Origin of the sequence: Shewanella sp. 4t3-1-2LB (genome assembly GCF_017368415.1) — a bacterium.
Classification (GTDB): Bacteria; Pseudomonadota; Gammaproteobacteria; order Enterobacterales; family Shewanellaceae; genus Shewanella; species Shewanella fodinae.
Genome location: NZ_JAFNJD010000020.1, coordinates 1 through 57,671 on the forward strand (window position 1 = coordinate 1; position 57,671 = coordinate 57,671).

Genomic DNA, 57,671 nt, shown 5'->3' on the forward strand with positions numbered 1-57,671 from the left:
TGGGTCTTCAATGAGTTTCAAATGGTCAAACAAGGACATGGATTAGGCTGAGTAGAATAACATGCCTGATCAGATCATGCTGATACTGATAAGTTCCATGCTGTTAACAAAGTATGATCCCACCCTGTGTCCCCATCCTATAGTTAATGCGATAACAAGAAACACTTCAGAACGAGTATGAAAAGATTTTAATTTCACTCTCAAACCCTCAAGTTCTTTCGATACATCCTTAGCAAGAAAGTAATTCAAAACCTCCTCTTGTGATTTTTTTGAATTAACCTTTTCTCTAATGTCAGAGATATAAGAATCAAAAGAAGATGCCTTCGCTAGCAATTTGAATGACATGCTGCTAACTTTGGAATATATATAACCAATAATTCCTGATACAAAAATAGCCATAACCAACTGCTCGAAATCAACAGAAGCAAGCAAGCCTTTATTAAAATCAAAGATAAAGCTTAACTTTATATTCTGTAATTCTGAGAGCACTCTAATGTCATCACCCTTGGAGTATATGTATGAAGAAATTAAAACCATAAATATAACAAGGAAACGATGAAGCGGATACTTCTTGGTTATATCTTCAATATATTTTTTTTGTACAGCCTTTGCTAATTCATCCATAACTATGCCAATTTGATAAAGTAGATATCACCTGCATTTGGATCAAATGCACCGTATTCTATTAATGGAGAACCCACAAAAACCATCTCTTTTTTCTCTTGAAAAAAAGGCATCGCCATCTCTAGAAAGTCTTCATTGAAGAAATGAATATTAGCAACTTTTTGGGTTATTAAATTGTAAATCTTTCCGTTGTTATTATGCCTATCTAGTGATGATATTGTTGCGGTATAGAGTACAGGCTCACCAAGCTCTCTGCGAGAAACTGTTGAATGAAACCTTCCAGCAGACTCTTTATTAAAATCAAATTTGGCAGATTTATCTCCGCTCAAAAGAAGCTCAAAAGTACTATCTCCTGCATTCCCAGCTCTAATGATTGACAGTATTTGATCGATTTCTCTAGAGATCGCACGATCACCATATCGTCTTATTACTGATGCATCTGGGTTATCTATCATCGTCTGTAGGTCTTTTGGAACAAGAATTCCGCTTTCAACTTGAGCTATCCTATTGCTTAGAGAGTCTTCAATTTTAGTTGCTTTGTCCAAACCTGCTTGCTTTGAAGCTTCAACAGCACCATTAACAGCACTAGAAACTCTATTTATAACGGCCTTGGTTACGGGGTTTGACGATAAGAAATCTAGTACATAACCCCCTTCTTTAGGCTCTTGTACAAGCAGCTCTACCTCTTGGTAGAACTCCTGTCGCATTTTCGCAAATTTCCATAGCTGCCCGTAATGCTGCTCTAAGTAGGCTCTATCCATCGAATTTTGCAAATGCGTTAGCGTTTTTCCAAGGGTTCTCATACTTACTTGGTGGTTGACAGCTATATCACCATCAAAATGAATTTGAACAAGACTCACAATAACTCCCTATATATGATTCCGATAATAACTTAGCCATTGGCATGTAACGATCATAATTCAACGGAGCGGTTTTTCGTGTCCGTTGTTTGGTTTGCGAGTGGCAGATTACGTAGAAGGTGCACATGATGATAGGCTATTTGACTTCCTTGTATCTGAATACTCCGTATTCCGCCAACATTGAGAGTGTTTGTTCCTCACTTGAAGCTGACTGCGTGTAAGTTCGCTTCACCTGCGACGCTAACGCTTCAAGCGTGCCTGAAAACAACATCCTTAATCAACGTTAATCAACTGGTTACGCAGTAACTTTGTCGTATTACTAAAATTTGGTCAATCTTTGTATGTCAGAGTTAGCCCAAAATCACACCGCTGAATCGCAATGGGGCACTTTAGAAATAAAAGTGGCGGCTAGCATCCAGCTAAAACCGCCACTTATGAGACTTTAATACTTAGTATGAATCTCTATTTCTTTCCCACAACTGTCACATAAAATATTGATTTTATTCAACAGTTACCGATTTTGCGAGATTGCGTGGCTGGTCAACGTCAGTGCCTTTTATCAAAGCTACATGATAAGAAAGCAGTTGTAGTGGCAAGGTGTAGATCAGTGGCGCAATAAACTCATCGCAGTGGGGTACGGGGATAACCGTCATGGAGTCGTCTGACTGGAAGTTGGCATCCACATCGGCAAACACATACATCAAGCCGCCACGGGCGCGCACTTCTTCTACGTTGGATTTGAGCTTTTCTAGCAATTCATTGTTAGGCGCTACCACAATCACCGGCATATCGGCATCGATCAACGCTAACGGCCCGTGTTTCAGTTCGCCCGAGGCATAAGCTTCTGCATGGATGTAAGAGATCTCTTTTAGCTTTAGCGCACCTTCCATGGCAATAGGGTATTGATCGCCGCGGCCTAAAAACAACGCATGGCTCTTGTCAGCAAAGTCTTCCGCCAAATCGGCAATGGCTTCGTCCAGCCCTAAGGTTTGTTCCACTTTTGCTGGCAAAGATTGCAAGCTGTGAACCATAGCGGTTTCAGTATCGGCACTCATGCCGTTGTAGCGGCCGATAACCGCTGTCAACATCAGCAGTCCGGCTAACTGCACGGTAAAGGCTTTTGTTGATGCCACACCGATTTCCGCGCCTGCTTTCATCATGTACGCCATATCTGACTCGCGCACCAAAGATGAACCAGGCACGTTACAGATGGTCAACGAGGCTTTATACCCCATCTGTTTTGCCAAGCGTAAGGCGGCCAGGGTATCGGCGGTTTCACCCGACTGGGAAATGGTGACAAACAAGCTGTCTGGGTAAGTAAAAGATTTGCGATAGCGAAACTCGGAGGCAATTTCCACATTACAGGAAACCCCCGCCCATTGTTCTAACCAGTAACGGGCGGTCATGGCTGCGTGATAGCTGGTGCCACAGGCGATGATCTGTACGTGACGAATACCTTGTAGCAAGGCTGCAGCATTTTCACCAAAAGCCGATGGCAGCACCTGACCATGGGCGATACGGCCGTCCATAGTACGAGTTAACGCTAGTGGTTGTTCGTGGATCTCTTTCAGCATGTAATGCCGATATTCACCTTTGTCACCGGCATCATGAGTGATTTCAGACTCTTTAATCTCACGTTCAACCGCTTCGCCTTGGCTGTTAAAGATACTCACTTTCCGGCGGGTAATTTCAGCAACATCACCTTCTTCTAGGTAAGAAAAAGAACGGGTTACCGGTAACAACGCCAGTTGATCTGACGCGACAAAGTTTTCACCCAGACCATAACCCACCACCAGCGGACTGCCACTGCGCGCGACCACTAAGCGGTCGCTGTCGCGGCGATCAATCACAACTGTGCCATAGGCACCTTGCAGTTGTTTCACGGTAGCCTGCACCGCTGCCAGCAAGGTTTCATGGGTTTTCAGCTCATGGTGCACCAGATGGCAGATAACCTCGGTATCGGTATCTGATTCAAACTGATAACCCTGTGCTTGCAGCTTTACTCGCAATTCAGTGTGGTTTTCAATAATACCGTTGTGTACCACGGCGATATCACCACTGGATTGGTGGGGATGGGCATTGCGTTCGTTAGGCTCACCGTGGGTCGCCCAGCGGGTGTGGGCTATACCCGTACCACCAGACAATGGATGCTGTGCCAGTGCATCGGCCAACTCCTGCACTTTACCCACGCGGCGCACACGCTGCAGTTGCTGTTCATGGATAACAGCCATGCCGGCGGAGTCGTAGCCGCGATATTCCAGCCGCTTCAATCCTTCCAGCAAAATTTCCATCACATCCCTTTGCGCCACGGCGCCAACTATTCCACACATGTTATTTCCTGCATTACGTCTTAGTTTGAAGATTGATAAGGCACCAGCAATACTTCGATGCCGTGCCCACGAATAATGTCTGCCGCCTGCGAAGATAGACGATCATCGGTAATGACTGTAGATATCTGTTCCCAAGGCAATTCTAGGTTGGGAATACGCCGCTGCAGCTTGTCGGATTCCAACATCACTACCACCTGTTGTGATACTTCCGCCATCACTTTGCTAAGGTTGGTGAGTTCATTGAAAGTGGTAGTGCCGCGGTTCAGATCGATACCATCCGCGCCAATAAACAGTTGGTCAAAGTTATAGGAGCGCAATACCTGCTCAGCCATTTGCCCCTGAAACGATTCGGAATGTGGATCCCAAGTACCGCCGGTCATCAATAATGTTGGCTCATTTTCCAGTTCGTGAATGGCATTAGCGAGTTGCAGGGAGTTGGTCATTACCACCAGCCCGCGCTTTTCATTTAACTCGGGAATAAGCCCCAGGGTAGTGGAACCACAGTCAATGATGATGCGGTTATGATCGCGAATAAGTTCTGCGGCTTTGTGAGCAATGGCTAACTGATTTACGGATGGTCCCCGCAGTGGCACTGCCAGTTCCTGAGGTAACGGCACGGCACCACCATAACGTCGCAGCAGTAATCCATCATTTTCCAGCGCCGCCAAGTCCTTGCGGATAGTGACTTCTGAGGTCTCAAACGCTTGTGCCAGTTGTTCAACACTGACTTCGCCGGAGTGATTTAACTGTTCAACAATTGCTCGGCGCCGTTGCTGGGTGTTCCTTTTTATCATTTATCGATAGCTTAAGTTTCGATTTGAAAGAAATTATATTCAAACAAAACTTAACCACAAGCACTTTTTGCGCTGATTAGCACCTTTATTAAGCCACCATTAAGCAAGAGTAGATAGAAGACACAAAAAAGCACCCATTAACGAGTGCTTTCGAAACGAAATTTAAAAAAGACTATTTAGCTTTTTTTACTGGTCGTTGCCAACCACTGATATGTTTTTGTTTTACCCGGGTAATGACCAGTTCGTTTTCACCAACATCTTTGGTAATGGTGGAACCCGCCCCCAAAGTGGCACCTTTGGCAATGGATACCGGGGCCACCAGCTGCGTATCACTGCCCACAAATACATCATCCCCAATTACGGTAAGGTGCTTGTTGGCACCATCATAGTTGCAGGTGATAGTGCCAGCACCAATATTGACGCCTTTACCTATCTGCGCATCGCCCAAATACGTCAGATGCCCGGCTTTAGAACCTTCCCCCAACACCGCTTTTTTCATTTCCACGAAATTACCCACATGGGCATCCGCTTTCAATTCAGCCCCAGGACGCAAACGGGCAAACGGTCCAGCATTGGCATTTACCCCTATTTTGGCACCTTCAACAATGGTATAGGGTTTCACCTCGCCGCCATCGGCTATTTCGCAATCGATCAGAATCGCACCCGCACCTATGGTGACGTTATTACCAAGCACCACTTTGCCGTCAAAGATGACATTGATATCAATCATCACATCTTGACCAACGGTCACATCTCCGCGAATATCGATACGGGCGGGATCTCTAAGATTGGCACCATTGAGCATCAGTTGTTCGGCCATGCGCGCCTGATAAGCCCGTTCCAACACAGCTAACTGCACCCGATTATTCGCGCCTTCGGTTTCAATGGCATCCGCCGGATGAGCGGTGGTGATAGTAACATTATCCCGATGAGCCATCGCTACCACATCAGTAAGATAAAACTCTCCTTGGGCATTGTTATTGTTCAATTGGCTCAGCCAATGTTTTAGCTGTTTGCCAGGCAACGCCATAATGCCGCTATTGACCTCAGTAATTGCCAGTTGCGCTGCCGTTGCATCTTTCTGCTCCACAATGCCAACAACCTTACCGTTTTCTCGCAAAATACGGCCATAACCGCTAGGGTTCGCCAGATTCACCGTGAGCATTGCCACGCCACCGGGCTGGCGACTTTGTAATAACGCCTGTAAGGTTTGTTCACGAATAAGCGGCACGTCACCGTACAGCACCAACACGGTGTCTTCATCGTTTATGTATGGGATCGCCTGTGCCACCGCATGACCCGTTCCCAACTGCTGTGGCTGCTCCACCCAATTTAGTTGTGGATCGGTTATGGCTGCCTGTAGTTGTTCACCACCATAGCCATACACCAGATTAATCTGCGCGGCATCCAGGGCTTTGGCGGTATCGATAACATGCTGCACCATACTTTTGTGGGCAACTTTGTGCAGGACTTTGGGCAAATAAGAACGCATCCGGGTTCCCTTTCCGGCCGCGAGGATCACAACATTGAGCGACATAACCACTTCCTTTAGCAAATGACCGCCACATTCTAACCAAATTGCCGGTCTGATGCAGTGTCTATCCCAGATTGCAGGCAATAAAAAAGGCGCCATCAGGCGCCTTTTTCAGCAGAGTTACATTATCTGGCAATGTTCTTCTTGATGGTTTCGACCACACGCAACTGAGCAATGGCTTTAGCCAGCTCAATTGCTGCTGCCGCGTAATCAAAGTCAGCACCCGCCTTTGCCATCACGGCTTCGGCACGACGCTTGGCTTCTACAGCGGCCTGTTCGTCAATCTCATCGGCACGCATTACGACATCAGCCAATACGGATACAGAAGAAGGCTGTACTTCGAGGATACCCCCGGACAGATAAAACACTTCTTCGGAACCATTTTGTTTGACGATGCGCGCCATGCCAGGTTTGATATTAGTCAGCAGTGGCGTATGGCCGGGCATTACCCCTAGCTCACCTTCTGAACCTGTCACCTGTAAACTGGCAACCAGTCCGGAATAGATTTTGCTTTCTGCACTGACGATATCAAGTTGTACTGTCATGGCTGCCATCCCGTTCTCCTATCAAAACCAGAGAGCATTCTCTGATTACTTCTTGTTGGCTTTTTCTACTGCTTCTTCAATAGAACCAACCATGTAGAACGCCTGTTCTGGCAGATGATCAAATTCACCTTCCAAAATACCTTTGAAGCCACGGATAGTGTCTTTCAAAGAGACGTACTTACCTGGAGAACCGGTAAACACTTCTGCTACGTGGAATGGCTGAGACAGGAAACGCTCAATTTTACGCGCGCGAGCTACTGTCATCTTGTCTTCATCAGACAATTCGTCCATACCCAGAATAGCAATAATGTCTTTCAGCTCTTTATAACGTTGCAGCACGTGCTGCACGCCAGTTGCCACGTTGTAATGCTCCTGACCAACCACTTGAGGGTCCAACTGACGAGAGGTGGAATCCAGAGGGTCAACCGCTGGGTAAATACCCAGAGAAGCAATCTGACGCGACAATACTACGGTCGCATCCAAGTGGGCGAAAGTAGTTGCAGGGCTTGGGTCAGTCAAGTCGTCCGCAGGTACGTATACCGCCTGTACAGAAGTGATAGAACCCACTTTTGTAGAGGTAATACGTTCCTGCAGTACGCCCATTTCTTCCGCCAATGTTGGCTGATAACCTACTGCTGACGGCATACGACCCAGCAGCGCTGATACTTCAGTACCGGCTAGGGTGTAACGGTAAATGTTGTCGATAAACAACAGTACGTCACGGCCTTCATCACGGAATTTTTCGGCCATTGTCAGACCAGTCAACGCTACACGCAGACGGTTGCCTGGTGGTTCGTTCATCTGACCGTAGACCATGGCTACTTTGTCCAGAACGCCAGAATCTTTCATTTCGTAGTAGAAGTCGTTACCTTCACGGGTACGTTCACCTACACCGGCGAATACAGAAAGACCTGAGTGGGCTTTAGCGATGTTGTTAATCAGTTCCATCATGTTAACTGTCTTACCAACACCCGCACCACCGAACAGACCGACTTTACCACCCTTGGCAAACGGACAAACAAGGTCAATAACCTTGATACCAGTTTCCAGCAATTCAGTGGTGTTTGATTGTTCTTCATAAGAAGGAGCCGCACGGTGAATAATATAACGCTCTTCTTCACCAATAGGACCCACTTCATCTACGGGCTCACCCAATACGTTCATGATACGGCCAAGTGTTGCATGACCTACCGGAACAGAAATCGGGGCACCTGTATTTTCCACCTCGATACCACGACGCAAACCGTCGGAAGAACCCATGGCGATGGTACGAACTACACCACCACCCAGCTGCTGCTGAACTTCCAGCACCAGGCCTTTACAGGCGCCTTCACCCACGATTTTCAGAGCGTCATATACCTGAGGTACGGCATCATGTGGAAACTCTACGTCCACAACCGCGCCAATTACTTGGACTACAGTACCTGTGCTCATGATTAATCCTCTAAAACTTGTCTTGGTTACCCAGCCTAAACCGCAGCTGCACCGGATACAATTTCCGACAGTTCCTGCGTAATTGCAGCCTGACGGGCCTTGTTGTACACCAGTTGCAAATCGTCAATCAGGTTACCTGCGTTGTCAGTTGCCGCTTTCATCGCCACCATACGGGCAGCCTGTTCAGAGGCAATATTTTCAACAACACCCTGATAAACTTGAGATTCCACATAACGCACCAGTAATCTTTCCAACAGTTCTTTTGGATCTGGTTCGTAAATGTAATCCCAGTGATGTTTCACATCATCTTCATCGGATTTAGGCAAAGGCAGCAGCTGCTCGATCACGGGGGTCTGTGTCATGGTATTCACGAATTTATTGAACACCACATACAGACGATCCAGTTTGCCTTCGTTGTAAGCCTGCAGCATTACACGCACAGTACCGATCAGATCTGCCAATTTAGGTGCATCACCCAAACCAGACGCCGAAGCCTGTACCTTGCCACCAAAGCTTTTAAAAAACTGTACGCTACGAGCACCGATGGGACAAAATTCCACTTCAGCACCTTGTTGCTTCCAGCTTTTCACGTCTGCCGCCACCTTCTTAAACAGGTTGACGTTCAAACCACCACAAAGACCACGGTCGGTTGCCACAACTATGTATCCAACCCGCTTGGCTTCTCGCACCTCTAAATAGGGGTGTTTATATTCGAGAGAACCTTGCGCTACGTGACCGATCACTTTACGCATACTTTCCGCATAAGGACGACTGGAAGCCATGCGATCCTGCGCTTTGCGCATTTTGCTGGCTGCCACCATCTCCATGGCGGAAGTGATCTTCTGTGTGTTTTTCACACTGGAGATCTTTGACTTAATCTCTTTTGCGCCGGCCATCTCTACTCTCCAATCTGGACCAGAGGTGCCTTAACTGGCACCTCGCGTGTTGTTACCAGGTTTGGGTTGCCACGAACTTTTCGAGACCAGCTTTCAGTTCACCTTCGATATCAGCGTTATAGTCGCCGGTTTCGTTGATGAGCTTCATCAGCTCGGCATGCTCGCTGTTCATGAAGGAGAGCAGGGCAGCTTCAAAATCACCGATTTTCTTCAGCTCAACACTTTTCAGGAAGCCTTTTTCTGCAGCGAAAATAGACACAGCCTGATCAGCAACGCTCATCGGTGCATATTGCTTCTGCTTCATCAGTTCAGTTACACGTTCACCGTGTTCCAATTGGGCACGGGTCGCGTCATCCAAATCGGAGGCGAACTGAGAGAAAGCAGCCAGCTCTCGGTACTGTGCCAGTGCGGTACGTATACCACCGGACAGTTTCTTGATGATCTTGGTCTGCGCGGCACCACCTACACGAGAAACCGAAATACCAGGGTTAACCGCTGGACGTAAGCCAGAGTTAAACAGGTCAGTTTCCAGGAAGATCTGACCATCAGTAATCGAAATTACGTTAGTCGGTACGAATGCAGATACGTCACCAGCCTGGGTTTCAATAATAGGCAAGGCGGTCAATGAACCGGTTTTGCCTTTTACTTCACCGTTAGTGAATTTTTCTACATATTCTTCGTTCACGCGGGAAGCACGTTCCAGCAAACGAGAATGCAGATAGAAAACGTCGCCTGGGTAAGCTTCACGTCCTGGTGGACGCTTAAGCAACAGTGAAATTTGACGATATGCAACAGCCTGTTTAGTCAGGTCGTCGTATACGATCAGGGCATCTTCACCGCGGTCACGGAAGTATTCACCCATGGAACAACCGGAATATGGCGCAAGATACTGCAAAGCAGCAGCTTCTGAAGCGGTAGCCACTACGACGATAGTATTCGCCAATGCACCGTGTTCTTCCAGTTTGCGTACGATGTTAGCGATGGTAGAAGCTTTCTGACCAATCGCCACATAAATACATTTAATGCCAGAATTTTTCTGGTTGATAATAGCATCAATGGCTAAAGCGGTTTTACCGATCTGACGGTCACCGATGATCAGCTCACGCTGACCACGACCGATTGGGATCATGGAGTCAACAGCTTTATATCCAGTCTGTACTGGCTGTGATACTGACTTACGGTCAATAACACCAGGAGCAATCACTTCAACAGGAGCAAAGCCATCATTTTCGATAGGACCTTTACCGTCGATAGGTTCGCCCAAGGTATTTACAACACGACCCAGCAGACCACGCCCTACTGGCACCTGCAAAATGCGGCCAGTAGTTTTTACTTTGTTACCCTCAGCCAAATCGGCATAAGGACCCATTACTACGGCACCGACAGAATCACGTTCAAGGTTCAACGCAATTGCGTATCGATTACCAGGCAGCTCGATCATTTCACCCTGCATGACATCGGCCAGGCCGTGGATGCGGATGATACCGTCACTTACCGAAACGATTGTACCTTCGTTACGGGCTTCGCTGACAACGTCGAACTGCTCGATCCGCTGCTTAATCAGATCGCTGATTTCAGTGGAATTCAGTTGCATGCTCAAACTCCCAATTACGATTGCAGCTTATCAGACAAACGGTCGAGTTTGCCGCGGACAGACCCGTCAATCACCAGGTCACCAGCTTTGATGATAATGCCAGCGATTAGCTTGGCATCAACGCTGCAATTCAGCTTAACTTTGCGTGCGAGACGTTTCTCTAGAGAAGCACAAATCTGCTCAATCTGAGTTTCAGCCAACGGTGTCGCAGACACTACACTGGCTTCAACTTCTTTGGCCCATTCAAGGCGATACTCAGCATATTGCTGAGCAACAGCAGGCAGTACTTCTAAGCGATCGTTTTCGGCCATTACCTTGATCAGATTTTGACCATGGGCATCCATCTGTTCGCCGCACACTTTAATAAACAAGTCTGCTAAACGATCACTGGCCATCACTCCGGCCAGTAGCGGCTTCATGGTCTCGTTTTCACTGACCAACGCGGCAAAATTGAGCATTTCTGCCCATTTTTCCACGGCCTGATGTTCAACCGCAAAATCAAAAGCTGCCTTTGCATAAGGACGAGCAATGGTGGTTAACTCAGCCATAACTCCACTCCCTTATCAAATTTCCGCAACAAGTTTATCAACTATGTCACGCTGGGCGGCTTCATCAATCGAACGCTCGAGGATTTTCTCTGCACCAACAATGGCAAGAGTGGCAAGCTGCTTACGCAGTTCCTCTTTCACGCGATTACGTTCAGCTTCAATTTCTGCTTGACCCTGAGCGATAATTTTTGAACGCTCAGCGTCTGCTTCGGCTTTGGCTTCGTCAATGATCTGAGCCTTGCGTTTGTTAGCAGACTCGATGATTTCGTTGGCGGTAGCCTTGGCTTCTTTGAGTTGTTCTGAGGCTTTCACCTGAGCCAACTCCAGGTCTTTAGCTGCACGGTCAGCGTCAGCAAGACCATCAGCAATCCTTTTCTGGCGCTCTTCGATGGCACTCATCAAAGGCGGCCAAACAAACTTCATGCAGAACCACACGAAGATAAAAAAGGCGACCGTCTGACCGATTAGGGTAGCGTTGATATTCACAACAGCCTCCTAGTTAGATTAAAGACAGAAGCATTAGCCGTGCAGCATGTTACCCAGTGGGTTAGTGAACAGCATGTACAGTGCAATACCTACACCGATCATGGTCACGGCGTCCAACAGACCTGCAACGATGAACATTTTCACCTGCAGCATCGGCGCCATTTCTGGCTGACGAGCAGCACCTTCAAGAAATTTACCACCAAGCAGACCGAAGCCAATAGCGGTACCCAAAGCACCCAGACCAATGAGCAAAGCAACAGCAATTGCAGTAAAGCCCAGAATCGTTTCCATCTGTATCTCCAGTTTCTAAATCTATGTTAGTTAATGATTTAGTTTAAAAATTTCTTCAGCAATCCTTAATGATCTTCATGCGCCATGCTTAAGTAAACAATTGTTAGCATCATGAAGATAAACGCCTGTAGAGTGATAACCAATATGTGGAATATCAACCAGCCCAAGTGCAAAGTTACACCCAGAGCCGCAATCGCCACATTGGCACCATACATCAGCGCAATAAGGATGAAGATCAACTCACCAGCGTAAAGGTTACCGAAAAGACGCAAGGCCAATGAAATCGGCTTGGCAATCAAGGTAACAGACTCAAGCACGAAGTTGACCGGTATCATTGCCTTTACATTAAAGGGCTGCAGTGTCAGCTCTTTCACAAACCCTGATATGCCTTTGATCTTAATGCTGTAATAGATAATCAGCCCAAACACCCCCAGTGCTAGACTGAAAGTCACATTAAGATCCGCAGTCGGAACCACCCTCAGGTGCTGGTTGTGATCGCCGGCAATCAAAGCTGCCACTTGTGGCAACCAATCAACCGGGATCATATCCATGAAGTTCATCATGAATACCCAAACGAAAATGGTCAGAGCGAGCGGCGCAATCAGTTTATTGCGACCATGGAAGGTTTCCTTAACGCTGCTATCCACAAATTCGACGATCATCTCGATAAGGCATTGAAGCTTACCAGGGACGCCGGTTGTGGCTTTTTTACCAACGCTGCGGAACAACCACAGGAACAGAACACCAAGCCCTACAGAAAAGAGCAATGAATCAATATGCCATGTCCAGAATCCACCGTTATGTCCTGAAGCCCAGAACGTCAGGTGATGCTGAATATATTCCTGCGATGACACTTCACCAGTTGCAGACATGATTCATCCCACTTAACTTTGCTTGAAGTATAAAGGAGCTGTCCAATGCACAATTAACCCCAGCAAATAACAAACAAAAAGCGGCATAAATGCAGCTTTATATGTTAAAAAAACTAATGAAAACAATGCAATAGTCAACAGCAACTTTAACGCTTCCCCCCAGTAAAAGCCTTTTAACACTTTTGCTGTGGCGCTGGCTCCCATATGAGAGAACGCCAGGGTAGCGAACACGAAATTGGGGATCACAGCGATAACCGCACCAGCTAATGCTGACAGACCACCGTTGACCCCCTGCATAACGAAAAAGACCGTCGATGCCAATCCAGTAACCGTGGCTTGCAACATAATCAGTTTGTAAGCTGACCGGCGGCCACGACGAGCCAGATTGTCAATCAATCGATCTTCTCCGTAATTTTCTTTTTGTTTCGGTGACCGAGTTTGAAAATTCTGGGCCACCAGCGCAAAAAGCTTGCGAAAGTATACCTTTTCGAAGCATTCGCGCAACGTTGAGGATATCAAAAAAAAAGCGCGTAAACGTGATTTAGCGCCAAGTTATAAAAGCATTTACCGTTTTAATGTAATTAACTTACATTATCTTTTATTTATTGATATTTTTTCGCGTAAATCAGCTGATTTTGGCGATAATTCCATCGAGTTCTGACAAACTCTGGTAATTAATTACAATTTTACCGGTGCCTTTTACCGTGTGCGTAATATTAACTTTTGTTCCTAATCTTTGAACTAGCTCGCTTTCCAACCTTGTTAAATCCGCATTTTTAATATTATTTTCAGGTTTCTGCTGAGGATTAAGCACTTTGTTAATGAGCCGTTCGGTTTCACGAACGGTCAATTCTTTCGCAACCACCACTCTGGCAACGCTGGTTTGTTGATCACCGTCAAGCGCTAATAACGCCCGCGCGTGACCCATATCAATATCTCCGTGCTCTAACATCACTTTCACAGCAGGATTTAAGGCATTGAGGCGTAATAAGTTAGAAACGGTGGCACGGGATTTACCAACAGCATCAGCCACCTGCTGATGTGTCAGTTCAAATTCTTCAATAAGACGATTTAGGGCAATAGCTTCTTCCATAGCGTTGAGATCTTCACGTTGAATATTCTCAATCAAGGCAATAGCAACCGCACTTTCGTCAGGAACTTGTTTAACAATACAGGGGACTTTGTCCAGTTGCGCCAACTGCGCTGCGCGCCAGCGACGCTCACCGGCAATAATTTCATATACACCATCAGTGGTTTTTCGCACAACAATTGGCTGAATAACGCCTTGAGCACGAATGGACTCAGCCAGTTCTTCCAACGCTTCAGGTGACATATCTTTACGCGGTTGGTATTTACCTGGTTTAAGCAAATCCAGATCCAGATTAAGTAGGGTTTCTCCGCTGCTGACATCCGCTTCCGGCACTTCGGCGGTTTCCCGCTTTTGATTAGCGGCGTGGCTGGTGCTAAGCAGTGCATCCAGACCTTTACCTAAACCGCGTTTTTTTAATGTCATGGTGATCCCTTTAAACTTTTTCTGCTTGTTTCTTCTGTTGCTCTGCTCGGCGGATTATTTCACCCGCCAGAGATAAATAAGCTTTAGCCCCGGCACTGCCTTTATCGTAATACATTGCTGGCGCGCCAAAACTCGGGGCCTCAGCCAGACGAATATTACGCGGAATGACGGTACGATAAACCTTATCACCAAAATGCTGTTTCAACTGATCGGACACATCGTTGGCTAGGCGATTGCGCGGGTCGTACATAGTACGCAAAATTCCCTCAATGCCAAGCCCTGGATTAACCATTGCCGCCAGTTTCGAGACAGTGTCCATCAGCGCCGTCAGACCTTCCAATGCGTAGTATTCACACTGCATTGGCACCAACACCGAATCGGCTGCGGACATGGCGTTAACGGTCAACATATTGAGTGACGGAGGGCAATCAATAAAAATAAAATCATAACGATCGCGAATAGCCGTTAATGCATTACGTAAACGGATCTCTCGGGCAAAAAACTCGATCAGCTTGATCTCAGCCGCTGTCACATCGCCGTTAGCTGCCACTAGATCATATTTACCAACGGTGTTTTTTATCACCACTTCATCGAATGGCTTCTCTTCCACCAACAACTCATAAACGGTATTTTCAAGGTCGTATTTATCAACACCGCTGCCCATCGTGGCATTACCCTGAGGATCTAGGTCAACCAGTAACACCCGGCGCTTGGTAGCGGCCAGTGACGCGGCCAGATTCACACTTGTTGTTGTTTTCCCAACGCCACCTTTCTGGTTAGCTACGGCAATGATTTTCGCCACAATGTCACCTTGTCCATCAAGTCTGTTGTTAATCCCATGCTTGCATCAACTTGCTTGATACGCTAGCGAATTGCAAGGCACTCAGTTCCGGGAAGTGATGATCAGCAGATGTCGCTGTTCTTGTAACTGCGGCACCAGCAGTTGATGTTGCTGTTGCACACAGTATTCAGCGGGAATTTCCGCCAATTCATTACCATCCAGCTGTCCTTTCAACGCATAAAAAGCACCAGTAGCCTTAGGCAAATGCGCGCACCAGCTCAGCATATCACTTATCGAAGCAAACGCCCGGCTGAGCACACCATCAAATAATACTTGTGGCTGATAGTCTTCAACCCGGCTTTCTACAGAGGATATATTATTAAGCTTTAACTCAATCTGAACCTGACGCTGAAACCGAATACGCTTGCCAAGGCTATCAAGCAGCACAAATTGTTTATCTGGATTCAAAATAGCCAGCGGTATCCCTGGTAAGCCTGGGCCGGTTCCAACATCAATAAAGCGTTGTCCTTGTAGAAATGGCGATACTACCAGACTATCCATAATATGACGGATCAACATCTGCTGTGGATCACGGACAGAAGTGAGGTTATAAGCTTTGTTCCATTTATCCAATAGTGACACAAATGCCAGCAATTGCTGCTGCTGTATTTCACTAGCCTGGATCTTGGCCTCTGCAAGATAGTTTTTCAGCTGCGCTGCAAGCACGAAAGAAACTCCTAATAAGAATGCGGGGCTATTATGAAGCCCATAAAAGACTAAGGGAAGCCCACAGCTTCCCTTTGCAGTCTTAACCGCACTGTGATTAAGCGCTGCGACGCAACAAACCACGTTTTTTTAGATGCACCAGCAAAATGGAGATCGCTGCGGGTGTCACACCAGATATTCTGGAAGCCTGACCGATGGTCTCCGGCTTATGGCTGTTAAGTTTAGCCACCACTTCATTGGACAGTCCCGGAACTTCTTTATAATCAAGATCTAGTGGTAAGCCGGTGTTTTCGTTGCGTAAAGCTTTATTGATCTCATCTTGCTGTCGCTGGATATATCCGGCATATTTGACCTGAATTTGGATCTGCTCAGCAACATAAGGATCAGCAACTGCTGGACCAAAACCTTCCAAGGTCATTAGTTTGTCATAATCCATTTCTGGACGACGCAGCAATTCTTCAAAAGACGCATCGCGGGAAATCGGCGTATTCAGGTGCTGATTCAACGCTCCAACCAAAGGAGAATTTATATGGATCCAGTTGCTGCGCAGACGCTGCATTTCCGTTTCGATTGCTTCTACTTTTTCAGAGAACAGCGCCCAACGGTGATCGTCCACCAAGCCCAGCTCGCGACCTTTTTCAGTCAAACGCAGATCGGCATTGTCTTCTCGAAGTAACAGACGATACTCGGCACGACTGGTAAACATACGGTACGGTTCTTTGGTGCCGAGCGTTGATAAATCGTCAACCAATACACCGATATACGCCTGATCACGTCTTGGACACCAACTGTCTTTATCCTGCACTTGCAAAGCCGCGTTAGTTCCTGCCAGTAAACCTTGAGCAGCGGCTTCTTCATAGCCGGTAGTACCGTTGATCTGTCCGGCGAAAAATAGACCATCAATCGCTTTGGTTTCCAGCGAATTTTTCAGGTTACGTGGATCAAAATAGTCATATTCGATGGCATAACCAGGACGCAGGATCTCCGCCTGTTCCATGCCTTTGATAGATCGCACTAAATTGATCTGCACATCAAACGGTAGGCTGGTTGATATGCCGTTAGGATAAAGCTCATTAGTATTCAAACCTTCGGGTTCCATGAATACTTGATGAGAATTTTTATCGGCAAAACGGTGGATCTTATCTTCAATGGAAGGACAGTAACGTGGACCAATTCCTTCAATGACACCGGAATACATAGGGCTGCGATCCAACCCACCACGAATGATCTCGTGAGTCCGTTCATTCGTATGGGTTATAAAACAAGAAACTTGTTGCGGATGCTGCCCAGCATTGCCGATAAACGACATCACAGGAAGAGGAAAATCACCTTTCTGTTCAGTCATTTGTGAAAAATCTACAGTTCGAGCATCGATTCTGGGTGGCGTACCTGTTTTTAAGCGGCCAACAGGCAACTGCAGTTCTCGTAACCGCTGTGCCAAGGCTATTGCCGGTTGATCACCAGCTCGACCACCACTGTAATTCTGTAACCCGATATGAATTTTTCCAGCAAGAAAGGTACCGGTTGTCAACACAACTGCAGCGGCTTCAAACGCTAAGCCCATTTGGGTCACTACACCACTAACCCGACCATTTTCCACTACTAAATCGTCTACTGCTTGCTGAAACAGACGCAAGTTAGGCTGATTTTGCAAGATCCGTTGAATCGCTTGACGATAAAGAGCCCTGTCAGCCTGAGCGCGTGTTGCTCTTACTGCCGGACCTTTACTGGAATTTAAAATGCGAAATTGGATACCTGCATAGTCAGTAGCAGTCGCCATCGCACCGTCTAAGGCATCGATCTCTTTAACCAAATGGCCTTTACCAATACCGCCAATTGCAGGGTTACAAGACATTTGCCCAAGAGTGTCTAGGTTATGGGTTAATAATAAGGTTTTACAGCCCATTCTGGCGGCTGCTAATGCTGCTTCCGTTCCGGCATGACCGCCGCCAACAACTATTACATCAAACCGTTCATGAAAACGCATTGTTAAACCTTCTTAGACACCAAGTTAATCAAGAGCAAGTAGCCAGTCATTTTAGCATTTCCAAAGATTCAGGTGAACGATCTCTTTGTTGTGTCAGATCGAAAAAGGATCGTCTTATAGATCTTAAGATCTTTATATAGATCTCTTTATTGTTTTTACTATTAGGATCGCCTATATCGGTGGGTAACTGTTTTTTTATTTAAGTATCATAAAGATAGATATAATTTAAACTGTGATCATTTGTCGATCTAGTGGCAAATAATCTGGGGATAGATCGCCTACTTATCCACATTAGCGATCTATGTCCATTGGACAGACCTATTAGTACAACGATTGATCAGATCTATAGGACAGTTTATCCACATATTTGTTAGATATTAACTTTTGTATGTGGATAAATTTGTTGTTATATGTGGATATATAGGTATAAATATAATTTACAACTGACCAATCCAACCGCGAAGCCAGGTTAGCGCTGGATCTTCTGGTACGGGATAGCGTTGCACATCGATCTGGATCTTATCCACAAATGCAGTGGCGCCTTTGCTTGTCAGTAGATCAATAAGTTTTTCTGGTCCCTGGCAGAAAGTGTCGTAACTGGAGTCACCTATCGCACAAAGCGCATACTCCGTTTGAGGCAGTTCCTTTTCATCGTCAAGTAATTGTTGATATAGCGGTTGCAAGTTATCCGGCAAATCGCCTGCACCGTGAGTGGAAGATACTATCAACCAGATATTTGACGGATCTAATTGCGACAGATCGGCTGCCATGTGAATAGTACTTTGGTGCCCTTGTTGTTGTAGTTCGGCGGCAAGTTCATCCGCCACATACTCCGCACCACCTAAAGTGGTACCCACCAGAATTTCTACACTTGCCATGTCATATCCTTACTAAAACTTAGGAAAATATTGTGGGCATGGTAATCCAAGATGGCGCAGGGCTAAAAGCAAGTAATGCTTGGATGAAGACATGTATCGTTCAATACTATTTATGGGATCATAGTAAAACTCATATATCAACGGCACTACTAGTGACACTATAATGCTGTTTTTATGGATATTAGTAATGGATACGTTAGGATTTTTCCATGGGATTTTTTGAAAAATATCTGTCAGTTTGGGTCGCTTTAGCAATTGTAGTAGGTGTTAGTTTTGGTTGTTTGCTGCCCGATATTTTCGCTAGTGTGGCTGCGATTGAATATGCACACGTCAATTTGGTGGTAGCAATTCTCATCTGGCTGATGATTTACCCCATGATGATCCAGATAGATTTTTCAGCCATTAAAGATGTGGGTAAAAAGCCTAAGGGTTTACTGCTTACACTCGTTATCAATTGGCTTATCAAGCCATTTACCATGGCGTTTTTGGGGTGGTTATTTTTCAGAGTAGTGTTTGCTGCTTGGGTTTCTCCCCAGTCCGCTAGTGAATACATAGCGGGCATGATCTTATTAGGTGTCGCGCCTTGTACTGCGATGGTATTTGTGTGGAGTCAGTTAACTAAAGGCGATCCAAACTACACGCTAGTACAAGTATCGGTAAACGATATCATTATGGTTTTTGCTTTCGCACCGATAGCCGCTTTTTTATTGGGGATCAGTGAAATACATGTCCCTTGGCAGACCTTGCTGTTATCGGTTGTATTATATGTGGTTTTGCCGCTGCTTGCGGGCGCTATCACTCGTTACCGATTACAGCATCATGCGGATACGCAGGCGTTAAACCATTTTGTAAGTAAGCTTAAACCTTGGTCTGTCATCGGGTTGCTTCTAACGGTGGCACTATTATTTGGGTTTCAAGCACAGACCATTATCCAGCAGCCGCTAGTCATCCTGATGATAGCCATTCCCTTGCTCATCCAAAGTTACGGTATTTTTGCACTTGCTTATTGGGCGGCTAGACAACTGCGATTACCTCATAATGTGGCCGCTCCGGCTTGTATGATTGGCACTTCTAATTTTTTTGAATTAGCGGTTGCTGTGGCGATTTCACTGTTTGGATTGCACTCTGGTGCTGCGTTGGCAACGGTTGTTGGCGTATTGGTTGAAGTGCCAGTGATGTTATCTTTGGTTGCTTTTGCCAATAGAACCCGCAGTTGGTTTAGCTATTAACTGTTGAGCAGTTGTGCTTTATCTGATGGTGATTGAAGTTTTATCAATGGGTTTTGAAGATATAAAAAATATGAGCCAACGAATTTTGATCATCGAAGATGACTTTGATGCAGCTAATGTGCTGGAGGCTTATATGAAACGCGATGGTTTTGATGTCGCGATTGCTGGTGATGGACAGCAGGGACTCACGTTGTATCGGCAGTGGCGGCCGCATCTTGTGCTATTAGATGTGATGTTACCGCTGGTGAATGGCACTGAGGTGTTGCTGGCGATTCGGCGCGATAGTGATACACCTATTATCATGGTGAGCGCAATGGGCGATGACCCAGATAAAATAGGTGCATTGAGGTATGGTGCCGATGATTATGTTGTTAAGCCATACCATCCAGGCGAAGTGGTGGCCAGGGTTCAGGCGGTGTTGCGACGTGTCCACCCGCGAGCACGCCAACAGGTGTTGTTAACTTATCAGAATCTACATGTAGATATAGTTGCAATGCACTCTTGGGTTTCAACACCTACTGGCGAACAGAATTCACTCGAGCTGACTCTCACTGAATTCAATTTATTAGCTGTGATGCTGGAATATCCGACCCGGGCTTTTACTCGGTCGCAGTTGATAGAATCTTGTTTGCCTGAAAGTGATGCACTGGAGCGGGTGGTGGATACTCATATCTATAATCTGCGAAGAAAACTTGAAAAAGCCGGGATTTCAGATGTTTTGCAAACTGTCCGTTCAGTCGGTTATCGGTTTTGTGCATGAAACTTACTCATGAGGGAAAGCTGTCGCTTTGGGGGTGGATTTCTGCCCGCATTCTGTCATTGGCAATTGGCACTATTGTGTTGATTGCTTTTTGCATGTGGTTACGGTTTGCTCTGTGGAATTTTTGGGTTTACCAGCAGATGCCGGAAACGGTACGTCAAGAGTTTTCACTATTACAGCAAAATCCAGAAGCTAATTGGGATCGCTATGTTCGGTTGGTTGAACAGTATTATGGGCATACGTTTATCAATACTTCGGTTGCTACCGTAGACTGGTTGATCTTGCTGAGTCTGATATTAGTGGCTATTCCAATTATTGTCTGGCTTGGTTTGTATGGCATTAAGCCTTTGGCTCGGCAGTTTATATCCCTTGCCAGGACCGCAAGGACAGTGGCTCAGGGAAATTTTACTGTGCAATGTCCGCAAATCGACCGGATCCCCTCTGAATTGGCTGGATTGGTTTATGACTTTAACCAGATGACCCATAGGCTGGAACAGTACGAACAAAAACTGCGTACCTCAAATGTGGCAATGGCTCATGAATTGCGTTCTCCAATTACTGCCGCGATGGGGCGTTTGCAGGGGATCCTCGATGGTGTGTTTGAACCCTCAGCGGAACATCTGCAACAAGTCATGCGTCAGTTATCCAGTCTGAACGTATTGATTAACGATCTGCATTTATTGTCATTAGCCAATGCGGGCCAACTGACGGTATTGCGGCAACATATTAATCTTAGTCAATTGATCCGCGAACGTATTGATTGGCTATCTCCTTACGCCGCCACTAAAGCAATGGTTTTTAAATTCACCTCCCCCGCGGAAGTGTGGGGGAACGTTGATCCTGAGCGCATTGGGCAGATTTGCCTAATTTTGATGGATAATGCGGTGCGTTATGCTGCTGACGGTGGGGTGTTGAACATTACTGTCATCGATGACCCCGTGCATATCTTGCTTCAGTTTGTCGATCATGGTCCAGGGGTTGATCCAGCGTATCTTGATGAAATATTTGAACCTTTCAGTCGAGAAGAAGTCTCCCGTAATCGCCAATCGGGAGGTAGTGGTCTGGGGTTATCGATTGCTCAAGCCATCTGTCAGGCTCATGGTGGCGAGATTCTAGCGTCCCTGTCATCACAGGGCGGTATGTGTTTTGAAATCAATTTGCCGAAGGTGTTGCCCGTCAGTAATTGTTAATATTTTTACTGTCTTGATGAAATATTGATATTTCCTTTAATCGTTCTGGATGTTGCTGAATAGGATGTTCCTTAAGTTGAAATCATTTAGGGAACATCAGCATGATGTTAATAACCCCGTGCCAGAGCTGTTTAATAAACAATTACAATAAGTTAATTAACACTTGTGGTATGAGCCTTCGCTGGCTTGGGGTCGGGTTGTTGCTGGCCGCGTTGGGTGGTTGCGATGATGCCGGCCAGAGTGCTGCGCTGCAGCCTATTCGGCCAGTGAAAACGGTCGTGGTGAAAGCTGTTGAAACCACCCCGAAAATCACTCAGGTCGGCGATATCGAAGCCTATCAACAAACTTCGCTGGGTTTCAGAATTGCCGGGCGAGTGCTTGAGCGGCGGGTTGACGTGGGCACAAGCGTGCATCAGGGCGATATTTTGGCAACGTTGGACCCCAGCAATGCTAGCAATGCTCTGAAACAGGCCAAGGCGGAACTGGAAAGTGCCAAATCCGCTGAAACACTGGCCAAGCGCAACCTTGAGCGTATGAAAAACCTGCTGCCCGATGGTGCTATTTCCCAGTCTTATTACGATCAGTCACTTTCTGACTGGCAAACGGCTAAATCCCGTCTCGATCATGCCCAGGCCGCAATGAGCGATGCTCAGGATAACCTACAGTTTACCCAACTGCGGGCGCCACTGGATGGCGTGATTAGTGAAACCAATGCCAATGCAGGGCAGGTGGTCAATGCTGGTCAACAGATCTTCAGTCTGGCCTACAATGGTCGCCTGGATGCTGTCTTTGAAGTCCCGGAACAGGTACTGCAGACAAAACTTGAAGATCCAAAAATTACGGTATCTTTACTGTCGGATCAGAGCGTACATGCCGCTGCAAAATTCCGAGATGTGACACCTCAAGCTGATCCCTATACCCGTACCTACCGAGTGCGGGTGACACTGGTTAATCCGCCTTCACAAATGAAACTGGGCGCTATCGTTCGAGGACAGCTTTTTCTAGCTCCGGTTAAACAGGTGGTTATCCCAAAACAAGCGTTGACCCGCCAGGAACAACAGCCTGCCGTCTATATCGTTAACCTTTTAACGGGAGAGTTGCGGTTACAGGCGATTCAGATTGCACGTTATAGTGATGACGCTATTTATGTTTCTTCAGGACTAACACTCGGGGACCACGTGGTAATAGCCGGAGTGGATAAATTGCGCCCAGGTCTGAAAGTGCGCTTGATGCAGGGAGCGTTGTGATGAGTTCGAATTCATCTGATAAACGATTTAACTTGTCGGCCTGGGCACTGGAAAACCAACAGATGGTTTCCTTCTTTATGCTCGTGGCCGTAGTGTTGGGTATTTTGAGTTTTCAACGACTTCCTCGTAATGAAGATCCAGTATTTACTATCAAAACTGCGGTTGTTTCTGCTCGCTGGCCTGGAGCAACTGTGGGAGAAACAACGCAATTATTAACAGATAAGATTGAAAAAAAATTACAGGAACTGCCACATCTAGATTACCTTCAAAGTTATACCCGGACTGGCGAATCGGTGGTTTTTGTCAATCTGAAGGACGATACGCCGCCGGAGCAAGTTGATCATATCTGGTATCTCATCCGCAAGAAGATGGATGACTTATCCCCATATCTACCCAGTGGAACATTGGGACCTTTTGTTAACGATGAATTTGCTGATACTTACGGGACAATTTATGCCTTTACTGCAGATGGCTTCAGCTCCAAAGAACTGCGCAGCCAGGTTGACGATGTCCGTTCGGCGTTAATGAGGGTACCGAATGTCAGCAAGATTGAGGTGCTGGGAGCCGAAGAACAGCAAGTGGTGTTGGCCATATCCTCCAAAAAGTTGGCTGGGTTTGGTTTTAATTTGCAACAAGTGATCCAGAGTATCCAAGCACAGAATACCGTGACCCCCGCTGGGATTATTCGTACAGGGGACGAACAGATTGCTGTAAAGGTGAGTGGAGCTTATCAGTCGATCGATAGTCTTCGTCATGTGATGCTACGAATTAATGATCAGTTTATACCTCTGCAAGATATCGCCACGATATATAGCCAAACGGAGCAACCACCAGCGGCGCAGTTTAGGGTGAATGGCAAAGCGGCTATCGGCCTAGCTATCTCTATGTCACCGGAAGGCAACATGTTGCAATTCGGTCAGAAACTGCAGACAGCAATGGATAGTATTGAGGCAAATCTGCCTTATGGCATAGAAGTAACCAAGATTGCTGATCAACCCGCAGTAGTTAAAAAGGCTGTTAGTGGTTTTGTCCATGTGTTGGTGGAAGCTATAGTGATTGTACTGGCTGTTTCTTTTATTTCGTTGGGAACTAGAGCCGGACTGGTCGTGGCGGTTTCTATTCCTATCGTCCTCGCAATGACTTTCACGGGAATGACTCTTGCTGGCATTGGCTTACAACGTATCTCACTCGGAGCCTTGATTATCTCACTGGGGTTGCTGGTGGACGATGCTATGATCACCATTGAAGCGATGGTAGCAAAACTGGAAGCTGGATGGCCGCGGCGTCAAGCAGCGGCATGGGCCTATCAGAATACGGCTTTCCCCATGCTGACAGGCACATTGGTAACTATGGCAGGGTTTATACCGGTTGGTTTTGCGGCTTCCAGCGCCGGGGAATATTGCTATTCGCTCTTCATTGTAGTGGTGATCTCGCTGGCCTGCTCGTGGATTGTAGCGGTTCTTTTTTCACCGCTTCTTGGGGTATGGTTGTTACCAAAGTCGCTCCAAGGGCACCATGAAACGGGCAAACTCAGTAGCTTTTATCAACGGCTACTTGTGAGCGTTCTGCAACATCGTTGGCAAACTATTGGATTATCTACAGTTTTATTATTGATTGCTGGAGTATTGTCGACCCAACTACATTCAGAATTTTTCCCGTCATCAGATCGTCCAGAACTGCTGGTTAGCCTGAGACTCCCAGCCAATACCGCGCAAGCTCAGACATTGGAGGAAGTGAAAAAATTTGAGAGACAATTGATTGATAACCCTAACGTTGATCACTTTTCCAGCTATGTCGGCTCTGGTGCGGTGCGTTTCTATCTGCCGATGGATATTCTGTTGAGTCAGGAAAATATCGCGCAGTTGGTGGTGGTGGCTAAAAATATCAGGCAGCGGGAGGCATTGCGTCAGCAGTTACAGGCGATGATGCAGCGGGATTTCAGCCAGTGGGTCACGCGGGTGTCACCGCTAGAACTCGGCCCACCAGTGGGTTGGCCGCTGCGTTATCGGGTCAGTGGCCCACAACTGGAGCAAGTACGTCAGTATGCCCAACAATTAGCAAATGTGGTTGCGACTCATCCCAGTACGCGCGATATCAACCTGACATCGGGAGAACCGCAACGGCTGCTGCGAGTGGTGGTTGATCAAACAGCGGCACGGGCTGTTGGTCTCAGCCGTCAGCAGATTTCCGAACAACTGGCCACACTGTTTTCTGGCCAGACAATTTCATCCTTACGCGAGGGAATACATCCCATCAGTATTGTGGTGAAAGGTGGGGTAAGTGAACAGCGAGACATTGAAGCGATTGAAAATCTGCAAATATCACTGGGCAAGGATCTAGTGGTGCCACTCAGACAGCTGGCAAAGGTGGAATATGCTATTACTGACCCCATTGTCTGGCGGCGCCAGTTAGAACCGTTTATTACAGTACAGACAGATATTGCAGCTGGGGTGACGACAGCTCAGGTATCTGCAGAGTTGTTATCAAAAATTAAGCAGTTTCGGCAACAGTTACCGTTTGGTTACGACGTAACAGAGGAAGGAGCGGTGGTGGAATCGACTAAAGGTAATATCTCAATTTATGAAGTTCTACCCGTGACCCTGATCGTGATGTTAACACTGTTGATGATACAGTTGCGGCGTTTTTCTAGGATGCTGCTGGCGCTGGTAATGGCACCCTTCGGGTTGATAGGTATTGTGGTGGCGATGCTGCCAACGGCAACTCCTTTGGGCTTTGTGGCTATGTTGGGCATTATTGCACTGGTCGGTATGATTATTCGAAATGCGGTGATCCTCATCGCCGAAGTCGATATTAATCTGGAAAAAGGCGAGGATATCTCGGGCGCCATTATGAAGGCGGCAACGCACCGAGCTAGGCCTATCCTGTTGACGGCACTGGCCGCGATATTGGGGATGTTGCCTATTGCGCGGCAGGTATTCTGGGGGCCGATGGCGTATGCCATTATCGGCGGTCTGATGGCGGCTACCATGATCACGCTGACGATGCTGCCAGCAGCGTTGAGTCTGGTACTGCATTGGGAGAGCCGTCCAAGATCCGAGGCTGGTTTGAGTGTGTAAAATAACGATGCTGTAACCGGGTGTCACTCGAGAGTAACTGTATGTTATTTATTAGCTAATCCCCGTGCTGTATACACAGCGCGGGGATTTTCAGCATTTTAGAAGTGGGACACCTAGGAAAGTGGGAAGTAAAAAATCGAATTTTTATTAATAAACTTGAAACTTGTTATTTTAAATTAACCTATTACTTATAAAAGTATTTGTTCTTACTTGGTTGCGACATTACAGGCTAATAGTAAGCTAGCCGTTGTTAGGGCTAGCTTACTATTGTTTAGTGGGAATTGTAGGAGTCTTAACTCCGTATACGGGTATTGGTGTTTATCCTTTGGCGGTTTTGGAATTATTACGCCATCCTAGCCAAATACCTAAGCGCTCCTGAGTACCGATGACAAAGACGAAAAAGGTCGGTACGAAGAAAATTGCCAGCAAAGTACCGCTGAGCATACCGCCGAAAACTCCGGTACCGATGGCATGCTGAACTTCCGCGCTAGCACCGCTGGCGAGCATCAGCGGTACTACTCCAAGGGTGAACGCTAGCGAGGTCATCAGGATCGGACGCAGACGCAAGCGCGCAGCGGTCACTGCGGCGTCGATCAGTGTGCGCCCCTCGGTGTGTAACTGGCGGGCGAACTCGACGATAAGGATGGCGTTTTTTGCTGATAAGCCAATGATAGTAATCATCCCCACCTTAAAGAACACATCGTTGGGCATGCCACGCAGCATAACAGCCGCTACTGCACCGAGTAGCCCCAGCGGTACCACCAGCATCACCGATAAAGGGATTGACCAGCTTTCGTAAAGTGCCGCGAGCACTAAAAATACCACTAGGGAGGACAGCAACATCAGCAGTGGTGCTTGCGCCGCTGACTGGCGCTCCTGCAATGATGCGCCAGTCCAGGCTATCGCAAAACCTTGTGGTAACTGCGTCACTAGGCGTTCCATCTCGGCCATTGCCGTACCGCTGGAAACGCCTTGCGCGGCACCTCCAGAAATACGCACGGCCGGAAAGCCTTGGAAGCGCATCATCTGTTGCGGCGATTCACTCCATTTCGGCGTCACGACTTCACGTAGTGGTACCATGCCTCCGCTGGCATTGCGCACTCGTAGGCCGAGTACATCGTCAAGTTGCATCCGTGCAGATGCCTCAGCCTGTAGAATGACTTGCTGCATACGTCCAGCATTAGGGAAATCATTGACATACAATGATCCCATGGCTGCCGAAAGCGTACTACTTACCGCAGAAAAAGACAGACCCATAGCTTCGGCTTTTGACCGATCAATCTCTAGGTTAATGCTCTCACCGGGGGGGAGGCCATCCTGGTAGACATCGCTAACCACCTTGCTCTGAGCGGCTAGTGCCAGCAACTGTGCTTGTGCCGCCAACAGCGCTGCTTCGCCGCGGTTGGCTCGATCCTGTAGAAACAGAGTGAAACCGGAAGAGGTGCCGAGCTCGTCAATGGCCGGAGGCATCATAGTCATCACGGTTCCTTCGACATTTTTTGCCATAGCCTGCTGCACCAGCGCGGCTTCTTCGGCCGCTGTGGCACCATTACGCTTATCCCAGTCTTTGAGCATAGTGAAAGCCATGGCGGAGTTTGGACCAGAACCCGCAAAGCTGAAGCCCAGTACTACCATGTTGGCATCCAGTGCTGGGCGTGATGCGACGTGCGCTTCATAGGCTTTGACCACCGCCAGCGTACGTTCGCTCGTTGCACCCGTCGGTAATTGGATGGAGGTCATGAAATAGCCTTGATCTTCTTCGGGTAAGAAGGACGATGGTAATTCCCTAACAGCGATGACCAGTATTATGCAGAGTACAGCAAATGCCGCCATCATCCGCCCGCTACGCTCGATCAGGTATACCACCCGCGCGCTGTAACGTACCGTGAGGCGTTCGAAGGCGCGGTTGAAAGCACCGAAAAAGCCGCTTTTGTGGTGGTGACTGGTATTGACTGGACGCAACAGCGTGGCGCACAGGGCTGGCGTTAAGGTTAGGGCTAGAAAGGCTGAAAATAGGATCGATACCGCCATCGACAACGTAAATTGTTGGTATATCACCCCCACCGAGCCAGTGCCGAAGGCCATAGGAAGAAATACCGCAGTTAGCACTAGGGTTATACCGATCACTGCGCCAGTAATTTCTTTCATCGCCAGTTTGGTCGCCTCCTTCGGTGACAACCCTCTGGTGGCCATCAGTCGTTCGACGTTTTCCACCACTACAATGGCGTCGTCAACAATAATACCAATAGCCAGTACCATGCCAAACATGGTCAAAGAGTTGATAGAGAAGCCAGCCAGCAACATCACCGCAAAAGTACCGAGCAATGCTATGGGGGCAACGATAGTCGGGATCAGTGTATAGCGCAGGTTTTGCAGGAACAGGAACATGACTATAAACACCAGTATCATGGCTTCAAACAGAGTGTAAATCACCTTCTCTATAGACACTTTAACGAAAGGGGCTGTATCGAATGGCACCGAGTAGCTCATGCCAACGGGCATACTTGGTGCCAGTTCGGCCAAACGCTCTCGTACTGCTGAGGCGGTGCGTACGGCGTTGGCACCAGGCGAGAGCTGGATAGCGGCACTGGTTGCTGCTACACCATTCTCTCGGTTGGAAAAACCATAGGACTGAGCTCCCAACTCGACCCGAGCGACATCACCCAACACTAATTTTGCGCCATCGGCACTGGCGCGTAGCGCGATAGCAGCGAACTCTTCAGGTGTTTTCAGTTGTCCTTGCACCGTCAAGGGAACAGTTACGCGTTGACCAGGTAAGGCAGGCTCATCACCAAGTCGTCCTGGGGCAATTTGTGCATTCTGCTGTTCAATAGCCACAGCAAGATCATTCATTGTCAGGCCATAAGCGGTGAGTTTATTAGGATCGACCCAGATGCGCATGGCCTGCTCTGCACCAAATAATTGTACGCGCCCTACACCGTCAATTCGGCGCAACTCCTCGACAATATTGCGTGCCAAGTAATCATTTAACGCCACTTCGTCGAATAGACCATTAGGCGAAGTCATACCGACCATCATTAGAAAGCTAGAGGCGGCCGACTCAACCTGCAAACCACTCTGCCGTACCACCTGAGGTAAGCGCGGTTCGACAGATTTAATACGATTTTGTACGTCAACTTGGGCTAATTCCGCATCAGTGCCCGGTTTGAAAGTGGCAGTGATTTGTGCACTCCCCGAACTGTCTACAGATGACTCGAAGTACAGTAGGTTCTTTACTCCCGACAGTTCGCGCTCGACTAGGCTTATTACTGAGTCGTTGAGCGTCTGTGGTGTAGCTCCTGGATAAGCGGCGTAAATGGTTACCGATACGGGGGCGACAGAAGGGTAGCGAGAGATCGGTAATTGCGGAATGGATATAATGCCAATGAGCACGATAAATAGGGCGATCACCCAAGCAAATACTGGGCGGTTTATAAAAAACTGGGGCATGGTGACTTCTCCAGTTTAGTGTATGTCGGCACTAAACTGCTGATGATTTACAGTGGGTTGCCAAGGTCTGGCAATGACTTGCACAGCAGGACTCAGACGCTCGATGCCTTCAATGACTATCTGTTGTCCGGCGCTTAACCCGGATACCACTCGATAACGGTTTGCCACTAGCTCATCGACCTTAATTGCCATGGGCTGTACTTTGTTTTCCTTATCAAGTACCCATACTTGAGTTTGGCCAGCCTTGTGGGTGATGGCTTGCTGAGGCACTCTCAGTGTGGAATGATAGAAAACTCGCGGGATCCGAGCTTTTACAAAAAGACCGGGTAACAGGCGATGTTGCGGATTATCTACCAGTACACGCAGCAGCACATCGCCGGTACCTGCATCTACCTCAACGCCGGAAAATAAGATACGCCCCTGTATGCCAAGAGGCTCACCGCTGCTGTTTAGGATCTCCACTGCTAGTTCCTGGACTCCTGAGCTTGTATGCTGACGCATAGTATCTAACATTGATGCAGGTAGACGAACGTCGACATACACTTGATTGATTTGTTGGATCCTCGCCATAGGGTTAGTATCAGTCGGTGAGACCAATGCGCCTTCGCTCACTAAGGCTTGATCAATACGTCCAGAGATCGGTGCCTCAATGCTGGCGAATTGAAGATCTAACTTGCGCCGAGCCAGCATAGCTTTGGCTTGGGCAACATCGGCAGCCGCCTCATCACGCTGGGAGACAGCATTGTCATACATTTGTGGGCTAACAGCCTTGGTCTGTATTAAAGAGGCCAAACGATCGGCTTCCTGACGCGCGCGAGCTAATACGGCTTCTGTACGTTGTAAAGCAGCCACAGCAATATCAACATCAGCTTTAAATGGAGCAGGATTTATTTGGAACAGAACCGTGCCAGATTTTACCTCCGTTCCCTGTTCGAATAGACGACTTTGAACTATTCCGCTAATTTGTGCACGGATCTCAGCACTACGAACAGCCGCTACGCGACCAGGTAGATCTTCAGTCACCAACAGTTCTTGGTTTTCCAGTGTCATCACTGACACCTGAATTGGAGCTGATATATCTTCATCCTGCTCCGTTGAATCACAACCTGCCAATCCGACCACGGCAATTACTACGGTTAACACAAAGCTTAAGTGCCGTTGTTTGATGAACATCTTTACACTCCTCAATATACAGCGCTCTTCCTCAAGGCGTTTTATCAAACGCTGAAGAACTGATGCTGAATTATGACGAGTCGCTATTGCGAATTATTTGAGGCTTTGTGGAGAATGTATGGAGGGAGTGATAATGTTCAACAATTTTAGCGCTGGAGCTTTTCATGTCCAATTTTAGTACACGCCTAAGCCCGATGACTTCGGCTCTGGTGTTGGTTGTTGAGGATGAAGCTGAGATTGCCGAGATCCTTATCGCCTATTTACAGCGAAGTGGGCTGCGTACCCAACTCGCTATGGATGGCATTCAAGCATTATCCATGCACCAAAAAGTTAAGCCAGATCTGTTGTTGCTTGATGTGCAAATGCCGAATCTGGATGGGTGGAATGTACTGAATGAAATTCGTTCCCGAGGTGATACGCCAGTGATAATGCTCACCGCGCTTGATCAGGATATAGATAAATTGATGGGATTACGGCTCGGTGCAGACGACTATGTGGTTAAACCATTCAATCCAGCGGAAGTGGTTGCTAGGGTACAGGCGGTACTGCGACGAGCTCGGACTAACACACTTGGCAGTACTCAAGTACTGCGCGTTGGCCAGTTCCAAATAGACTTAGACAGTCACGAGGCCAGCGTGAACTTGAAAGATCAGCAGCAAATACTCGATCTGACACTCACTGAATTTAAACTGTTAGCTTGTCTGATGCGTGCGCCTAAGCGTGTTTTCAGCCGTGAGGAGTTGTTGGTTAATTGTTTGCCTGAAGGGGATACCCAAGAACGTACCGTTGATAGTCATATCAGTAAACTGCGTAAAAAACTTGAATCCTTTGATATTCAAGGCGTACCGCTTAGTGTTTGGGGGGTTGGCTATCGCTTTGGTGGTGATATATGAAGCAAGTACTGGGGTTACGCAGACAAATCATACAATCCTTAGCGATAATGACGTTAGGTATTATTTTCTTGTCGGTTTTCGGATCCTACGTATTCTATGCCATCGCGGTTGCCTACCTGCCAGGCAGTATATCCGAAACCTGGATGCCCTCACGGGTGGAGCTGATCTGGATAGTTTGCACTATTGTTGCCGCATTGGGGATGGCGCTATTTGTTGCCATTCGTCTGTCACGGCGAATCCTTACTCCTTTGAACTTAGTGGCGCATAGCCTGCGCGAAGTTGCCCAGGGAAAGCTCAACGCTCGAGCGCGAATGGACACCAATGCGATAGGGGAGACAGCGCAACTGGTGCGTGATTTTAATGCGATGGCCGAGCGTCTGGAATATATAACCCGTGAGCGGGAGTTTTGGAATGCGGCAATTGCTCATGAACTCCGTACCCCTGTAACTATTCTACGAGGTCGGTTACAGGGCTTGGCGGAAGGTGTTTTTAGCCCCAGCAGCGAGCTTTTTGAGGGGCTGCTACGGCAGGTCGAAGGTCTTAATCGCCTAATCGAAGATTTGCGAGTACTGAGCCTCAATGACAGTGGTCACTTAGAGTTACAACGAGTTGAGGTTTGTTTAGCCGAGGAACTTTGTGCGGTAATGGAAACTTTCCTGGCAGCGTTAGACGCCAGAGGACTCGTGCTAAAACAGGAGCTCGATAAGACATTGTATGTTTGTTGTGATCCTATTCGCATACGTCAGGCTTTAATGGCGCTTTTAGAAAATGCCCGCCAGCACGCTGATCCTGGAACTTTGACTGTGTGTCTTTATAGTTCTGGCTCAAGTTGTTATCTAACGGTTGAAGATGAAGGCCCCGGCATTCCTGATGAAGCAGCAAACTACGTATTTGAGGCGTTTCGCCGAGTAGATCCTTCCCGCTCGCGAAAAAGTGGTGGCAGTGGGCTTGGTCTTGCCGTCGTTAAGGCGGTTATTGAAGCTCATGGTGGTCATGTCGTCTGCCAGCCGTCTGGCCGTGGAGGAACAATATTTGTGCTTTCTTGGCCGATTAGGCAGGTTTAAGGCACCATTAAATTATAATAAGGTAGTATGCCTAATCATTTCTCTGCGTCTGATTCAAGGTAGTAAAGGCTACATTGAGTAACTATGTTAAATAATCTATATAGTGCTAGCTCTATCCTTCAAGTTGATAATGTTCGTCGTCGAATCCGGGAACATACTGATATTACAGGGCATTATCATCGCTTTATGTGTCCTTGTCTGGTTGTGCAACAGGACCCCGTCATTAGGCTCAATATGAATCTCGGGCTTTGAATTTGGCGCGAGCCGGTAGCATCTATGATATGGTTCTGAGAGATTCCGAAGATAGTGTCCGCACCTATAGCAAAGGCATGTCGATTCCATCACTTGAACTCGCCAGTCCAACTTCATTTGATGCACCAGAAATTGATGGTCATCCCATGATTCTTTGGTCTGCTGAAAGTGTTGAGCATGGATGCGGTATTGGTCAATGTGTGATTGCTTACAACATTACGCCCCCTTATCTCTGGAAGACCCCGCTCTACATTAAAGATGGTGAGTCCGAAAGCTATAACATCGTCGCTAATCACCTGAAGAACTATTCTCGCTTTGTTTGCCGCCAGTCAGGCCCACAAGACTTTCCAGTTGAGAGCCGTCAGTGCTGCATTGCTATCGTGGATGGTGCACCTAACCATGTTGGTTCAGGATGGTCAATCTCTCCTGTATCAAGTTCCGAGACAGCAAGCGATGAAGTACCAAGACGACGGGTTTTCATATGACGATCTCCTTTGATAAACGATGATGGCAAGTGACAAGCACTATGCCATCACAACTTGGCTAGCACGGGATAGATACACCAGTGAGTTCTTCGCTTTTACGCCAAAGCTTATCAGCGGCATTTGGATCAATCGCATAGGCTTGGACGCCTGTGCCTCGATTGGTTCGATCTTCAGTAGCCAGATTGGGAGAGTCACTGTCAGGCAATACAGATGTGATATCAGCGTCAGCACAGAATACCCCTCCCTGACCTTTGAGTTGCGGACTGACTGCACACCAGACATGAGTCGCTGCTCCCTGTGATATAGACTTCAGATCACGGGCCAGATCAACAACAGGTCTGCCGTTCGCATCGATAAACCCGGTCTTCTTCAGCATTTCAACCCCAACATGAGTACCGAGATTTGTTCCCGCAATTCCCCCCGGATGAAGTGCAAAGGCACGGATGTCATAATCCTTACCTCGCCAGTCAAGACCTACCGCAAAGAGTATGTTGGCCGTCTTCGACTGACCATAGGCTTTGAAAGCATCGTAGTCACGGTGAACAAAATTAATGTCGTCAAAAACGACAGGCGAGAATCGGTGTCCAGCCGATGAAACTGATACCACTCGGGCACCACCTGCTCGCTTTAATGCTGGCCAGAGCCGAAGGGTTAACCGGAAATGGCCGAGATGGTTAGTAGAAAACTGAAGCTCATTACCTTGTGTGTCTCGCGTCAGTTCAGGCAGTGCCATTATCCCTGCATTGTTTATGAGTAGATGAAGCGGCAGACCTGTCTCTACAAAGTCTCGTGCAAAATTATCGATAGAGTCAGGATTAGTAAGATCCATTGGCTGGACTTCCATGCCGCCACCAACGTCGTTGATGGCTTTACGCGCACGCTCGACATTACGAGCAGGCACGATAACTCTGGCACCAGCGGAGGCGAGTGTACGAGCTGTTTCAAGCCCGAGGCCTGAGTAGCCTCCGGTGACAATAGCGACCTTTCCAACCAAGTTAACACCCTTGATGATGTCAACAGTTGTGGAAGCCCGACTATAACCTGAACCAATGGGTTCCTGAGGTGTATTCATTGTTATCCCTCCTATTCCTCATAAAAGCTGATTTAAAAATGAGTTCATCAGTGAATTGCATCCAAAAAGCCGATTAATGCGCTGTTTGTTTGCTCGGGTGCCTCAAGCTGAGGCCAGTGCCCTACGTCTGGCAACACAATAAATTCGCGTAAATCAGTAAGGACGTGCTGTAGTATTTCTGTCGTTACAGGGTGCAGCTTATTCAGTCCATCTGCTGCGCCAATCATAAAAAAAGAGGGGACCTGAATTCTGCATCCAGCAAAGGCCGACATCATGTCGAGAGAGGATTCCAATGCACGGTAGTAGTTCAGCGGACGATGAAATCCATTCTGTTCAAATTGGTCGATCATCAAGGCGAAATCGGTAGGTTCAACAAATCTTGGTCGCTTTATCGGCGCGGGTCTAAGCAGTCCTCGGTTGATATCCATAGGATGCCAGCGTTCTTCTTTTGGAGCCTCTGCTGACGTCCAATAGAAAGCCGCCGGGATCGTATTTTTGGCATCAACCCATTCATTGTCTGCGGCAGGACTCATTTGTCGAAACATGTAGAAATCGTGCTGTCCTTTTTCCCGTAAGTCAGATAGAAAATTCCCACCATCAAAATCAAATGGCGGCACACTCAAGCCAAAAACTGCTCGAAATCGATCAGGTCGGATAAGTGCGGCTGTCCAAGCTGCCACAGCCCCAAAATCATGGCCAACCAATATCGCTGTCTCGCAATTCATGTCATTAAGAATGGCGACAAGATCACCTACGATATTCAATGCTGTATATGCTGACGCTTCGTCTGGGCCACCACTCTCACCATACCCTCTCATGTCTAATGCGATAGCCCTATAGCCTGCATGGGCGACAGCGTTCATTTGCTGACGCCAGCTACGCCATGTGTCAGGAAATCCATGACAGAACAGCACCGCGGGTCCCTCACCACATTCAACAACGTGCAGCAATACACCATTTACAGCAATATGATGCTCTCTCATATGTCCCCCATCATTCAGAGAGCCGGTCTGGCGTTAGTACAGTTCGTCCATCAACTGTCGTACCAGGAAAAGCAAGCATTGGCGCCAAAGTTTCATTATTTTCAGCAGGGAAATTCAGCCTCGGTTTGGAAACTCCAGTTAACCTGCTGATCTGCTCGGAGGATAGCGTTACATCAAGAGAATCAAGATTAGCTTTGAGCTGATCAAGTCGCCTTGCACCAATAAGTGTCGAGGTCACACCAGTCTGCAAACGTACCCAGGCCAACGCGACAGATGCTGGACTGACGCCTATCTCCGATGCAACATCCACTACCGTTTCAATGATGTCATAGTCGGCTTCTGCCGGAACCCCGACCATATTGGTTCGCTTAGTATCAACCTGCTTTGTACCACCTCGTCTGAACTTACCACTTAAGAAACCACTCTTAAGTGGCGACCAAGGCATAATCCCCATTCCCATCTCTTGCGCCAGCGGGAACAATTCACCTTCACTCGTCCGCTCCAACAATGAATATTCGAGTTGCAGGGCAATGATTGGTGCCCAGCCCCGGAATTTTGCAATCGTCTGTGCCTCGGCAGTTTTCCAAGCTGGAATGTCCGAGAAACCGACGTAACGGATCTTGCCTGCGGTAACCAGATCATCAAGACCTCGTAATGTTTCTTCAATTGGTGCTGTGCGATCCCAGTTATGTAGCCAGTAGATATCAATGTAATCACTCTGAAGCCTGCTTAACGAAGCTTCACATTGTTGAATGAGTGCTTTACGCCCAGCACCACCGCCATTTGGATCACCGGGGAAAAGATTGCAATAGAACTTGGTACTGAGCACGATGCCATCACGTCTGACTCTGTTTCGAGTGAGATAATCACCGATGATTTGTTCGGCGTGACCAGCGGTATAAATGTTGGCGGTATCGATAAAGTTACCACCCCGATTACGATATTCATCAAGCATGGCAAACGATTCTTCTGGGCTTGCACCCCAACCGAAATCTTCACCAAAAGTCATAGTGCCCAGGCAATACGGGCTGACGCGCAAACCAGAACGACCGAGTGTTACGAAGTGATTAAGAGGCATGCTGTCTCTCCGAGACGAGTGAGTTATTGCATGATAGACTTGTGAATATGCACTAAGAATATTCATAAGTTCATTTTTTATGCGTGATAGTTCAAACGTTCAGTCAGACCCTCTTTCAGATCTTCTGGACTTCCTTCAGGCTCACTGTCAGCTTTCCGGGCAGTTAATAGCTGGCGGCACATGGGCGCGTCGTTTCACGAATCTGGATGCAATTAAGTTTTGTGCTGTAACCGAAGGGAGTTGCTGGTATTCCATTGATGGGATGTCCGAGCCAGCCCGAGTAGATGCAGGTGATGTATTGATCACGAATGGAACACGGACATTGACACTGGCCAGTACCGCAGAACTTGTTCCTGAGGCAACCAGTACATCTGTTGTCCAAGACGGCAATGACCAATATCGGCTTGGAGAGGGAAGCGACTTTACCATGCTTGGCGGTATGATCCAGATTGATGCAGAACGACAGATACTACTCTCCAATGGCCTGCCGCCGCTTATACATGTGCGGGGTGTGAGTGATGAAGCAAAACCTATTGCATGGTTGCTTGGGCAACTTGTGATTGAAATGAAAAGCGCACGACCAGGTCGATTGACTGCTATATCAGGATTGGCACAGCTGTTATTCACTCAGACCATACGGGCCTATTTGGCACACGCACCGGATAGCGACGAAGGCTGGCTTAAAGGCTTCGGTGATCAACGGTTAGTCATTGTGCTTAGTAGCATTCATAGTGAGCCCTCAAGGAACTGGGGGCTTGAAGAACTGGCAAAAAAGGCTGGGATGTCGAGAACATCTCTCGCAGTTCGATTTCGCAAGATGATTGGCGTTCCTCCGCTTACTTATCTGACACAATGGAGGATGTATCTTGCAAGACGTGAGCTTCGGGCGGGTGCCTCAATTTCCGAGGCCGCAGCCTCGGCTGGTTATACTTCTGACAGTGCATTCAGCAACGCATTCAAACGCGTGATGTCTGTTGCCCCGGCCCAATACAGGAAAGCTGCTCAGGACGAAATAAGCAATTCACAAGTATCGTGCAAAGATAGCACTCCCGACTTCTAAGAGAACTGAGCTAATTACTGGAATATGAATCGACATCGTTACAGTAGTCACTTTGTGTCGATCTTTATTATTCTTCTTCAACACCTATTCTTTTAGCTGTGAAAAAGATCTTAGTCTAATTGTTCATCAAAGATATCCGGAAAGGTCCGCATGGCCTCTGTGCGGCAGGTTTACAGAATACTTGCGTAGATTTCTGTCGTTCTGAGTTCGCTGTGGCCAAGCAATCTGGAAAGGGGATAGATGTTCAGACCACGGGCAAGTTGGTTTACAGCAAAGGTGTGGCGGCCAGTATGAAAAGTCACATGTTTGGTGACCCCGGCACGTATAGCCCACTGCACTAGCGCGACGTTGCTGTAGTTGTCGTAACGTAAGCCCTTAAAAACCCGTTCTGTCGGTTTCCCTCTGTTCTCCAAGTTGAGCAGTCGCACAGCAGAATCCGGTAAGTCGAGATATTGCAGGCCATTGCCCGAGTTTTTGAGCTTTATCTGGGAAAAGATGATTCGGTAGTGCCCTTGAGCAAACAGTTCAATTTCACTCCATATCAGTTTATGTATGTCTGACCAGCGTAGACCCGTAGTCCCATCCATAGTGCAGGAAAACAGAAATGCTCTTCGTAGCACATCGTAACGGCATTCTGCCTTGGTAAGGGTCTTTGAGGTAAGTGCGCTGTGTCCTTTCTGCTGCGTGGTGTTATTGTGATCGCGCTCAACTGCGTTTTTTGGCTTGTTGTAGAGGAATAGATTCAGCGGTTCGTAAGAGCGCTTTTGAGCTCTTGAACCGTCTTCCGAGGTCTTTGAGCCGAATAGTACACAAGCCTGACGGGGCGCAGGTCATTCTTATCTGGTTCTCGCTTTTGTATATTGATTTTCATAGGTTTTTCTCATCTTGTGCGCCGCATGTGCTCCAGAATTTATCTTCGGAGCACATACGGAGCAAGAATCGACAAAACCCTTCAAATCACTTCCCACCCAATAAAACAAAATTATTTTAAAATCATAATGTTGTTTTGATTTGGTTTGATGCGTTTTACTATTTTACTTCCCGATACAGAAAGTGAAAAAACATTAATTATCAATTATTTATAATTAAATTGGCGTGCATTTGGGGTAATTTCGGTTATTCACCTAAGTACGGTTACTTTGTACTGCCAGAACATATTATATTAAAAAATGCGTTCTGCGTCAGTGTTCAAGGTATTGAGGAACCAATATGCCAACCTATGCAAAATCGTTAGTAACTTCTAAGAAAGGTATTAACTACGTAAGAGGAGTTATCGAGGGAGTTGGCTGCTTGTTTCAAAAGATTGAGCAGGAAAATGATCTTGGGATAGATGCGATTTGCGAGTTGATAAACTCAAATGGTCAGCCAGAAAACCACCTTTTTGCTTTGCAGATCAAGTCTGGTGACTCTTACTATGATAGTTCTAAAAACTCCTGTTCATTTAGGATAGGAACTCATAGGGATTACTGGACAAATTATAAGGTCCCCCTTTTTGCTGTTGTTTACATACCATCTCTCGACACGGCTTATTGGACAGATATTAAGAAATTTCTGAAGAGTAACGTTCACGCTAGCTCCATTAGTTTCGATTTGAGTCGTGCCAATCACTTTGATGAAGAGAAGTTCATTTCTTACTTTAAGCCCTTGGTTACTGGGAGAGGGCCAAATATTTCTCTGGAAGACAGTTTAAGACTTGTTAGAAGCAGTAATGATGACGAGGCTTGGCTTGGTTTAACAACGTTATTTAGGCGATTTCCTAATACATACCAAACCTGGGATGAGTTGGTTAGAGCTTTCAAAATAAGAAGTATTGCCAAAATTCCTAGATTACTCATTTATCTTCTAGCCCATATCCCTTGGCATGGCGATATTTCATACAGTGGCGAAGATATAAAGTCAGAGATTAGATGTTATGCCGCTGACTTGTTTAATTCGTTTGATGAAGGTGACATACGTAAGTTACTGTCCATGATCGATGACAACGGAATACAGAGGGGAGCTATCGGGCAATCGGTCGAAGCTGTAATTAACTGTGTAGGTAGTGCATCACAGTATCTAATCAGAATAATCAGGAATGGCTGCGACAGTATGGAACTAAGAGAATCAGCAGCGTTCATTTTGGCCGTCGATAAAGGTGTTGAGGCTATACCGTACCTTCGAGAGTTAGCATCTAGTGGCAGCGAGATATCCAGTTTGATTATTCAGGATATCGCTGAACATGGTGGGTTTTACCCATACTCTTAATGCTTTTGTGCGTATTCTGCCCCAAAGTGAACACCGATTCTGATTTAAAATGAACACCTGTTCTGGTTTTGTGTGAACACCCATTCTGGCGCAAAGTGAACACTTTGGGTCTATTTCCAGAATCAGTGTTCATTTACTCCAGAATGCTTTTCCCGCGTTGATTGTTGTCACTGATAACCTGTCCATTTTCAGATGGATATGGTTATGCCAAGACAGAGAACTTCAATGCGTAAACTTCGTGAAATCCTAAGACTTCGCCTCTATGCAGGCCTGTCCATCCGACAAATCCGCGATAGCCTGCGCGTCAGTATCGGCGCTATCCAAAAAGTGGCCACGGCGGCCGAGCAAAACGGCATCACCTGGCCCTTGATATGCACACTGGACGACAGTGAACTGGCCCGGCGGTTTTATCCTCAGGCCGATACTCAAGTCTCCACACGGTTAGAATTACCCGATTGGTGCGCTGTGCACAAAGAGCTGCGTAAAGCGGGTGTCACTAAACATCTGCTGTGGGAGGAATATACCCAGCAGTACCCCAACCGCAGTTACAGCTATCCGCAGTATTGCCATTTGTACCAGCAATGGCAGAAAAAACAGCGCCGTTCGATGCGTCAGCATCATGTGGCAGGAGAAACCCTGTTTGTCGATTACGCGGGACAGACCGTGCCTGTCGTCTGTGGCAGTACAGGTGAAATCCGGTTTGCCCAGGTGTTTGTCGCTGTCCTTGGTGCCTCCAATTACACCTATGCGGAAGCCACGTTAAGTCAAACTTTACCCGATTGGCTGGGCAGTCACGCCAGAGCCTTCAGCTTCTTCGGCGGTGTGCCCCGATTAATTGTGCCGGATAACCTCAAAAGTGGCGTCAGTAAAGCATGCCGCTATGACCCGGACCTCAATCCGGCCTACCAGCAACTGGCTCATCATTACGGCTGCGCCATTATGCCCGCCAGACCCTACAAACCTCAGGATAAAGCCAAAGCGGAAGTGGGCGTACAGGTAATTGAACGCTGGATTTTAGCCCGGTTGCGCCATCACACCTTCTTCTCGCTGGCAGAACTGAATCACTGCATCAACGCACTGCTGCAGGAGGTGAATGAGCGACCCTTTAAACAATTTAGCGGTAACCGCCGGGAATGGTTTGAACAGCTGGATAAACCGGCACTTGGCAACTTACCGCGTGAAGCCTATCAGTACACTGAGATTAAACAGGTCAAGCTGAATATCGATTACCACGTGCAGTATGGTGAACATCTGTACTCCGCCCCCCATCATCTGGTGGGCGAAAAGTTAGAACTGCACGCCACTGACCGCCTTATCACGCTGTACTTCCAGAATAAACGGGTTGCCAGTCATCCGCGGGTAAACCGGCGTGGCATGAGTACCCAGGCAGAGCATATGCCCACCCGGCATGAAAAACACCACCAGTGGTCCCGTGGCCGGTTGATGAACTGGGCCAAAGACATTGGCCAGGATACCCTCGACTGGGTGGTTCGGGTACTGGACAGTAAAACGCATGAACAACAAGGCTACCGGGTTTGTCTTGGATTACTCAATCTGACTCGTCAATATCCACCAGAGCGGTTAAATCAGGCCTGTGCGATTGCTAACACCCATCAACTCAATCGCCTGAAAAATATCAAAGCCATCCTGTGCAGCAATCTGGATACCGTCGTCACCGAAGATGAGAAATTGCCTGCATTACCCCAGCACCATGAAAACATCCGTGGCCCTCAAAGCTTCCATTAAGAGAGACCGTTATGAACCAGCACAACATCACTTTATTACGACAACTGAAACTGACAGGTATGGCGCAGGCCTTGCTGCAGCAACTGGAACAGCCCGGCACCTATCAGGCGCTGTCGTTCGAAGAGCGGCTGCAATTGCTGATAGACTACGAGCACCAAAGCCGGGATAACCGCAAACAGCAACGGTTACTGACCAGCGCTACACTCAAAGTGCAGGCCAATGCCCGTGACATCAACTACGAGCACCCGCGAGGACTCAGCCAATCGGTAATGAGTGGTTTGCTCAGCAGTGGCTGGGTGAACAAACAACAAAACATCCTGATCACAGGCCCCTGTGGCAGCGGTAAAACCTATTTGGCGTGCGCCTTAGCTCACAGTGCCATCCTAAAAGGCCACAGTGCAAAGTACTACCGGTTATCGCGTTTACTGCTGGAGCTAAATCAACAGAAAGCAGACGGCAGCTACAGCAAAGCACTGAAACACATTGCCAAATATGACGTTCTCATCCTGGACGACTGGGGGCTGGAGCCACTTAAAGCAGCGCAGCGTAACGATCTGATGGAAATCATGGACGACCGGCACCAACACGCATCGACCATCATGGTCAGTCAGTTGCCAACAGAAGAATGGTATCAGGCGATTGGAGATAACACGCTAGCCGATGCCATCCTGGACCGACTGATGCACAACGCCCACCGATTGAAATTAAAGGGAGAATCGATGCGAAAAGACAGAAGTGAATTGACTGAAAATGAACACCTGAGCTAAAAAGGAGCTGAGCCCAACGCGGGAAAAGATTGGTGTTCACAATCACCAGAATAGGTGTTCAGATAAATCAGAATACGCAGCTTTTGATTTTCACCTCAACGATACCCATCTAATCTATCAATAATTAAGTGCAAAAAGTCCGCAACCCAAATTGGATGCGGACTTTTTTTTGTCCAGAAAACCACCGTTTATTGAACAGTTAGAAAACTTACCTATGGATTGGTTTTTTAATCAATAATCTGTTAAAATACTCGTATAAAAAACTATGTAAATAAAACGTACATGAATCAAAGAATCGGCTATGCCAGAGTATCAACTGATGACCAGAACCTGCATCTCCAGCGGGATGCGTTGGTTGCTGCCGGTTGTGAAATCATTTATGAGGACAAAGCCAGCGGTAAAAGTACTGCCCGGCCAGAACTAGATAACTGTCTAAAGGCTCTTAGGCCAGGTGATACGTTAGTTGTTTGGAGGCTCGATAGACTCGGTCGCAGCCTGGGTGATTTGGTTAAAGTCGTGACTAATTTGATTGATGAACGGGGAGTTGGATTCCTGAGCTTACAAGAGCAGATTGAAACCAATAGTGCTTCTGGAAAGTTGATTTTTCATGTATTTGCAGCTTTAGCTGAGTTTGAGCGTAATTTAATTAGTGAGCGGACTAGAGCTGGACTTGATGCTGCTAGGGCTCGGGGACGTAAAGGTGGCAGAAAGCCGAAGCTCGCACCAAAGGATATTCGAGAGATTAAGGTATTACTAAAAGATCCAAGCATACCCGTTTCCGATGTGGCTAAACGATTTGGTGTATCTAGAACAACAATTTATAACAGTGTCGGGGTCATAAAACCTGACCGTGAGGGGGCAAGTATATGAACGCTTTCCACTTTCAGGATCTTTTAAGTGAGTCAGCGGAGCCTCTTGTTCGTTATGAGGCCTGCAAAGGTATGGCTCGTGGTTATGCTAACTCTGTCATAGATGACCAGTATCGACTTAAAATCGCCAGGTCTTATTGCGCAGCTTTAATAAAATCTTATTGGGACGAAATTAACGCTAGGCACAATAGCAAGCTTAAAATTTTTTCAATCCCAACTGATTCAGAATTGGCCGAAATTACTCTCGATGCAGAGGATGTTGCCAAAAACACCGGTAAAGTGATCGCACAATTCCCTGATATTGATGCGGGCTATCTTATCGGATCAATATACACAGCCATGTTGCCTACTGCTTATCGATCTGATTTAGGAGCTTATTACACTCCGCCACCTTTGGTATCTAGGCTTCTTGATTTGGCTGAAGAAGCAGGCGTTGATTTCAGTACCGCGTCGGTAATTGATCCTGCATGCGGCGGAGGTGCTTTCCTTGCGCCAGTCGCTATGCGAATGCTCCAACGTTCCAAACATGCTTCAAGTGAATGGAAGCTTGCGCAGATAGGCAAGAGGCTCAAAGGGGTTGAGATAGATCCATTTGCTGCCTGGATGACGCATGTCTTATTAGAGTGTGTATTAATAGAACATTGCATTATTGCCAGAAGGCGTCTTGCAAAAAGCGTTATCAGTATTTGTGATGCTCTAACGTACCAGTCACCTGTAGATTTTGATCTGGTAATAGGCAATCCTCCATACGGTAAAGTTTCTCTTGATACAGAAGTTAGAGAGAAGTTTAGCCGCTCACTGTTTGGTCATGCCAATTTATATGGTCTTTTCACCGACCTCGCTTTAAGACTCGCCAAGCCTGAAGGGGTAATAGCTTACTTAACACCTACATCATTTTTGGGGGGGCAATATTTCAAGGCATTACGTGAGCTGTTAATTGATGAATCTGCGCCACGAGCTTTTGATTTTATATCAAATAGAGAGGGTGTTTTTGACGATGTTTTACAAGAAACTCTTCTTGCAACATTCAAAAAGTCAGCAAGAAAAACACCGGCAAAGGTTTCATTGTTAGTACCCGAGGGGCTTAACGAAGCAAGAGTAGAGCCTATTGGAAAGGTATCAATTATTAAAGGCGATGGTCCGTGGCTAATCCCTAGAGTAGCTGAAGACGCTGCATTGTTAAATCGACTCAAGAAGATGAAGACCCGTCTCCCTGATCTGGGCTACGTTGTTTCGACTGGGAAACTTGTTTGGAATAGACATAAAAGCCAGTTACGTACTGAAAAAACAAAAGGGGCACTACCTCTTGTTTGGGCTGAATCGGTAACTTCAAATGGCTTTAAATTCTCTTCGGTGAAGAGAAACCATGTCCCTTATATTCAAATTGAAAAAAACCAGCGACATCTTGTAACTACTGATTCATGTGTTTTGGTACAGCGAACCACATCTAAAGAACAAAATCGAAGAGTTCTCGGTGCTGTCATACCACAAGACTTTATTGATCGATATGGTGGTGTCGTTGTAGAAAATCATTTAAATATCGTTTACGCAGATACACTTATACGGGAGTTGAGCGTAGAAACTATTAACGGATTACTTAATTCTCAGGTCTTTGACCGTATATACCGTTGCATAAGCGGTAGTGTAGCTGTTTCTGCTTATGAGCTTATGGCTGTGCCTTTACCGAGCTTGGACGACATGAAAAAGCTGGAGAAGATCATTGCAGCAGGTTCTGATAGACTCTCCATCGAGAAGTGTATAGCAGGATTGTATGGAGAGAGCAAACTTGAGCTGGCCACATGTACCAAGTCTGGAGGTGATTGCTGAACGCTTACCTCTAATATTCCCTGAAGGGACAGAAAATCGTAATTATGTCATCCGAGAAATGGCTGCAAGAACTCTCTATGTTATGTTCTACGCAGGAGCTGTCGAGGGTGCTGATCGTTGGATTAGGCCAAGCCAAGTAACCGACATGTCTGATGTTCAGGCTGCTCTCTTGACGGACGAGGAGCGTCAGTCTTGGGTTAAACAGGCGCTATCTAGTAAGAAAGATAGACCTGTTACGACCTGGTATGCTCCAAATTCCCGAGAACCTGTCAGAGACGAAACTATTCGATATGGGTTTATAGCCCTTGGTGCCGTTATTGAACGCACTGGTTTGCCTGTGACAACTCCTCTTCCTAAATACGCAATGTCAAAAGCATTTGCAGCTCTGTTCAATGTAGATTTAATTGGGGATGATTTAGAGGCTTTAATTCGTAGCTGGCAGAACTCTCACCTTAATGCTGCCGCTTTAAGTCGAATTCGATTACTTGGTGCGCATGCCACTGCCGCAGCATCAGATCAGATAACCGCGACATTACCTAATTCTGGGTTAGTAATGCTTGAGTCTGGTCCGTCAGGCGTAATAGGTAAGGCGGTGATCGAACAATTCGCTCGGAAGTTTTTAAAGACGCCAGCCGTATTATGGTTGTCTCAGTCAGGGGAAAAGGTTGGTATTGATCTTGCGAGTAGGTTAAAGCTCAAAATTGACCCTTCAAAAACGTTACCTGACGTTATTTTAGTTGATCTTGGGACCAAGACTGACGGTAGTGACATGTTATTTGTTTTTATTGAAATTGTTGCTTCAGATGGTCCAATTAACTCTATGCGTAAACAGAAGCTAACTGAAATAGCTATTGAAGCTGGCTTCTCTGCCCAGAATCTTGCTTTTGTAACTGCATTTCAAGATCGTTCAGCCGCTCCATTCAAAAAAGCAATGTCAGAACTCGCGTGGGGAACTTATGCGTGGTTTTGTTCTGAACCAGATAATTTAATTGAGCTAAGAGATGGCAGTTCTATAATCTTGTCAGAGCTTTTATAGGACATAATAATCATAAAGCTGGTTTGGTAAGCCAGCTTTATGATTGCTCTATAGCTCAGGGGTCTATAACGGTCTCAAGTTATATCCATTTTGCTGTAGGTAATTGGCCCTATCATAAATTCTTGCGACCTCAGATTTTATTGGACCAAAAAAGTACTTTTTCCCCATTAGGACAAGGCATTCTGCTTCTGGGTCCAGAAGTTTAAACAAGTGATAGGCCGGTTCGTCAGCAAGAGTATGATTGCCAATTGCTGAGTCAGGAAAAAAATGTCCAGCATCATTTTTCAGAAGGTAGTCGTCTAAGTTTTCATCAAAATGTTCCCAGGCGTTCCGCAGATCCCTGTTATGAATAGGTGAGTCTTCTTCCATACCAAAAGCAGATATTAACTTTTCGCCTCGTTTTTTTCTCAGAGCTGCTTGATAGGGATGGGTTTTGTTTAGCTTGCCCGGATACCAAACCGGCCAGAAGTATCGAGATAAAGCCGCCGCATGCCCTATTGCCTCTTGCACCAAACTAATTGAGTAATCTGAATCAGCCTGTTTTTCCTTTGCAAATTCGTAGTGTTCAAAAGCTTCCAAACATCGGCTAGCTGAATAAATTATCGAATGTATATAAAAGGCGTCGTATGGAGAAAAAATACCGCTGAAATCTTCAACAATTATTTTTGCTCTACTTTCCAATTCATCTAATTCAAAGTTTACTGACATCTGATATACCTACTAAAACCCCATCGAAAAGCAATCTATTGATGCTAAATATTTGGTCATCGCTCTAAGCATTACCGAAAAGCCACCTAAAAGCGACCGTTGAGTTAAATTCGAGCCCAACGAACAAACCTCACCCTAAAGACAAGCACTGAAAAGCAACCCAAAAGCAACTTTATGATGTACTTGACGCCTCTATCTGTTTGATTAATATATAAAGTGTTTTTGGTAGCTGGCCTTCAAACAGCATTCTGCAAAACTAAGGCGATTGCCTTCATTTCTTAACCCTCAGGGGGACTGCCCCCTATGGGCATTCCTCCGTCTATAACAATCTTCCCGGAGGAAAATCAGATGTTTATCATCATTATGCTTGCAGCGTTATGCTGCGGCCTGTGCTTGTGTATTGCACAAGTTAACAGGCTTCCATACCGCGATTTTGCTCAAAGCAATGTCGTGTCCTTGGTACTCGATTCCGAGCAGCCAAACCAAAGAGGACCACCCTCAACATCAGGACGAGTGTTGGAATACCCAACTTGCTCGATGCTCCACCCCGTCTCTGTCGCCGTAGGCGTAAACAGAGACGGGGGTATAGCCCCCGACGGAAGCCTTGTGCCTCAACGGCTCAAGGCTTTCGCCCCGCGCACGAATGTGCGCGAACAATACCGCCTTCGGCGGTTGGCGCGCTTCGCGCTTCCTTTCCAGAGAATGACACGACAGTACCAGCCGGATCTGCTGGCAGTTTGTTCCGTCGGAACAGACCAGCCAGTGGAATGAGTAGTTCGCTCCATAGCAGTACCGCTCGTATGAAATGACCGTGGGCATCGGTTTATCTGCCCTGTGCCTGGGCGAGATCCCCAGCGTTGGCCTTAGCATGCAGAGCTAATAAAAAACTGCGTTTCACTTACCACCGAGTACGGACGGGCCAGCAACACGTTGATTAACAAGATCATAAGGAGCACACGATGCGCTCAGAGCGGACTAATCCGGGCTCCCGGAATTTTGGTCTCCGAAGTCGCGATATGGGCAAGGCAGGCCTGAATGCACTGAAGGAAGGTATGAAGAGTTTCCAGTCCATAGCCACGATCCACGACCGATGGAGCGTTTTTAGCGCTTGGATTAAGTCCGAACAGGGCATTAAGGACATGCGGGATATAGAAAAGGCTCATTTGGTCGCTTATGCGGCGCACCTTAATGATCGCTATGAGCGGGGAGAAATCGCGCCATCCACGGCGCAGAACTACCTGAGCGCAGTGAATCGGGTGATGGAGATTGCGAGAGGCGACCGACAGGTACGTGTAGACCCCGTCTCCGAGGGTGGACTTCCAAAGCGCTCAGGTATCGCCACTGGTGACCGGAGTGTTTCGGAAGCGGCCCATAATGCCGCTATGGGGGCAGCCTCCGAGCGCCTTGGGGCTTTGCTGGAACTACAGCGTAATTTTGGTCTGCGGTTCGAGGAATCGGCCAAGCTGGATGCTGCCAGGGCACTAAGAGAGGCCGAGAAAATCGGCTCCGTGAGCATAAAGGATGGCACCAAGGGGGGGCGGGCGCGCACCGTTCCCATCACCAACGATGCCCAAGTTAGTGCGCTCCAGCGGGCCGCCGCCATGCAGGATGGTCGCAGCATGATCCCTACCGAGCAGAATTATCGCGAGTTCCGGCAAGAAGCCTATCGGGAGATTGGCCGCCATCCGGTGAACTTCCACGGCGAACGGCACCACTACGCTCAAACTCGATACCGGGACCTGCTGGGCGCGGAATGCCCGGTAAAAGCCGGAATAAAGCATGGCCGCGCCCACCATGAATACCTTGCCAAGGAACTTGGAGTATCCGTGGCCCACGCCAGGATGCTGGACCAGGAGATCCGGTCGGAGGTTGCGCGAGAGCTGGGCCACGGGCGCATCGACGTAACAAACTCCTATTTGGGGTAAGCAACATCAGGAGGAACCAATGGAAAAATGGGTTAGAGAAAGATCACATGTATATGTCCGCCACGGCGGAAAGACCGCAAGGCGGGCGATGGTGAAACGCCTGATAGCGATCCTGGAGGACATTGCGGCCAATGAGAAAGGCGTTAAATCCCCATCCCAGGTCGGAAGAGCCCATATCCACAGATACTACGCCAGGCACCAGAGGCTGAGTGCGACGACATTGCGTGATCACTTCTATGCGTTCCGACTCCTGTGGGAATTGCTTGGTCGCGCTGGCGATCCTCCCCGGCCAAAGGATGGTTGAGCGCCGGGTTAATCGTCACTCGTGCCGATGTGACGCCTCTGGTCATAGTCATAGGAGTCCTGGAATCCTCCATCCCCCATCGGTCCAATACCTAAACCACCTGTCGAACGAGAGTCGAGATAAAGGTGGAGATCATCTTTTTTCCGACGATGTTTCCGTCCTCGTACACCCTCTTGGCGTACAACTTTAACCATTTGCACCGCGAGAAAACTAAGCAGGACAACAAGAGCGGCTTGCCAACTGAAATAGGCCACACCCGCCCAGAACACTATTGATGCCCAGATACTCCGATGAACCAGTAACAGGAATCTTCCGCCCCAAACGACAAAGGGAGCTAACGCAACACCAAGCCCCCAAGGCGTATCAGTCATCATAGCTATCCCGAGAAGTACCACTCCCAGCAGAAGAACATTGGCCACATGTTTCATACCAACCCCCTTGCTCTTTACCGCCAGTTTACCATGGCATCAAAAAATGCAACTGTGAAATCGAGAACTGCTCTCATTACTGCCCGCTAAGGCGTTCTTCCGAAGCCGAGCCAGGCGAAAGATACCCAAGATCACCAACAACACGAGTGCCATACCAAGCTTATAGGCAGCGACAGCCAGACCTAGGATAAGCAGAATCAGAAGCCCTATATTCGCCAGATGCCGCATCAACTTCTCCCTTCAACAAAGTTCCTTCATCTCAATTATTGACCTATGCGCCCAAAAAGGGCAGTTCCAGCGAGTATCCCCCGACGCCTTGGCTGTTACAGTGTTCACAACTTCAGCCTCAGGCTGAGTGAGCGCGATAGCTGGTCGCCAAAAACAAACAGCAAACTTAAATCCTTCCCTTAACCGAGGGTTCTCCGGTTAAGGGAGAACCCTCAAAGAAATTTGAGGTGTTGTATGTCAAAAATCGAAGTTAACGGTCTGATTCTGCCACTAAATGATGCGCATGTTCATCAACGGCGTGGGGTAACAGCCGCTAGAACTGAATCTGGCGAACCACTTCATATCACCGTATTGCGGTGTCTTGATGGTCGTCATACGAAAACTTACTGCGGATTGGCGAGAGCTGATAACTCAGAAGACTTCGTGAAAATCATGGAATGGGGTGACAAATTTGAACCAATCGCAGATTGGTTCAATACCGTCCAATAATTCCTTTCCTATCCCGTAACCGGGGTTCACCGGTTACGCGGTGTAGCCCCTTCAATTCCAAATTAATTGGAGGTGTTTATGTACTTTTCCACTTTCGTTTTGATCATGATTGTTACCGTTGGCGTCATTGCTTTCGGAGCTTCCATCGTTGCCAAGCTATTAAACGCGGCGTCGATGGCGGTATATCGGTCCTTGAGAAAAACGCGGCCCGTAGGGGTCGTCAGTCCGCTGGCTACTGTCAGCAGTTCATTGAACGGAGAATGGTTGAGAGCTACCTCCGGTAGCAATCAATCCGGCGTTTTCGATGCTATTGAATGCGCGCCGCTTGAAGGGGAACTGGTTGCTGAGCGAGCTGCAATTGCTTCCAACAAGAAGTTCTTGTCGGCCAAGGTGTGAATGACCTTTCAGAACGATAGCCCTTTTTATCTTAAATCACCCTGCCGGGTACTTTGCCCGGTTGGGCTAAGTCCCGGCGTTTAAACTCTTGGAGAATGAAAATGCTGGGACAAACTCAAAAAGAAATCCATCAATTCGACGTATGTGGCCGCGTGTATTACCGCGAGGTCAATTACACCGGGCAAGAAGGCGAGTTGGTGGCTGAAACGGTGGAGGCCTTATCTCATGACGAGGCGGAAACCGTGTTTCGAAACAATCTGGTTGAACATGCTCGTGAGTTCAACCTGACCGTGGACCGCGTCGAAATTACGTTCACTATCGATTTGACGATTGCTGAAAGTGATAGCGATGAACCGTTCTTGGTCCATTAATCGCAAAACCCTCAGGGGAAGCCCTGGGGGCTTCCCCTCCTGCTATTTATGGAGGAAAAATGGAAGAGACAACCACAATCACCACTGAGTTATCTGATCGCCATGCCTGGGCTTTGGCTCAACTTGTCAAGCGCATCGGCTGGAACGAAGTTCGGATCAATGCGGTGGATGACGACGATGCGTATCTGATGAGAGAGGCTTTATCTGCATTGCAGAAGAGTCTTGCTGAATCGGGATATGCGCCTCGGTAAAAACTCTACCAGAACGCTGGGATTGTCCAAAATGGGCAGATCCAGCGTCTTTGCAGAGCCACTTAGATTGGTAATATTGAAAAACCTTTCAAAGGAGTATTTAAACATGACATATCACTTACACCTTAACTTTGAAAATAGAGAGTACTTTTTATCAGATGGAGCTTGGTCAACTGAAGAGACCATTCAAGGCCTTCTTCTTCCTATCGCAGCGCATCGTGCTGCTGATGAAAAGGACGCATGGAGCGCGATTGATGAAGTTAAATCCTTGATAGATGAAGTGCTAATCAAAGTTGATGTTGAGTGGAACGACAGGATGACCCAAAAGCCGACAATTATTTATCAGGACGGCGTTAAGTCTCTGATTTCTAAATTGCAGAAGGAGTTTTTTATCAACTCATTCTGGGCTTATTTTAACGGTAAGAAACGTACCGCTCAGGCAGAACTGAACCTTGAGGAGGCATTTTCTACTGAGCTGAAGCAGCTTGAACATGAGGGCACCTTTATTTTTAAAGGTGTAGATAATTAAACGGCTTTGTGCCCCTGAGGCCATAAGTTAAACGGGTGCTAGAGATTACGATGCAGCGCATGTTGTAATAGTTTCTTTAGTTCGACCGGAATAATCAAAGGGCCAGCTTGTCTGGTCCTTTGCTACTTCTAGGGATAGGAATCTACTGAATCGGTTTCATTATCCAGCTTGGCCGTTGCTTGCTCATCCAAGAGGCGGAGCATCTCTGATGCCTTGCGTTTGGCCTCGGCCACAACTTCGGGTTTCTCCTGCTCCAGGAGTTGCTCTAGTGTTCTTGACACTGGTAAATCTCGCTAGTTTGGTTAGACTTTGAGTATATAACGTTTTAAAAGAGAGGTTCAGCTCCGTGGATGCCTTTACTATTGCAATGCTCAGTTTGCTCGCTTTTTTTACCATTGTGACGTTCGGGAGTTTGTATCTGTACAACAAACATCGTCAAAACCGCTCTGATCATTAATTATGACTGGTATTTTTACTCTCTTAATTAGATGATCGGACATAGCGTTAATTTCCTCATCGTCTAGCTTCGGGGCAAACAGGGGCGTTCCCCAGAATTGAACCTGTGGATAGTCTGAAAGCCTAAATACTCCATGCGGCCATCGGTCCTCGTCACCCAACCACCGGCGTAAAGTCAGATCTATACCCCATCCATTCTTTAGCTCTATCCAGCAATGCGGATTGATTTGAGTCTTGCTATGCACTGTTTCAACAAACCCTACTCTGCACTGATGTGGAATGTCTGATTTGGCTAGAATGTGGCTGATCACGTAAGTCATCACATCACAACCGGCTTTTGAATCCTCCAGATTTAGCAAAGCCAGTTCCAGTTCTTCATGCCACAGACTCATTGTGCCTTCCTAAATAGCAATTGCTGACCTTTTTCATAGATAACTGGATATGGTAAAGCTTTGCCATCCTGGAACACACTATTGGGCGGGAAATACATAACTGCCCACTCCGGCAGCGCTCGGCTCGTACTTTTGTAAAAATCGTCCATTGGAAATGATTTCACGTCGCTGACCTGGGAGAAAATCAATCGAGAATATTTGGTCGTGTTATTAGCGGCCAGATTAAAGCTATCAATATTACCACTGCCCACAAAGGCTGGTGTTTTCCAAGGATTAGGCATTGTAACGTTGTATGCAATTACGCAGTTTGAGCCATCACAGCCAAATTGTGGAGCCGTTACTGCCCACATAATTAAGGGATTTCCATCAATCTTAGGCGCTGTACTTTCCACTATTTTAGTCAAATCCAGGTTCATAGATTTCGCGGCTACCGCAACGGCATTATCAATTAGGTTTATGTAGTTGCTATAAGCATCTTCTGAGGATTTAGCCATTGATGCAGGCATCCATGCCATCAAACTTGGCCTAGCGGATGGGTTATCCGGTGATGTAAGAATGCTTGCAGTGTTAAACATGAGAGTTTGCTGACCGTTCAATCCTCTTAATGGAGCATCAAGCGATGAGGCCAGGCTTGTGACATTTAGCGCTTTCATCAATAGAGACTGTTTGTATGAGTTCCGCCCATCTTCTGAGTCTTTCAGATCTTGGTCATAAATACCCCCAGCTCTTGCCAAGTTTAGCGCTCTGGACATCTCTGGATTATAGGATTTTGGGGTTGTAGCACAGCCTGCGAGCATAATGGCGGCGAACAAGGCTGTAGCTGAACTTACGGAAGTTGACATATTCATTTTCATTTAAAGCTCCTCTTTTAGAAATAGAGTGCCATTGGTTTGTGAAAATGCAACAAGGGTTAAGTAAAACTTTTTAAAAATCATAAGTTTGTACGGACGTGACAAAGTTACCGACATTATTCAATGATTAACTTTCACATGTGAAAGTTTTATTTGGACTGCCCAAATTGGACAGTTTGGGAGTTCGGTTTGTACTCATTTGCTCGGTAGGCTTTCGGGTGACACGAAACCTATTGGAGCAACAGTATGAGAGTCTCTCCCCCTTACATTAGAACACTATCTGCCTCTTGTTTAATCATCTTCTCTGTCGTCGCCACTCATGCCTCGGCTGAAGGGCTTCAGTCCGAGATGGATAGACTATTCAACGAAATGAGTAATACAACCAGACCGGGTATTCATGAGACACAACGCCGTGGAGTTATTGCGGGTGGGCGTGTGACCACCAAAGCGCGTATTTTTGATGAAAACCTAGTTAGCTTTGTCCCTCCATCCTGGAAAGCTGGGTGTGGTGGCGTTGATCTATTCGGTGGTTCTTTATCGTTTGTGAATGCAGATCAGATTGTTCAACTGATGCGAGCTGTGGCAGCAAATGCAAAGGGCTATGCTTTTCAACTAGCTCTGGATAATGTTTTTCCTGATGGTGCAAAATGGATAGAAAACTTTCAGAAGAAAGTTCAGGCTTTGAACCAGCATTTAGGCAATTCTTGTCAGTTAGCTCAGGGTATTGTTAACGATTCACTAAGTGCTTTTGACACGAAACTAAAGAACGATACTCGTACAAAAGCATCGACCAAAGGTTTATTTGAAGACATGTTTTCTGCAACGCAGGAAACGGATGGACAAACGGCAATCAAGACGCTGAAAGACAACTCGCCACAGGCCTACCAAGAGATGATAGGTAATATTGTCTGGAAGCAACTCAAAAAGAATAGTGTAAGTTCATGGTTCCAGTACGGGGATAACAGCCTGCTTGAAGCCATGATGTCTATAACTGGTGCCGTTGTCATTGGTGATTTAATTAATGATCCAAATCTTGCTGGAGAAAACAACAGTACTAATCCCATCGTCACCTTACCAGGGAATCGAATTACCCTTGGAGATCTCATTTCAGGTGGCTCTGTTAAAGTTTATTCATGTGACAGTGATACGGTTAACTGTATTTCTGCTGGTTCTGAGCTGAAGAGTGTTCAGCTCAGGGGGATTGGCAATCAAATGTCAGATTTACTTCTTGGTTCTGATTCTTCACCTGGATTGATTTATAAATATGCAAACAATGTTGGGGCTTTAAGTTCTGCCGAGATAGCTTTTGTATCAAATCTCCCCAGTAGCTTTGGCTCACTTTTCCGAAATCTTGCTGCTGTTTCCAGTGATACAGCAGAGCAGTTTGCTCAGCAAGCACAGACCATCATAGCGCTAGATATAACCTACAGGTTTATTGAGGAGATATACCGGGCAACAACTATTGCGTTAGCTAACAGTGATAATGCCTATCAACAAAAAGCTGTTGATGTACTTGATGCTTCTCGGGCTGTTGTCAGACAAGAGTATGACCAATTAATTGTGAGACACGGGAAGCTAAGTGATCTGATGGGGTATTACAACAGCTTACTTGATGTCACAAAGAAGCAGCGGCTTTTACTTGCGGCACAAGCATCAGGGAAAAAGGAGTAACTAATGGATTTTAGTATTTATTCCGTCGGTGATGCCGCATTTCTAGAGCAAATAATGATTGCTGTGGCGATGGCTACAGGCACCGGTGATTTTGAACGCATGGTAAGTATTGGCCTTTTAATTGGCGCTCTTATCATCTCATTTCAGTCGTTATTCCAGGGAGCTAAATCCTGGGATTTACATCAAGTTTTTGCTTGTTGGCTCGTGTATGCAATTTCCTTTGGAGCCGGCGTTACGGTAACTATTGAGGACGCGTACAACGGACAAGTGCGAGTAGTGGATAACGTACCTGTTGGTCCAGCCGCCGCTGGTTCTATAATCTCAAGCGTTGGATTTGGTCTCACAAAACTCTTTGAGGTTGCATATAGCCCTGTCGCGAGTGTGACTGAATCAAAGTTCATGGATTCTTTAGAGTTATTATCAAAGCTCAGAAATCACGAAATGGAGTCAGCACTATGGACTGCCTGGAATGATTCCCTAGGAGGCGGTGCTGTTGATATGAAGAAAAGCCTGACTAACTACATATCGGAATGCACAGCAATTAAATTTTCATTAGGTGAGTCAAATGAGGATCAAATCAACACAGAGAATTGGCGTACAGCTCTCAGATTTGATTCACAAATATATGGGACCCGATTGTTCCTGTCTCCATCTGGCCCGACAGATCCCAGTTGTACAGATGGCTGGATTCAGTTGAGCCAATCCTTTGAAACTGCGTTCAATTCTGGCCTTTCGCAACAAGCTCTTGGCTATTTGCTGTCTACCACTGATGCTTTGAATGCTACATCTGACGCTTTGTATCGCCTGCAGGTTACGAATGTGGCCGCAGGTGATTTTATAAAAGCCAATTTTCTGCAACCTATCGTACAGCGTGGCTTTGCTCAGTACTACAGTGATATGAATGATCCGTACGCACAAATCATGCTCACTCAAGCTGAGTCTCAGCGAAATACGCAATATGCAGCCGAACAGTCTTTGTTTGTAAAATCGATTCAACCTCTTATGACCTTGGTAGAGGGGTTTGCCTATGCGATTACGCCCATAGCCGCATTTGTGATGGTGCTTGGTTCTAAAGGTTTGCTATTGGTTGGTAAGTATCTTCAAATGCTTATATGGGTACAACTTTGGTTGCCAATTATGTCGGTAATCAATCTATTCATTTACATAATGGGGCAGCAGGCGCTCGCAAAATATACCACAGGGAACTTATCCTCATTTGAAGGTGTTGCATATGCTGGGGCCGAAATTGAGCGTTGGATAGGGATAGGTGGAATGATGGCCGCAGCAACGCCAGTCTTATCGTTGATGTTAGTAACTGGCTCGGTATATGCCTTCAATAGTATCGCGCAACGAGTGGGGGCGAGTGATACAGTCAATGAAAAACTAATGTCTCCAGACTTAGTGGACCGTGGTTCTGTTTTGAGTCAACAACCACAATTTAATCAATCCAGAATTGCTGGAACAATGACCTCTGGAGGTGAGTCATTAGTTGATAGTATTAACTTAGGAAGTACCGTAAGTAATGCCCTTAGCAGTAGTTCTGCTGCTACTGCACAGGCTCAGAAAGGCTTCGCTAGCCAATTAAGTAATAGTGTGTTTTCTGGACATGGTTCAGAACAGACTTATTCACAACTACAATCATTAGGACAAACGTTGAGAGCGTCTGATTCAACTCAGGCTAAAAGTATTTTGTCCGCGGCGCAGAACTACGTTACTGATCGTGGGATAAATGCTTCTCACACGGATGCTGTGGCAGGAGCTATTGCTATGCGTGCTAGCGCTGGAGTGGATGCCGGAAAACTTGCTGCTGCTTTTACAGGACCGGTTGGTGCCGCTGTAAATGCCGCTAATCCGGTATCTATGAACGGTAGTTTAGATGTATCTGCGCAATCGCAGAGTCAGGATAGTAGACAGCAACTTAGTTCTGATATTGACTCTTTATCTCGCGGACTCGGTTTTACAAAAGATGACAGTTCAGCATTAACGAGTGATTTGGCACGGCAAGTGTCTACTGATAAAGGTCAACGTTTTACCCAGAGCTTAGGTGAAGAGCAGAGAAAGCAGCTCATGCAATCCAGTTCTGATCTTTTGTCTTCGCAACAAACCTACCAAGAGTTATCTCAGGCTCAGCAAACTATCGGGACTACTAGCAACAATAATATTAGCGCGTTAGCTGACAAAGTTCTGAACAACTGGTCAGCCGGTAAGTCATTGTCAGATGGTGTTAGACAGTCATCGCCAGAGACAAGAGATTTTGCGCAAAGAAAAGCCCAGCATTACCAAGATTTAGGTATTGATTCCCAGAGGGCAATAGTTGGAGGGCAGTTGTTTGCTATGCTCAATTCCAACTCTCCATCTGAACAAGCAATTGCAGCCAGTGCAATAGCAAAGGCCACTGGTGGCAACAGTGGTATTGACTTTAATCAACCAGGTCAAAGTGCAATGTTGGTAAAGGATGCTCCGCGCTATGTCTCGCC

The 57,671-nt window shown here is 47.0% G+C and carries 52 protein-coding genes and 1 pseudogene (1 of these 53 running past the window's edge); 23 read left to right on the forward strand and 30 right to left on the reverse strand.

Features of this window, described 5'->3' with window-relative positions:
• Window positions 1–69: 69 nt before the first annotated feature.
• The 19 genes from J3L11_RS08905 to mioC form a co-directional block, all read right to left on the reverse strand.
• Window positions 70–624 carry a hypothetical protein gene (locus tag J3L11_RS08905; protein ID WP_207570786.1) on the reverse strand — a complete coding sequence of 185 codons (555 nt, stop codon included), beginning with the start codon at window positions 622–624 and terminating at the stop codon, window positions 70–72.
• A 2-nt stretch (window positions 625–626) separates the two neighbouring features.
• Window positions 627–1,484, reverse strand: coding sequence for a hypothetical protein (locus J3L11_RS08910; RefSeq protein WP_207570787.1), 858 nt, complete (start codon window positions 1,482–1,484; stop codon window positions 627–629).
• Between the two features lie 500 nt (window positions 1,485–1,984).
• A complete protein-coding gene (glmS, locus tag J3L11_RS08915; protein WP_207570788.1) occupies window positions 1,985–3,814 on the reverse strand; it encodes a glutamine--fructose-6-phosphate transaminase (isomerizing) in 1,830 nt (609 codons plus the stop codon).
• 20 nt (window positions 3,815–3,834) lie between these two features.
• A complete protein-coding gene (locus tag J3L11_RS08920) occupies window positions 3,835–4,608 on the reverse strand; it encodes a DeoR family transcriptional regulator (RefSeq protein WP_207570789.1) in 774 nt (257 codons plus the stop codon).
• Between the two features lie 172 nt (window positions 4,609–4,780).
• On the reverse strand, window positions 4,781–6,145 hold the full coding sequence (glmU, locus tag J3L11_RS08925; RefSeq protein WP_207570790.1) for a bifunctional UDP-N-acetylglucosamine diphosphorylase/glucosamine-1-phosphate N-acetyltransferase GlmU: 1,365 nt from the start codon (window positions 6,143–6,145) through the stop codon (window positions 4,781–4,783).
• 122 nt (window positions 6,146–6,267) lie between these two features.
• Window positions 6,268–6,696: a F0F1 ATP synthase subunit epsilon gene (locus J3L11_RS08930; RefSeq protein ID WP_133038393.1), complete on the reverse strand. Its 429-nt coding sequence runs from the start codon at window positions 6,694–6,696 to the stop codon at window positions 6,268–6,270.
• A 36-nt stretch (window positions 6,697–6,732) separates the two neighbouring features.
• On the reverse strand, window positions 6,733–8,121 hold the full coding sequence (gene atpD, locus J3L11_RS08935; RefSeq protein WP_133038392.1) for a F0F1 ATP synthase subunit beta: 1,389 nt from the start codon (window positions 8,119–8,121) through the stop codon (window positions 6,733–6,735).
• 35 nt (window positions 8,122–8,156) lie between these two features.
• Window positions 8,157–9,017: a F0F1 ATP synthase subunit gamma gene (gene atpG, locus J3L11_RS08940; RefSeq protein ID WP_133038391.1), complete on the reverse strand. Its 861-nt coding sequence runs from the start codon at window positions 9,015–9,017 to the stop codon at window positions 8,157–8,159.
• Window positions 9,018–9,069: 52 nt separating this feature from the next.
• Window positions 9,070–10,611, reverse strand: coding sequence for a F0F1 ATP synthase subunit alpha (atpA, locus tag J3L11_RS08945; protein WP_133038390.1), 1,542 nt, complete (start codon window positions 10,609–10,611; stop codon window positions 9,070–9,072).
• 14 nt (window positions 10,612–10,625) lie between these two features.
• On the reverse strand, window positions 10,626–11,159 hold the full coding sequence (atpH, locus tag J3L11_RS08950) for a F0F1 ATP synthase subunit delta (RefSeq protein WP_207570791.1): 534 nt from the start codon (window positions 11,157–11,159) through the stop codon (window positions 10,626–10,628).
• A gap of 15 nt (window positions 11,160–11,174) precedes the next feature.
• Window positions 11,175–11,645, reverse strand: a complete 471-nt coding sequence (atpF, locus tag J3L11_RS08955) for a F0F1 ATP synthase subunit B (RefSeq protein ID WP_189618244.1) — start codon at window positions 11,643–11,645, stop codon at window positions 11,175–11,177.
• A gap of 33 nt (window positions 11,646–11,678) precedes the next feature.
• Complete coding sequence (gene atpE / locus J3L11_RS08960; RefSeq protein WP_037445530.1) at window positions 11,679–11,936, reverse strand: F0F1 ATP synthase subunit C; 258 nt, start codon at window positions 11,934–11,936, stop codon at window positions 11,679–11,681.
• A 65-nt stretch (window positions 11,937–12,001) separates the two neighbouring features.
• Window positions 12,002–12,808 carry a F0F1 ATP synthase subunit A gene (gene atpB / locus J3L11_RS08965; protein WP_207570792.1) on the reverse strand — a complete coding sequence of 269 codons (807 nt, stop codon included), beginning with the start codon at window positions 12,806–12,808 and terminating at the stop codon, window positions 12,002–12,004.
• Between the two features lie 12 nt (window positions 12,809–12,820).
• Window positions 12,821–13,204 (reverse strand): ATP synthase subunit I, encoded by a 384-nt coding sequence (locus tag J3L11_RS08970; protein WP_207570793.1) that lies wholly within the window; start codon window positions 13,202–13,204, stop codon window positions 12,821–12,823.
• A gap of 229 nt (window positions 13,205–13,433) precedes the next feature.
• Window positions 13,434–14,321, reverse strand: a complete 888-nt coding sequence (locus J3L11_RS08975; protein ID WP_133038385.1) for a ParB/RepB/Spo0J family partition protein — start codon at window positions 14,319–14,321, stop codon at window positions 13,434–13,436.
• A 10-nt stretch (window positions 14,322–14,331) separates the two neighbouring features.
• Window positions 14,332–15,123, reverse strand: a complete 792-nt coding sequence (locus J3L11_RS08980) for a ParA family protein (RefSeq protein WP_133038384.1) — start codon at window positions 15,121–15,123, stop codon at window positions 14,332–14,334.
• Between the two features lie 81 nt (window positions 15,124–15,204).
• Complete coding sequence (gene rsmG, locus J3L11_RS08985) at window positions 15,205–15,828, reverse strand: 16S rRNA (guanine(527)-N(7))-methyltransferase RsmG (RefSeq protein ID WP_133038383.1); 624 nt, start codon at window positions 15,826–15,828, stop codon at window positions 15,205–15,207.
• A 97-nt stretch (window positions 15,829–15,925) separates the two neighbouring features.
• A complete protein-coding gene (mnmG, locus tag J3L11_RS08990) occupies window positions 15,926–17,815 on the reverse strand; it encodes a tRNA uridine-5-carboxymethylaminomethyl(34) synthesis enzyme MnmG (protein WP_207570794.1) in 1,890 nt (629 codons plus the stop codon).
• Between the two features lie 437 nt (window positions 17,816–18,252).
• A complete protein-coding gene (mioC, locus tag J3L11_RS08995) occupies window positions 18,253–18,693 on the reverse strand; it encodes an FMN-binding protein MioC (RefSeq protein WP_207570795.1) in 441 nt (146 codons plus the stop codon).
• A 209-nt stretch (window positions 18,694–18,902) separates the two neighbouring features.
• On the opposite strand from mioC, the gene arsB reads away from it, so the two are divergent.
• From arsB to J3L11_RS09020, 5 genes are all read left to right on the forward strand, one after another.
• Window positions 18,903–19,922, forward strand: a complete 1,020-nt coding sequence (arsB, locus tag J3L11_RS09000; RefSeq protein ID WP_133038380.1) for an ACR3 family arsenite efflux transporter — start codon at window positions 18,903–18,905, stop codon at window positions 19,920–19,922.
• Between the two features lie 70 nt (window positions 19,923–19,992).
• Window positions 19,993–20,682 carry a response regulator gene (locus J3L11_RS09005; RefSeq protein WP_207570796.1) on the forward strand — a complete coding sequence of 230 codons (690 nt, stop codon included), beginning with the start codon at window positions 19,993–19,995 and terminating at the stop codon, window positions 20,680–20,682.
• The gene (locus J3L11_RS09010; RefSeq protein WP_207570797.1) at window positions 20,679–21,872 is read left to right on the forward strand and encodes an ATP-binding protein; all 1,194 of its coding nucleotides are present in this window, start codon (window positions 20,679–20,681) and stop codon (window positions 21,870–21,872) included. Before J3L11_RS09005 ends, J3L11_RS09010 begins: the two co-directional genes overlap by 4 nt.
• A 170-nt stretch (window positions 21,873–22,042) precedes the next feature.
• Entirely contained in the window at window positions 22,043–23,119 is a 1,077-nt protein-coding gene (locus tag J3L11_RS09015) for an efflux RND transporter periplasmic adaptor subunit (RefSeq protein WP_207570798.1), read from the forward strand.
• A complete protein-coding gene (locus J3L11_RS09020) occupies window positions 23,119–26,196 on the forward strand; it encodes an efflux RND transporter permease subunit (protein WP_207570799.1) in 3,078 nt (1,025 codons plus the stop codon). Before J3L11_RS09015 ends, J3L11_RS09020 begins: the two co-directional genes overlap by 1 nt.
• A gap of 318 nt (window positions 26,197–26,514) precedes the next feature.
• Here J3L11_RS09020 and J3L11_RS09025 read toward each other — a convergent pair whose 3' ends face one another.
• Complete coding sequence (locus J3L11_RS09025; protein ID WP_207570800.1) at window positions 26,515–29,646, reverse strand: multidrug efflux RND transporter permease subunit; 3,132 nt, start codon at window positions 29,644–29,646, stop codon at window positions 26,515–26,517.
• Window positions 29,647–29,661: 15 nt separating this feature from the next.
• A complete protein-coding gene (locus J3L11_RS09030; protein WP_207570801.1) occupies window positions 29,662–30,819 on the reverse strand; it encodes an efflux RND transporter periplasmic adaptor subunit in 1,158 nt (385 codons plus the stop codon).
• Window positions 30,820–30,983: 164 nt separating this feature from the next.
• Between J3L11_RS09030 and J3L11_RS09035 the strand changes: the two genes are divergently transcribed.
• The 3 genes from J3L11_RS09035 to J3L11_RS09045 all read left to right on the forward strand — a co-directional run bounded on the left by J3L11_RS09035 (window position 30,984) and on the right by J3L11_RS09045 (window position 33,513).
• Window positions 30,984–31,712, forward strand: a complete 729-nt coding sequence (locus J3L11_RS09035) for a response regulator (protein ID WP_133038373.1) — start codon at window positions 30,984–30,986, stop codon at window positions 31,710–31,712.
• Window positions 31,709–32,776: an ATP-binding protein gene (locus J3L11_RS09040; RefSeq protein WP_207570802.1), complete on the forward strand. Its 1,068-nt coding sequence runs from the start codon at window positions 31,709–31,711 to the stop codon at window positions 32,774–32,776. Before J3L11_RS09035 ends, J3L11_RS09040 begins: the two co-directional genes overlap by 4 nt.
• Before the next feature lie 281 nt (window positions 32,777–33,057).
• Window positions 33,058–33,513, forward strand: a complete 456-nt coding sequence (locus J3L11_RS09045; RefSeq protein WP_242695169.1) for a hypothetical protein — start codon at window positions 33,058–33,060, stop codon at window positions 33,511–33,513.
• Between the two features lie 58 nt (window positions 33,514–33,571).
• On the opposite strand, the gene J3L11_RS09050 is transcribed toward J3L11_RS09045, so the two are convergent.
• The 3 genes from J3L11_RS09050 to J3L11_RS09060 are packed head-to-tail and all read right to left on the reverse strand — an operon-like array spanning window position 33,572 to window position 36,646.
• Window positions 33,572–34,585, reverse strand: a complete 1,014-nt coding sequence (locus J3L11_RS09050) for an SDR family NAD(P)-dependent oxidoreductase (protein ID WP_207570803.1) — start codon at window positions 34,583–34,585, stop codon at window positions 33,572–33,574.
• 47 nt (window positions 34,586–34,632) lie between these two features.
• A complete protein-coding gene (locus J3L11_RS09055) occupies window positions 34,633–35,568 on the reverse strand; it encodes an alpha/beta hydrolase (RefSeq protein ID WP_207570804.1) in 936 nt (311 codons plus the stop codon).
• Window positions 35,569–35,578: 10 nt separating this feature from the next.
• Complete coding sequence (locus tag J3L11_RS09060; protein ID WP_133038369.1) at window positions 35,579–36,646, reverse strand: aldo/keto reductase; 1,068 nt, start codon at window positions 36,644–36,646, stop codon at window positions 35,579–35,581.
• Window positions 36,647–36,725: 79 nt separating this feature from the next.
• Here J3L11_RS09060 and J3L11_RS09065 point away from each other — a divergent pair, with 79 nt between their 5' ends.
• Window positions 36,726–37,706 carry an AraC family transcriptional regulator gene (locus J3L11_RS09065; protein ID WP_207570805.1) on the forward strand — a complete coding sequence of 327 codons (981 nt, stop codon included), beginning with the start codon at window positions 36,726–36,728 and terminating at the stop codon, window positions 37,704–37,706.
• Window positions 37,707–37,876: 170 nt separating this feature from the next.
• Here the strand turns inward: J3L11_RS09065 and J3L11_RS19655 are convergent.
• A pseudogene (locus J3L11_RS19655) lies at window positions 37,877–38,577 on the reverse strand (site-specific integrase).
• A 338-nt stretch (window positions 38,578–38,915) separates the two neighbouring features.
• On the opposite strand from J3L11_RS19655, the gene J3L11_RS09075 reads away from it, so the two are divergent.
• From J3L11_RS09075 to J3L11_RS09100, 6 genes are all read left to right on the forward strand, one after another.
• Window positions 38,916–39,950 carry a DUF4365 domain-containing protein gene (locus J3L11_RS09075; protein ID WP_001143643.1) on the forward strand — a complete coding sequence of 345 codons (1,035 nt, stop codon included), beginning with the start codon at window positions 38,916–38,918 and terminating at the stop codon, window positions 39,948–39,950.
• A 204-nt stretch (window positions 39,951–40,154) separates the two neighbouring features.
• Window positions 40,155–41,696 (forward strand): IS21 family transposase, encoded by a 1,542-nt coding sequence (gene istA / locus J3L11_RS09080; protein WP_207570806.1) that lies wholly within the window; start codon window positions 40,155–40,157, stop codon window positions 41,694–41,696.
• 11 nt (window positions 41,697–41,707) lie between these two features.
• Entirely contained in the window at window positions 41,708–42,463 is a 756-nt protein-coding gene (gene istB / locus J3L11_RS09085) for an IS21-like element helper ATPase IstB (protein WP_207570807.1), read from the forward strand.
• Between the two features lie 282 nt (window positions 42,464–42,745).
• Window positions 42,746–43,333 (forward strand): recombinase family protein, encoded by a 588-nt coding sequence (locus tag J3L11_RS09090; RefSeq protein WP_001747921.1) that lies wholly within the window; start codon window positions 42,746–42,748, stop codon window positions 43,331–43,333.
• Window positions 43,330–45,159, forward strand: coding sequence for an Eco57I restriction-modification methylase domain-containing protein (locus J3L11_RS09095; protein ID WP_001747920.1), 1,830 nt, complete (start codon window positions 43,330–43,332; stop codon window positions 45,157–45,159). Before J3L11_RS09090 ends, J3L11_RS09095 begins: the two co-directional genes overlap by 4 nt.
• Window positions 45,119–46,195 carry a BsuBI/PstI family type II restriction endonuclease gene (locus tag J3L11_RS09100; protein WP_002015199.1) on the forward strand — a complete coding sequence of 359 codons (1,077 nt, stop codon included), beginning with the start codon at window positions 45,119–45,121 and terminating at the stop codon, window positions 46,193–46,195. Before J3L11_RS09095 ends, J3L11_RS09100 begins: the two co-directional genes overlap by 41 nt.
• 63 nt (window positions 46,196–46,258) lie before the next feature.
• Here the strand turns inward: J3L11_RS09100 and J3L11_RS09105 are convergent, their stop codons facing one another.
• Window positions 46,259–46,903, reverse strand: a complete 645-nt coding sequence (locus J3L11_RS09105; RefSeq protein WP_001747918.1) for a hypothetical protein — start codon at window positions 46,901–46,903, stop codon at window positions 46,259–46,261.
• 1,016 nt (window positions 46,904–47,919) lie between these two features.
• Here J3L11_RS09105 and J3L11_RS09110 point away from each other — a divergent pair.
• Window positions 47,920–48,828 carry an integrase domain-containing protein gene (locus J3L11_RS09110; protein ID WP_233348930.1) on the forward strand — a complete coding sequence of 303 codons (909 nt, stop codon included), beginning with the start codon at window positions 47,920–47,922 and terminating at the stop codon, window positions 48,826–48,828.
• A gap of 312 nt (window positions 48,829–49,140) precedes the next feature.
• On the opposite strand, the gene J3L11_RS09115 is transcribed toward J3L11_RS09110, so the two are convergent.
• Window positions 49,141–49,560, reverse strand: coding sequence for a permease (locus J3L11_RS09115; protein ID WP_080248198.1), 420 nt, complete (start codon window positions 49,558–49,560; stop codon window positions 49,141–49,143).
• 462 nt (window positions 49,561–50,022) lie between these two features.
• Here J3L11_RS09115 and J3L11_RS09120 point away from each other — a divergent pair, with 462 nt between their 5' ends.
• The 5 genes from J3L11_RS09120 (at window position 50,023) to J3L11_RS09140 (ending at window position 51,824) form a co-directional block, all read left to right on the forward strand.
• Window positions 50,023–50,277, forward strand: coding sequence for a hypothetical protein (locus J3L11_RS09120; RefSeq protein ID WP_074448774.1), 255 nt, complete (start codon window positions 50,023–50,025; stop codon window positions 50,275–50,277).
• Between the two features lie 78 nt (window positions 50,278–50,355).
• Entirely contained in the window at window positions 50,356–50,673 is a 318-nt protein-coding gene (locus tag J3L11_RS09125) for a hypothetical protein (protein WP_069140149.1), read from the forward strand.
• Between the two features lie 101 nt (window positions 50,674–50,774).
• Window positions 50,775–51,044, forward strand: a complete 270-nt coding sequence (locus J3L11_RS09130) for a hypothetical protein (protein ID WP_069140165.1) — start codon at window positions 50,775–50,777, stop codon at window positions 51,042–51,044.
• Between the two features lie 59 nt (window positions 51,045–51,103).
• A complete protein-coding gene (locus J3L11_RS09135; protein WP_069140150.1) occupies window positions 51,104–51,295 on the forward strand; it encodes a hypothetical protein in 192 nt (63 codons plus the stop codon).
• A 106-nt stretch (window positions 51,296–51,401) separates the two neighbouring features.
• The gene (locus J3L11_RS09140) at window positions 51,402–51,824 is read left to right on the forward strand and encodes a hypothetical protein (RefSeq protein ID WP_069140151.1); all 423 of its coding nucleotides are present in this window, start codon (window positions 51,402–51,404) and stop codon (window positions 51,822–51,824) included.
• Between the two features lie 128 nt (window positions 51,825–51,952).
• On the opposite strand, the gene J3L11_RS09145 is transcribed toward J3L11_RS09140, so the two are convergent.
• The 3 genes from J3L11_RS09145 to J3L11_RS09155 all read right to left on the reverse strand — a co-directional run bounded on the left by J3L11_RS09145 (window position 51,953) and on the right by J3L11_RS09155 (window position 53,526).
• Window positions 51,953–52,105, reverse strand: a complete 153-nt coding sequence (locus J3L11_RS09145; RefSeq protein WP_207570808.1) for a hypothetical protein — start codon at window positions 52,103–52,105, stop codon at window positions 51,953–51,955.
• A gap of 108 nt (window positions 52,106–52,213) precedes the next feature.
• Complete coding sequence (locus J3L11_RS09150; protein WP_233348931.1) at window positions 52,214–52,672, reverse strand: hypothetical protein; 459 nt, start codon at window positions 52,670–52,672, stop codon at window positions 52,214–52,216.
• On the reverse strand, window positions 52,669–53,526 hold the full coding sequence (locus J3L11_RS09155) for a hypothetical protein (protein WP_054104059.1): 858 nt from the start codon (window positions 53,524–53,526) through the stop codon (window positions 52,669–52,671). Before J3L11_RS09155 ends, J3L11_RS09150 begins: the two co-directional genes overlap by 4 nt.
• Window positions 53,527–53,769: 243 nt before the next feature.
• On the opposite strand from J3L11_RS09155, the gene J3L11_RS09160 reads away from it, so the two are divergent.
• Both J3L11_RS09160 and J3L11_RS09165 read left to right on the forward strand, forming a co-directional pair.
• Complete coding sequence (locus J3L11_RS09160) at window positions 53,770–55,194, forward strand: conjugal transfer protein TraH (RefSeq protein ID WP_010836074.1); 1,425 nt, start codon at window positions 53,770–53,772, stop codon at window positions 55,192–55,194.
• Window positions 55,195–55,197: 3 nt separating this feature from the next.
• Window positions 55,198–57,671, forward strand: partial view of a conjugal transfer protein TraG N-terminal domain-containing protein gene (locus J3L11_RS09165; protein ID WP_001747912.1) — the 5' portion only. Its footprint extends 931 nt past the window's final position; only the first 2,474 of its 3,405 coding nucleotides appear in the window; it begins with the start codon at window positions 55,198–55,200; its stop codon lies off the right edge, out of view.

Excerpts from the sequence above, each read along its gene's own strand:
- J3L11_RS08905 (WP_207570786.1), bottom strand. The coding sequence starts at position 624 with ATGGATGAATTAGCAAAGGCTGTACAAAAAAAATATATTGAAGATATA.
- glmS (WP_207570788.1), bottom strand. The coding sequence starts at position 3,814 with ATGTGTGGAATAGTTGGCGCCGTGGCGCAAAGGGATGTGATGGAAATT.
- J3L11_RS08920 (WP_207570789.1), bottom strand. The coding sequence starts at position 4,608 with ATGATAAAAAGGAACACCCAGCAACGGCGCCGAGCAATTGTTGAACAG.
- glmU (WP_207570790.1), bottom strand. The coding sequence starts at position 6,145 with ATGTCGCTCAATGTTGTGATCCTCGCGGCCGGAAAGGGAACCCGGATG.
- J3L11_RS08930 (WP_133038393.1), bottom strand. The coding sequence starts at position 6,696 with ATGGCAGCCATGACAGTACAACTTGATATCGTCAGTGCAGAAAGCAAA.
- atpD (WP_133038392.1), bottom strand. The coding sequence starts at position 8,121 with ATGAGCACAGGTACTGTAGTCCAAGTAATTGGCGCGGTTGTGGACGTA.
- atpG (WP_133038391.1), bottom strand. The coding sequence starts at position 9,017 with ATGGCCGGCGCAAAAGAGATTAAGTCAAAGATCTCCAGTGTGAAAAAC.
- atpA (WP_133038390.1), bottom strand. The coding sequence starts at position 10,611 with ATGCAACTGAATTCCACTGAAATCAGCGATCTGATTAAGCAGCGGATC.
- atpH (WP_207570791.1), bottom strand. The coding sequence starts at position 11,159 with ATGGCTGAGTTAACCACCATTGCTCGTCCTTATGCAAAGGCAGCTTTT.
- atpE (WP_037445530.1), bottom strand. The coding sequence starts at position 11,936 with ATGGAAACGATTCTGGGCTTTACTGCAATTGCTGTTGCTTTGCTCATT.
- atpB (WP_207570792.1), bottom strand. The coding sequence starts at position 12,808 with ATGTCTGCAACTGGTGAAGTGTCATCGCAGGAATATATTCAGCATCAC.
- J3L11_RS08975 (WP_133038385.1), bottom strand. The coding sequence starts at position 14,321 with ATGACATTAAAAAAACGCGGTTTAGGTAAAGGTCTGGATGCACTGCTT.
- mnmG (WP_207570794.1), bottom strand. The coding sequence starts at position 17,815 with ATGCGTTTTCATGAACGGTTTGATGTAATAGTTGTTGGCGGCGGTCAT.
- mioC (WP_207570795.1), bottom strand. The coding sequence starts at position 18,693 with ATGGCAAGTGTAGAAATTCTGGTGGGTACCACTTTAGGTGGTGCGGAG.
- arsB (WP_133038380.1), top strand. The coding sequence starts at position 18,903 with ATGGGATTTTTTGAAAAATATCTGTCAGTTTGGGTCGCTTTAGCAATT.
- J3L11_RS09005 (WP_207570796.1), top strand. The coding sequence starts at position 19,993 with ATGAGCCAACGAATTTTGATCATCGAAGATGACTTTGATGCAGCTAAT.
- J3L11_RS09010 (WP_207570797.1), top strand. The coding sequence starts at position 20,679 with ATGAAACTTACTCATGAGGGAAAGCTGTCGCTTTGGGGGTGGATTTCT.
- J3L11_RS09015 (WP_207570798.1), top strand. The coding sequence starts at position 22,043 with ATGAGCCTTCGCTGGCTTGGGGTCGGGTTGTTGCTGGCCGCGTTGGGT.
- J3L11_RS09020 (WP_207570799.1), top strand. The coding sequence starts at position 23,119 with ATGAGTTCGAATTCATCTGATAAACGATTTAACTTGTCGGCCTGGGCA.
- J3L11_RS09025 (WP_207570800.1), bottom strand. The coding sequence starts at position 29,646 with ATGCCCCAGTTTTTTATAAACCGCCCAGTATTTGCTTGGGTGATCGCC.
- J3L11_RS09030 (WP_207570801.1), bottom strand. The coding sequence starts at position 30,819 with ATGTTCATCAAACAACGGCACTTAAGCTTTGTGTTAACCGTAGTAATT.
- J3L11_RS09035 (WP_133038373.1), top strand. The coding sequence starts at position 30,984 with ATGTCCAATTTTAGTACACGCCTAAGCCCGATGACTTCGGCTCTGGTG.
- J3L11_RS09040 (WP_207570802.1), top strand. The coding sequence starts at position 31,709 with ATGAAGCAAGTACTGGGGTTACGCAGACAAATCATACAATCCTTAGCG.
- J3L11_RS09045 (WP_242695169.1), top strand. The coding sequence starts at position 33,058 with ATGGTTCTGAGAGATTCCGAAGATAGTGTCCGCACCTATAGCAAAGGC.
- J3L11_RS09050 (WP_207570803.1), bottom strand. The coding sequence starts at position 34,585 with ATGAATACACCTCAGGAACCCATTGGTTCAGGTTATAGTCGGGCTTCC.
- J3L11_RS09055 (WP_207570804.1), bottom strand. The coding sequence starts at position 35,568 with ATGAGAGAGCATCATATTGCTGTAAATGGTGTATTGCTGCACGTTGTT.
- J3L11_RS09060 (WP_133038369.1), bottom strand. The coding sequence starts at position 36,646 with ATGCCTCTTAATCACTTCGTAACACTCGGTCGTTCTGGTTTGCGCGTC.
- J3L11_RS09065 (WP_207570805.1), top strand. The coding sequence starts at position 36,726 with ATGCGTGATAGTTCAAACGTTCAGTCAGACCCTCTTTCAGATCTTCTG.
- J3L11_RS09075 (WP_001143643.1), top strand. The coding sequence starts at position 38,916 with ATGCCAACCTATGCAAAATCGTTAGTAACTTCTAAGAAAGGTATTAAC.
- istA (WP_207570806.1), top strand. The coding sequence starts at position 40,155 with ATGCCAAGACAGAGAACTTCAATGCGTAAACTTCGTGAAATCCTAAGA.
- istB (WP_207570807.1), top strand. The coding sequence starts at position 41,708 with ATGAACCAGCACAACATCACTTTATTACGACAACTGAAACTGACAGGT.
- J3L11_RS09090 (WP_001747921.1), top strand. The coding sequence starts at position 42,746 with ATGAATCAAAGAATCGGCTATGCCAGAGTATCAACTGATGACCAGAAC.
- J3L11_RS09095 (WP_001747920.1), top strand. The coding sequence starts at position 43,330 with ATGAACGCTTTCCACTTTCAGGATCTTTTAAGTGAGTCAGCGGAGCCT.
- J3L11_RS09105 (WP_001747918.1), bottom strand. The coding sequence starts at position 46,903 with ATGTCAGTAAACTTTGAATTAGATGAATTGGAAAGTAGAGCAAAAATA.
- J3L11_RS09110 (WP_233348930.1), top strand. The coding sequence starts at position 47,920 with ATGGGCAAGGCAGGCCTGAATGCACTGAAGGAAGGTATGAAGAGTTTC.
- J3L11_RS09115 (WP_080248198.1), bottom strand. The coding sequence starts at position 49,560 with ATGAAACATGTGGCCAATGTTCTTCTGCTGGGAGTGGTACTTCTCGGG.
- J3L11_RS09120 (WP_074448774.1), top strand. The coding sequence starts at position 50,023 with ATGTCAAAAATCGAAGTTAACGGTCTGATTCTGCCACTAAATGATGCG.
- J3L11_RS09125 (WP_069140149.1), top strand. The coding sequence starts at position 50,356 with ATGTACTTTTCCACTTTCGTTTTGATCATGATTGTTACCGTTGGCGTC.
- J3L11_RS09130 (WP_069140165.1), top strand. The coding sequence starts at position 50,775 with ATGCTGGGACAAACTCAAAAAGAAATCCATCAATTCGACGTATGTGGC.
- J3L11_RS09135 (WP_069140150.1), top strand. The coding sequence starts at position 51,104 with ATGGAAGAGACAACCACAATCACCACTGAGTTATCTGATCGCCATGCC.
- J3L11_RS09140 (WP_069140151.1), top strand. The coding sequence starts at position 51,402 with ATGACATATCACTTACACCTTAACTTTGAAAATAGAGAGTACTTTTTA.
- J3L11_RS09150 (WP_233348931.1), bottom strand. The coding sequence starts at position 52,672 with ATGAGTCTGTGGCATGAAGAACTGGAACTGGCTTTGCTAAATCTGGAG.
- J3L11_RS09155 (WP_054104059.1), bottom strand. The coding sequence starts at position 53,526 with ATGAAAATGAATATGTCAACTTCCGTAAGTTCAGCTACAGCCTTGTTC.
- J3L11_RS09160 (WP_010836074.1), top strand. The coding sequence starts at position 53,770 with ATGAGAGTCTCTCCCCCTTACATTAGAACACTATCTGCCTCTTGTTTA.